Annotated in this window: 52 protein-coding genes (2 of these 52 cut by a window edge); 20 read left to right on the top strand and 32 right to left on the bottom strand. The window is 63.8% G+C overall.

Features of this window, described 5'->3' with window-relative positions:
- Nucleotides 1-222 carry the 3' portion of a SufE family protein gene (locus OZ911_RS05550; RefSeq protein WP_060517535.1) on the top strand. Its footprint begins 189 nt before the window's first position, so only the last 222 of its 411 coding nucleotides appear in the window; its start codon lies off the left edge, out of view; it ends in the stop codon at nucleotides 220-222.
- Between the two features lie 160 nt (nucleotides 223-382).
- Here OZ911_RS05550 and tcdA read toward each other — a convergent pair whose 3' ends face one another.
- A complete protein-coding gene (gene tcdA, locus OZ911_RS05545) occupies nucleotides 383-1192 on the bottom strand; it encodes a tRNA cyclic N6-threonylcarbamoyladenosine(37) synthase TcdA (RefSeq protein WP_161775553.1) in 810 nt (269 codons plus the stop codon).
- A gap of 119 nt (nucleotides 1193-1311) precedes the next feature.
- Here tcdA and OZ911_RS05540 point away from each other — a divergent pair, with 119 nt between their 5' ends.
- From OZ911_RS05540 to OZ911_RS05525, 4 genes are all read left to right on the top strand, one after another.
- Complete coding sequence (locus tag OZ911_RS05540; RefSeq protein ID WP_016485196.1) at nucleotides 1312-3903, top strand: glycosyltransferase; 2592 nt, start codon at nucleotides 1312-1314, stop codon at nucleotides 3901-3903.
- 201 nt (nucleotides 3904-4104) lie between these two features.
- Nucleotides 4105-5256, top strand: coding sequence for a succinyl-diaminopimelate desuccinylase (gene dapE / locus OZ911_RS05535; RefSeq protein WP_016485195.1), 1152 nt, complete (start codon nucleotides 4105-4107; stop codon nucleotides 5254-5256).
- Entirely contained in the window at nucleotides 5256-6068 is an 813-nt protein-coding gene (locus OZ911_RS05530; RefSeq protein ID WP_070087049.1) for a putative RNA methyltransferase, read from the top strand. Before dapE ends, OZ911_RS05530 begins: the two co-directional genes overlap by 1 nt.
- A 17-nt stretch (nucleotides 6069-6085) precedes the next feature.
- Complete coding sequence (locus tag OZ911_RS05525; protein ID WP_016485193.1) at nucleotides 6086-6463, top strand: hypothetical protein; 378 nt, start codon at nucleotides 6086-6088, stop codon at nucleotides 6461-6463.
- A 122-nt stretch (nucleotides 6464-6585) separates the two neighbouring features.
- On the opposite strand, the gene OZ911_RS05520 is transcribed toward OZ911_RS05525, so the two are convergent.
- Entirely contained in the window at nucleotides 6586-6795 is a 210-nt protein-coding gene (locus OZ911_RS05520; RefSeq protein WP_003252255.1) for a cold-shock protein, read from the bottom strand.
- 232 nt (nucleotides 6796-7027) lie between these two features.
- On the opposite strand from OZ911_RS05520, the gene plsB reads away from it, so the two are divergent.
- The 3 genes from plsB (at nucleotide 7028) to OZ911_RS05505 (ending at nucleotide 10712) form a co-directional block, all read left to right on the top strand.
- Nucleotides 7028-9514 (top strand): glycerol-3-phosphate 1-O-acyltransferase PlsB, encoded by a 2487-nt coding sequence (gene plsB, locus OZ911_RS05515; protein WP_070086573.1) that lies wholly within the window; start codon nucleotides 7028-7030, stop codon nucleotides 9512-9514.
- Between the two features lie 76 nt (nucleotides 9515-9590).
- Nucleotides 9591-9989, top strand: a complete 399-nt coding sequence (locus OZ911_RS05510) for a YbaY family lipoprotein (protein WP_016485191.1) — start codon at nucleotides 9591-9593, stop codon at nucleotides 9987-9989.
- Nucleotides 9990-10022: 33 nt separating this feature from the next.
- Entirely contained in the window at nucleotides 10023-10712 is a 690-nt protein-coding gene (locus tag OZ911_RS05505; protein WP_016485190.1) for a DUF4197 domain-containing protein, read from the top strand.
- Between the two features lie 134 nt (nucleotides 10713-10846).
- Here the strand turns inward: OZ911_RS05505 and OZ911_RS05500 are convergent, their stop codons facing one another.
- Both OZ911_RS05500 and OZ911_RS05495 read right to left on the bottom strand, forming a co-directional pair.
- The gene (locus OZ911_RS05500; RefSeq protein WP_016485189.1) at nucleotides 10847-13912 is read right to left on the bottom strand and encodes an efflux RND transporter permease subunit; all 3066 of its coding nucleotides are present in this window, start codon (nucleotides 13910-13912) and stop codon (nucleotides 10847-10849) included.
- A 6-nt stretch (nucleotides 13913-13918) separates the two neighbouring features.
- On the bottom strand, nucleotides 13919-15019 hold the full coding sequence (locus OZ911_RS05495) for an efflux RND transporter periplasmic adaptor subunit (protein ID WP_070086572.1): 1101 nt from the start codon (nucleotides 15017-15019) through the stop codon (nucleotides 13919-13921).
- A gap of 166 nt (nucleotides 15020-15185) precedes the next feature.
- Between OZ911_RS05495 and OZ911_RS05490 the strand changes: the two genes are divergently transcribed.
- Nucleotides 15186-15827, top strand: coding sequence for a TetR/AcrR family transcriptional regulator (locus OZ911_RS05490; RefSeq protein WP_024717681.1), 642 nt, complete (start codon nucleotides 15186-15188; stop codon nucleotides 15825-15827).
- A gap of 194 nt (nucleotides 15828-16021) precedes the next feature.
- Here the strand turns inward: OZ911_RS05490 and OZ911_RS05485 are convergent, their stop codons facing one another.
- On the bottom strand, nucleotides 16022-16798 hold the full coding sequence (locus OZ911_RS05485; protein ID WP_016485186.1) for a class I SAM-dependent methyltransferase: 777 nt from the start codon (nucleotides 16796-16798) through the stop codon (nucleotides 16022-16024).
- A gap of 103 nt (nucleotides 16799-16901) precedes the next feature.
- On the opposite strand from OZ911_RS05485, the gene OZ911_RS05480 reads away from it, so the two are divergent.
- Complete coding sequence (locus OZ911_RS05480; RefSeq protein WP_023049119.1) at nucleotides 16902-17522, top strand: hypothetical protein; 621 nt, start codon at nucleotides 16902-16904, stop codon at nucleotides 17520-17522.
- A 2-nt stretch (nucleotides 17523-17524) separates the two neighbouring features.
- Here the strand turns inward: OZ911_RS05480 and OZ911_RS05475 are convergent, their stop codons facing one another.
- From OZ911_RS05475 to ppc, 7 genes are all read right to left on the bottom strand, one after another.
- Nucleotides 17525-18214 carry an extensin-like domain-containing protein gene (locus OZ911_RS05475; RefSeq protein WP_060517542.1) on the bottom strand — a complete coding sequence of 230 codons (690 nt, stop codon included), beginning with the start codon at nucleotides 18212-18214 and terminating at the stop codon, nucleotides 17525-17527.
- Nucleotides 18214-19044 carry an isocitrate lyase/PEP mutase family protein gene (locus OZ911_RS05470; protein ID WP_016485183.1) on the bottom strand — a complete coding sequence of 277 codons (831 nt, stop codon included), beginning with the start codon at nucleotides 19042-19044 and terminating at the stop codon, nucleotides 18214-18216. The genes OZ911_RS05475 and OZ911_RS05470 overlap by 1 nt, the downstream gene beginning before the upstream one ends.
- Nucleotides 19045-19072: 28 nt before the next feature.
- A complete protein-coding gene (locus OZ911_RS05465; RefSeq protein WP_023049120.1) occupies nucleotides 19073-19942 on the bottom strand; it encodes a DUF72 domain-containing protein in 870 nt (289 codons plus the stop codon).
- 3 nt (nucleotides 19943-19945) lie between these two features.
- Entirely contained in the window at nucleotides 19946-20236 is a 291-nt protein-coding gene (locus OZ911_RS05460) for a hypothetical protein (RefSeq protein WP_016485181.1), read from the bottom strand.
- Between the two features lie 131 nt (nucleotides 20237-20367).
- Nucleotides 20368-21042 carry a tRNA (adenosine(37)-N6)-threonylcarbamoyltransferase complex dimerization subunit type 1 TsaB gene (gene tsaB / locus OZ911_RS05455; protein WP_070086571.1) on the bottom strand — a complete coding sequence of 225 codons (675 nt, stop codon included), beginning with the start codon at nucleotides 21040-21042 and terminating at the stop codon, nucleotides 20368-20370.
- Between the two features lie 212 nt (nucleotides 21043-21254).
- Complete coding sequence (gene adk / locus OZ911_RS05450) at nucleotides 21255-21905, bottom strand: adenylate kinase (RefSeq protein WP_016485179.1); 651 nt, start codon at nucleotides 21903-21905, stop codon at nucleotides 21255-21257.
- Between the two features lie 257 nt (nucleotides 21906-22162).
- Nucleotides 22163-24790, bottom strand: a complete 2628-nt coding sequence (gene ppc, locus OZ911_RS05445) for a phosphoenolpyruvate carboxylase (protein WP_016485178.1) — start codon at nucleotides 24788-24790, stop codon at nucleotides 22163-22165.
- Nucleotides 24791-24955: 165 nt separating this feature from the next.
- Between ppc and OZ911_RS05440 the strand changes: the two genes are divergently transcribed.
- The 3 genes from OZ911_RS05440 to lptF all read left to right on the top strand — a co-directional run bounded on the left by OZ911_RS05440 (nucleotide 24956) and on the right by lptF (nucleotide 26832).
- The gene (locus OZ911_RS05440) at nucleotides 24956-25300 is read left to right on the top strand and encodes a type 1 pili tip component (protein ID WP_016485177.1); all 345 of its coding nucleotides are present in this window, start codon (nucleotides 24956-24958) and stop codon (nucleotides 25298-25300) included.
- Between the two features lie 276 nt (nucleotides 25301-25576).
- Nucleotides 25577-25990, top strand: coding sequence for a DUF4398 domain-containing protein (locus OZ911_RS05435; protein WP_014592166.1), 414 nt, complete (start codon nucleotides 25577-25579; stop codon nucleotides 25988-25990).
- Between the two features lie 50 nt (nucleotides 25991-26040).
- Entirely contained in the window at nucleotides 26041-26832 is a 792-nt protein-coding gene (gene lptF, locus OZ911_RS05430) for a lipotoxin F family OmpA-related lipoprotein LptF (protein WP_016485176.1), read from the top strand.
- Between the two features lie 140 nt (nucleotides 26833-26972).
- Here lptF and OZ911_RS05425 read toward each other — a convergent pair whose 3' ends face one another.
- From OZ911_RS05425 to OZ911_RS05355, 15 genes are all read right to left on the bottom strand, one after another.
- Nucleotides 26973-27299 (bottom strand): PA3694 family proteiin, encoded by a 327-nt coding sequence (locus OZ911_RS05425; RefSeq protein WP_016485175.1) that lies wholly within the window; start codon nucleotides 27297-27299, stop codon nucleotides 26973-26975.
- Nucleotides 27296-28219 carry an alpha/beta hydrolase gene (locus OZ911_RS05420; protein ID WP_016485174.1) on the bottom strand — a complete coding sequence of 308 codons (924 nt, stop codon included), beginning with the start codon at nucleotides 28217-28219 and terminating at the stop codon, nucleotides 27296-27298. The genes OZ911_RS05425 and OZ911_RS05420 overlap by 4 nt, the downstream gene beginning before the upstream one ends.
- Complete coding sequence (locus tag OZ911_RS05415) at nucleotides 28191-29468, bottom strand: flavohemoglobin expression-modulating QEGLA motif protein (protein WP_016485173.1); 1278 nt, start codon at nucleotides 29466-29468, stop codon at nucleotides 28191-28193. The genes OZ911_RS05420 and OZ911_RS05415 overlap by 29 nt, the downstream gene beginning before the upstream one ends.
- A gap of 154 nt (nucleotides 29469-29622) precedes the next feature.
- A complete protein-coding gene (locus OZ911_RS05410) occupies nucleotides 29623-30171 on the bottom strand; it encodes a hypothetical protein (RefSeq protein ID WP_016485172.1) in 549 nt (182 codons plus the stop codon).
- Nucleotides 30172-30200: 29 nt separating this feature from the next.
- Nucleotides 30201-30905 (bottom strand): TetR/AcrR family transcriptional regulator, encoded by a 705-nt coding sequence (locus OZ911_RS05405; protein ID WP_016485171.1) that lies wholly within the window; start codon nucleotides 30903-30905, stop codon nucleotides 30201-30203.
- 209 nt (nucleotides 30906-31114) lie between these two features.
- Nucleotides 31115-32617: a lysine--tRNA ligase gene (gene lysS / locus OZ911_RS05400; protein ID WP_012270790.1), complete on the bottom strand. Its 1503-nt coding sequence runs from the start codon at nucleotides 32615-32617 to the stop codon at nucleotides 31115-31117.
- A 93-nt stretch (nucleotides 32618-32710) separates the two neighbouring features.
- Nucleotides 32711-33806, bottom strand: a protein-coding gene (gene prfB, locus OZ911_RS05395; protein ID WP_096425666.1) for a peptide chain release factor 2 whose coding sequence is annotated in 2 segments (ribosomal slippage) — nucleotides 32711-33733 and nucleotides 33735-33806 — 1095 coding nt in all. Because the reading frame shifts where the segments join, the coding sequence is not laid out codon by codon here.
- A gap of 123 nt (nucleotides 33807-33929) precedes the next feature.
- The gene (gene wspR / locus OZ911_RS05390) at nucleotides 33930-34934 is read right to left on the bottom strand and encodes a Wsp signal transduction system regulator diguanylate cyclase WspR (RefSeq protein ID WP_016485169.1); all 1005 of its coding nucleotides are present in this window, start codon (nucleotides 34932-34934) and stop codon (nucleotides 33930-33932) included.
- 51 nt (nucleotides 34935-34985) lie between these two features.
- Complete coding sequence (gene wspF / locus OZ911_RS05385; protein ID WP_016485168.1) at nucleotides 34986-35999, bottom strand: Wsp signal transduction system protein-glutamate methylesterase WspF; 1014 nt, start codon at nucleotides 35997-35999, stop codon at nucleotides 34986-34988.
- Nucleotides 35996-38296: a hybrid sensor histidine kinase/response regulator gene (locus tag OZ911_RS05380; RefSeq protein WP_070086570.1), complete on the bottom strand. Its 2301-nt coding sequence runs from the start codon at nucleotides 38294-38296 to the stop codon at nucleotides 35996-35998. Before OZ911_RS05380 ends, wspF begins: the two co-directional genes overlap by 4 nt.
- Complete coding sequence (locus OZ911_RS05375; protein ID WP_016485166.1) at nucleotides 38293-38958, bottom strand: chemotaxis protein CheW; 666 nt, start codon at nucleotides 38956-38958, stop codon at nucleotides 38293-38295. Before OZ911_RS05375 ends, OZ911_RS05380 begins: the two co-directional genes overlap by 4 nt.
- On the bottom strand, nucleotides 38955-40229 hold the full coding sequence (locus OZ911_RS05370) for a CheR family methyltransferase (protein ID WP_070086569.1): 1275 nt from the start codon (nucleotides 40227-40229) through the stop codon (nucleotides 38955-38957). Before OZ911_RS05370 ends, OZ911_RS05375 begins: the two co-directional genes overlap by 4 nt.
- Nucleotides 40226-40732: a chemotaxis protein CheW gene (locus tag OZ911_RS05365; protein WP_016485164.1), complete on the bottom strand. Its 507-nt coding sequence runs from the start codon at nucleotides 40730-40732 to the stop codon at nucleotides 40226-40228. The genes OZ911_RS05370 and OZ911_RS05365 overlap by 4 nt, the downstream gene beginning before the upstream one ends.
- A 5-nt stretch (nucleotides 40733-40737) precedes the next feature.
- Nucleotides 40738-42360 carry a methyl-accepting chemotaxis protein gene (locus OZ911_RS05360; protein ID WP_016485163.1) on the bottom strand — a complete coding sequence of 541 codons (1623 nt, stop codon included), beginning with the start codon at nucleotides 42358-42360 and terminating at the stop codon, nucleotides 40738-40740.
- Between the two features lie 241 nt (nucleotides 42361-42601).
- A complete protein-coding gene (locus OZ911_RS05355) occupies nucleotides 42602-43285 on the bottom strand; it encodes a tellurite resistance TerB family protein (RefSeq protein ID WP_060517554.1) in 684 nt (227 codons plus the stop codon).
- Between the two features lie 216 nt (nucleotides 43286-43501).
- Between OZ911_RS05355 and ydcS the strand changes: the two genes are divergently transcribed.
- The 5 genes from ydcS (at nucleotide 43502) to OZ911_RS05330 (ending at nucleotide 48966) form a co-directional block, all read left to right on the top strand.
- Nucleotides 43502-44653 (top strand): putative ABC transporter substrate-binding protein YdcS, encoded by a 1152-nt coding sequence (gene ydcS, locus OZ911_RS05350; protein ID WP_023049204.1) that lies wholly within the window; start codon nucleotides 43502-43504, stop codon nucleotides 44651-44653.
- A gap of 130 nt (nucleotides 44654-44783) precedes the next feature.
- Nucleotides 44784-45815: an ABC transporter ATP-binding protein gene (locus OZ911_RS05345; protein WP_268968582.1), complete on the top strand. Its 1032-nt coding sequence runs from the start codon at nucleotides 44784-44786 to the stop codon at nucleotides 45813-45815.
- A 1-nt stretch (nucleotide 45816) separates the two neighbouring features.
- On the top strand, nucleotides 45817-46728 hold the full coding sequence (locus OZ911_RS05340; protein ID WP_016485159.1) for an ABC transporter permease: 912 nt from the start codon (nucleotides 45817-45819) through the stop codon (nucleotides 46726-46728).
- A complete protein-coding gene (locus tag OZ911_RS05335) occupies nucleotides 46718-47524 on the top strand; it encodes an ABC transporter permease (protein ID WP_016485158.1) in 807 nt (268 codons plus the stop codon). The genes OZ911_RS05340 and OZ911_RS05335 overlap by 11 nt, the downstream gene beginning before the upstream one ends.
- A 17-nt stretch (nucleotides 47525-47541) precedes the next feature.
- Nucleotides 47542-48966, top strand: a complete 1425-nt coding sequence (locus tag OZ911_RS05330; protein ID WP_024717678.1) for a gamma-aminobutyraldehyde dehydrogenase — start codon at nucleotides 47542-47544, stop codon at nucleotides 48964-48966.
- 116 nt (nucleotides 48967-49082) lie between these two features.
- Here OZ911_RS05330 and OZ911_RS05325 read toward each other — a convergent pair whose 3' ends face one another.
- The 3 genes from OZ911_RS05325 to OZ911_RS05315 all read right to left on the bottom strand — a co-directional run bounded on the left by OZ911_RS05325 (nucleotide 49083) and on the right by OZ911_RS05315 (nucleotide 52935).
- On the bottom strand, nucleotides 49083-50189 hold the full coding sequence (locus OZ911_RS05325) for an NADH:flavin oxidoreductase/NADH oxidase (RefSeq protein ID WP_016485156.1): 1107 nt from the start codon (nucleotides 50187-50189) through the stop codon (nucleotides 49083-49085).
- Between the two features lie 485 nt (nucleotides 50190-50674).
- Nucleotides 50675-52384, bottom strand: coding sequence for a single-stranded-DNA-specific exonuclease RecJ (gene recJ, locus OZ911_RS05320; protein ID WP_070087081.1), 1710 nt, complete (start codon nucleotides 52382-52384; stop codon nucleotides 50675-50677).
- A gap of 8 nt (nucleotides 52385-52392) precedes the next feature.
- Nucleotides 52393-52935, bottom strand: coding sequence for a YaeQ family protein (locus OZ911_RS05315; RefSeq protein ID WP_016485154.1), 543 nt, complete (start codon nucleotides 52933-52935; stop codon nucleotides 52393-52395).
- Between the two features lie 131 nt (nucleotides 52936-53066).
- On the opposite strand from OZ911_RS05315, the gene OZ911_RS05310 reads away from it, so the two are divergent.
- Both OZ911_RS05310 and OZ911_RS05305 read left to right on the top strand, forming a co-directional pair.
- On the top strand, nucleotides 53067-54266 hold the full coding sequence (locus tag OZ911_RS05310) for a CaiB/BaiF CoA transferase family protein (RefSeq protein WP_023047322.1): 1200 nt from the start codon (nucleotides 53067-53069) through the stop codon (nucleotides 54264-54266).
- 21 nt (nucleotides 54267-54287) lie between these two features.
- Nucleotides 54288-55163, top strand: a complete 876-nt coding sequence (locus tag OZ911_RS05305; protein WP_016485152.1) for a TIGR02285 family protein — start codon at nucleotides 54288-54290, stop codon at nucleotides 55161-55163.
- A gap of 172 nt (nucleotides 55164-55335) precedes the next feature.
- On the opposite strand, the gene OZ911_RS05300 is transcribed toward OZ911_RS05305, so the two are convergent.
- Entirely contained in the window at nucleotides 55336-55617 is a 282-nt protein-coding gene (locus OZ911_RS05300; protein ID WP_016485151.1) for a DUF3509 domain-containing protein, read from the bottom strand.
- A 78-nt stretch (nucleotides 55618-55695) separates the two neighbouring features.
- On the bottom strand, nucleotides 55696-56095 hold the 3' portion of the coding sequence (locus OZ911_RS05295; protein ID WP_023047323.1) for an ANTAR domain-containing protein. Its footprint extends 20 nt past the window's final position; only the last 400 of its 420 coding nucleotides appear in the window; its start codon lies off the right edge, out of view; its stop codon occupies nucleotides 55696-55698.

Below are 56095 nucleotides of genomic sequence, written 5' to 3'. Positions count from 1 at the left end.
GGGCAGTGGCGGTTCAAGGCCAGCAGCGATGCACGCTTGTTGCGCGGGCTGCTGGCGTTGTTGCTGGTGCGGGTGCAGGGGTTGACCAGTGAACAGCTGGCCGGCCTTGATCTGCGTGGGTGGTTCACCCAACTGGGCCTGGAGCGCCAATTGTCGCCGTCGCGCAGCAATGGGTTGCATGCGGTGTTGCAGCGGATGGCGGAGTTGGCGTCCAACCACTAAATCCAAGGCATACGCTGCTCCCTGTAGGAGTGGCCTTGTGCCGCGAAAGGGCCGCCCAGCGGCCCCAGCAATCTTCGTGGAGAGGCTGAAATGGGGCCGCTACGCGCCCCTTTCGCGGCACAAGGCCGCTCCTACAAGGAGCGAGTTGGCCTGTGCATGATTACTCAGGCTTGATCCGCTCCGAAGGCCGCCGCGCACCCGCCACCAATTTCTCGATCGCCTTGCTCGCCGCCACCATGCCAAAGGTCGCGGTCACCATCATCACTGCACCAAAGCCACCCGAGCAGTCCAGCCTTACCCCCTCCCCCACAAAGCTTTTTTGCAGGCAAACGCTGCCATCACCCTTGGGATAACGCAGCTGTTCGCTGGAGAACACGCACGGCACACCATAGTTGCGGCTGACATTGCGCGAGAAGTTGTAATCGCGGCGCAAGGTGGAGCGCACCCGCGAGGCCAGTGGGTCGTTGAAGGTCTTGTTCAGGTCGGCGATCTGGATCTGGGTCGGGTCGATCTGCCCACCAGCGCCACCCGTGGTAACGATGGCAATCTTTCGCCGCCGGCACCAGGCAATCAACGCCGCCTTGGCCATGACGCTGTCGATGCAGTCGATCACACAGTCCAGGTGCTCGTGGATATGCTCGGCCATGGTTTCACGGGTAACGAAGTCCGCTACCGCATGCACCGTGCATGCCGGGTTGATCGCACGCAAGCGTTCAGCCATGACGTCGACCTTGGGCCGCCCCACCTGGCCTTCCAGGGCATGGGCCTGGCGGTTGGTGTTGCTGACGCAGACGTCGTCCAGGTCAAACAGGCTGATTTCGCCCACGCCGCTGCGGGCCAGCGCTTCAGCCACCCAGGACCCTACCCCGCCAATACCGACCACAGCCACATGGGCCTGCCCCAGGCGCTGCAGCCCCTGGTCGCCATACAGCCGGGCAACGCCGGCGAAGCGTGGATCTTCTGTGCTCATGTTCATACCCCAAAAAACCGGCGCGCATTATATGCCAGCGGGCCCATGGCCTGCATCGTTAGGAAAGAGACTACTAACCCTGCTTTAATGTCCTATCACTTCGACACAAATGGACGACAATGTCTTCACGTAAATTCGGCCTGAACCTGGTTGTGGTGCTGGCCATCGCCGCGTTGTTCACCGGGTTCTGGGCACTGATCAACCGCCCGGTCTCCGCCCCTGCCTGGCCAGAACAGATCTCTGGCTTTTCGTATTCGCCGTTCCGCCTGGGTGAAAGCCCGCAGAAGGGCCAGTACCCCACTGACGACGAGATGCGCCAGGACCTGGAGCAGTTGAGCAAACTGACCGACAGCATCCGAATCTATACCGTGGAGGGCACCCAGGCCGACATCCCGCGCCTGGCCGAGGAGTTTGGCTTGCGGGTGACGCTGGGGATCTGGATCAGCCCGGACCTGGAACGCAACGAGCGCGAAATCGCCACGGCCATCCAGTTGGCCAACACCTCGCGCAGCGTGGTGCGGGTAGTGGTCGGCAACGAGGCGCTGTTCCGTGAAGAAGTCACCCCGGAAAACCTGATCAAATACCTGGACCGGGTACGCGCAGCCGTCAAGGTACCGGTGACCACCAGTGAACAATGGCACATCTGGAAGGAAAACCCGGAGATCGCCAAGCACGTCGACCTGATTGCCGCGCACATCCTGCCCTACTGGGAATTCGTCCCGATGAAGGATTCGGTCGAGTTCGTGCTCGACCGCGCCCGGGAGCTGAAGCACCAGTTCCCGCGCAAACCCCTGCTGTTGTCCGAGGTCGGCTGGCCGAGCAACGGCCGCATGCGCGGTGGTGCCGATGCCAGCCAGGCCGACCAGGCCATCTACCTGCGCACCTTGGTCAATACCCTCAACCGCCGTGGCTACAACTACTTTGTCATCGAAGCCTATGACCAGCCGTGGAAGGCTAGCGACGAAGGCTCGGTAGGCGCCTATTGGGGCGTGTACAACGCCGAGCGTCAGCAAAAATTCAACTTCGATGGGCCCGTGGTGGCGATCCCGCAGTGGCGAGCCCTGGCGGTGGCCTCGGTGGTGCTGGCGATGATTGCGCTGATGGTGCTGTTCATCGACGGCTCGGCCCTGCGCCAGCGCGGCCGCACATTCCTGACCTTCATCACCTTTTTGTGCGGGTCGGTACTGGTGTGGATTGCCTACGACTACAGCCAGCAGTACAGCACCTGGTTCAGCCTGACCGTGGGCGTACTGCTTGCTCTTGGCGCGCTGGGCGTGTTCATCGTGCTGCTTACCGAGGCCCATGAACTGGCCGAGGCCGTATGGATACACAAGCGCCGACGCGAGTTCCTGCCGGTACAGGCCGACAGCGCCTACCGGCCCAAGGTATCGGTGCATGTGCCGTGCTACAACGAGCCACCTGAGATGGTGAAGCAGACCCTCGACGCCCTGGCCGCGCTGGACTACCCCGACTACGAAGTGCTGGTGATCGACAACAACACCAAGGACCCGGCCGTGTGGGAGCCGCTGAAGGCTCACTGCGAGAAGCTCGGCGAGCGCTTCAAGTTTTTCCACGTCGCGCCACTGGCCGGCTTCAAGGGCGGCGCGCTCAACTACCTGATCCCGCACACGGCCAAGGACGCTGAGGTGATTGCGGTGATCGACTCGGACTACTGCGTCGACCGCAACTGGCTCAAGCACATGGTGCCGCACTTCGCCGACCCGAGAATTGCCGTGGTGCAGTCGCCGCAGGACTACCGCGACCAGCACGAAAGCGCCTTCAAGAAGCTGTGCTACAGCGAGTACAAGGGCTTCTTCCACATCGGCATGGTCACCCGCAACGACCGTGACGCAATCATCCAGCACGGCACCATGACCATGACCCGGCGCACGGTACTGGAAGAGCTGGGCTGGGCCGAATGGTGCATCTGCGAGGACGCCGAGCTGGGCCTGCGCGTGTTCGAGAAAGGCCTGTCGGCCGCCTACGCCCACAACAGCTACGGCAAGGGCCTGATGCCTGACACCTTCATCGATTTCAAGAAGCAGCGCTTCCGCTGGGCCTACGGCGCCATTCAGATCATCAAACACCACGCCAGTGCCCTGTTGCGCGGCAAGGGCAGCGAGCTGACCCGTGGCCAGCGCTACCACTTCCTGGCCGGCTGGCTGCCGTGGGTCGCCGACGGCATGAATATCTTCTTTACTATCGGTGCGCTGCTGTGGTCAGCGGCAATGATCATCGTGCCGCACCGCGTCGACCCGCCGCTGATGATCTTCGCCATCCCGCCGCTGGCGCTGTTCTTCTTCAAGGTCGGCAAGATCATTTTCCTTTACCGCCGTGCGGTGGGGGTCAACCTCAAGGACGCCTTCGCCGCAGCGCTGGCCGGCCTGGCGCTGTCGCATACCATTGCCAAGGCGGTGCTTTACGGCTTTTTCACCAGCAGCATGCCGTTTTTCCGCACGCCCAAGAATGCCGACAGCCATGGGCTGTTGGTGGCACTTTCCGAAGCGCGGGAAGAGCTGTTCATCATGTTGCTGCTGTGGGGCGCGGCGTTGGGTATCTACCTGGTGCAAGGGCTGCCGAGTTCGGACATGCGCTTCTGGGTGGCGATGTTGCTGGTGCAGTCGTTGCCTTATGTGGCAGCGCTGGTGATGGCGTTGCTGTCTTCGCTGCCCAAGCCAGTGGAGAAGGCTGCCGAAGCGCAGCAGGCGTGAGATTGCCGGGGCTGCTTTGCAGCCCATTCGCGGCACAAGGCCGCTCCCACAAGGATGACCGCAGCCCATCAGGCATGTGCATGACCTGTGGGAGCGGCCTTGTGCCGCGAATGGGCCGCAACGCGGCCCCACTGCCACATCGGTTTGATATAAGATAACGCCCCTCAGATTTCCCCGCCTTGCCTTGCCCCGGAGTCCCCCATGACGGCCCCTGCCGAGCTCTCGCCTACCCTTCAACTGGCCTGCGACCTGATCCGTCGCCCCTCGGTCACCCCTGTCGACGCCGACTGCCAGGCGCAGATGATGAAGCGCCTGGGCGCCGTGGGCTTCGCACTCGAGCCGATGCGCATTGAAGACGTAGACAACTTCTGGGCCACCCACGGCAGCCAGGACGGCCCGGTGCTGTGCTTTGCCGGCCACACCGACGTGGTGCCCACCGGCCCGGTGCAGCAATGGCAGCACGAACCGTTCGAAGCGCTGATCGACGCTGACGGCATGCTCTGCGGCCGTGGCGCCGCCGACATGAAAGGCAGCCTGGCCTCCATGGTGATCGCCAGCGAGCGCTTCGTGCACGACTACCCGAACCACCGCGGCAAGGTCGCCTTCCTGATCACCAGCGACGAGGAAGGCCCGGCCCACCACGGCACCAAGGCAGTGGTCGAGCGCCTCAAAGCACGCAACGAACGCCTGGACTGGTGCATCGTCGGCGAACCCTCCAGCACCACCCTGCTGGGTGACGTGGTCAAGAACGGCCGCCGTGGTTCGCTGGGTGCCAAGCTGACCGTGCGCGGCAAGCAGGGCCACGTGGCCTACCCGCACCTGGCACGCAACCCGATCCACCTGGCCGCCCCGGCCCTGGCGGAACTGGCAGCCGAGCACTGGGACGAAGGCAACGCGTTCTTCCCGCCGACCAGTTTCCAGATCTCCAACCTCAATTCCGGCACCGGCGCCACCAACGTGGTACCGGGCGAGCTGACCGCGCTGTTCAACTTCCGCTTCTCCACCGAGTCGACCGTCGAAGGCCTGCAGGCGCGAGTGTCGGCGATTCTCGACAAGCATGAACTGGACTGGTCGATCGACTGGGCGCTTTCAGGCCTGCCGTTCCTCACCGAACCGGGCGAACTGCTCGACGCGGTGGCACACAGCATCAAGGGCGTCACCGGCCGCGACACCCAGCCGTCTACCAGCGGGGGTACCTCCGATGGCCGCTTCATCGCCACCATGGGTACCCAGGTGGTCGAGCTTGGCCCGGTCAACGCCACCATTCACCAGGTGGACGAGCGGATTCTGGCCAGCGACCTCGACCTGCTGACCGAAATCTACTACCAGACCCTGGTTCGGTTGCTCGCCTGATGCTCGCCTGCCCTCTTTGCCAGGCGCCGCTGAGCCGGCTCGACAACAGTGTGATGTGCCCGGCCGGTCACCGCTTCGACCGAGCGCGCCAAGGTTACCTGAACCTGCTGCCGGTGCAGCACAAGAACAGCCGCGACCCGGGTGACAACCAGGCCATGGTCGAGGCCCGCCGCGACTTTCTCGACGCGGGCCACTACGCCCCTGTCGCCCACCGGCTGGCCGAGCTTGCCGCCGAGCGCCGGCCCGGCGCCTGGCTGGACATCGGCTGCGGCGAGGGCTACTACACCGCGCTGCTCGCCCAGGCGCTGCCAGCTGCCGAGGGCTATGCCCTGGACATCTCCCGCGAGGCGGTCAAGCGTGCCTGCCGCCGCGCGCCACAGGTCACCTGGATGGTCGCCAGCATGGCCCGCGTGCCGCTGGCGGACGCCAGTTGCCAGTTCATCGCCAGCGTGTTCAGCCCGCTGGACTGGGCCGAAGCCAGGCGCCTGCTCAGCCCCGGCGGCGGCCTGATGCGGGTCGGCCCGACCAGCGGCCACCTGATGGAGTTGCGTGAGGTGCTCTACGATGAAGTACGCCCTTACGCCGACGACAAGCACCTGGCCCTCGTCCCCGAAGGCATGGCCCACGCCCATAGCGAAACCCTCGAATTCCGCTTGAACCTGGCCGTGCCCAAGGCGCGCGCCGACCTGCTCGCCATGACCCCGCACGGCTGGCGCGCCAGCGCCGAAAAACGCGCCCGGGTGATCGACCAGCCCGAGCCGTTCGAGGTTACGGTTTCCATGCGTTATGACTATTTCGTGCGCCAAGACTGAGCACACCCGGAGCCCTTATGCGCCAACCAGATATCGAGATTTACCTGAAGGACGCCGACGTCGACCACAAGCAGATTGCCCAGTGGCTCGCCCAGGCGATTGGCCCATGCAGCGACTGGCAGCAGAAAGGCCAGACATTCAAATGCAAGGCCGGTAACATTCCGGTCACCTGGTTACCCAAGGCTGTAGGGAAATGGAACAGCCTGTACCTGGAAAGCGACCAGACGCCATGGGCCGATGATGTCGCTTGCGCCCGCGCTGCATTTGCCGCACTGGGTGTGGAAGTGCGCTGCGCGCCGGGTGGCTGGGTAGAGGAAGACGGCGAAGAAGATGCCGACCGCTGGGTGCGCATAAGCGCCGACGGTGAAGAGGAAATCACCTGGCGCACAACCTGAAAATACAGCGTTGCTCGTTTCTGTAGAAGCGGGCTTGCCCGCGAACACGGGCCATGCCCGTGGCAGCCACCGTGGTGGCTGCTTCGCGGGCAAGCCCGCTCCTACGGCTTGAAACTAGAGGCTCAGAGCCCTACTACGTCTTCGGCTTGCAGGCCTTTCTGGCCCTGCACGCAGGCGTATTCCACCCGCTGCCCTTCGACCAGGGTACGATGCCCCTCACCGCGGATCGCCCGATAGTGGACGAACACATCCGCACCACCTTCGCGCTGAATGAAGCCATAACCCTTGGCATCGTTGAACCACTTTACATTCCCAGTCTCACGAGACGACATCTGAACTACTCCGGATTTTTATTGTGAAGATCGCCTTGCAGGCACGAGCTCACGGCCCCGTGCCAACGCCGCTTGCTGAAATATCCTGCAAGTGGCAGGCCGAGTATATGACACAGAACAAAAAAAATTGATGACGGTCCCGCAGTTGGCCGATTTTTGCTGAACTTACGCCGATACGGCAGACTAAATAGCTGGATACTCACCTGAAAATCACACCCAGGGCACACACCCCATGACCCGTTCCCCCCTGCGCCGCCTGATCTTCGGCGCCCTGCGTCGCCTGTTGTACCTGTGGGTGCGCTCCGAGACCATCAACCAGTCTTCCATGACCCTCAACCTTGACCGCAGCCGGCCGGTGTTCTATGCGCTGCCCTCGCCCGCGCTCACCGACCTGGCCGTGCTCGACCACGAGTGCACCAAGGCGGGGCTGCCGCGCCCGGTGCTGCCGGTGGCGGTCGGCCAACTGCAGGAGCCGGCCGGGTTCTTCTACCTGACCCCCGACCCTGACTGGCTCGGCCGCCAGGACAAAAGCGGCGCCCCGCCCACACTTGAGCGCCTGGTAGCTGCCGTCAGCCAGCATGCCGAAGAAGATGCGCAGATCATTCCGGTCAGCGTGTTCTGGGGGCAGACCCCGGCCAGCGAATCCAGCCCATGGAAGCTGTTGTTCGCCGACAGCTGGGCGGTGACCGGGCGCCTGCGCCGGCTGCTGACCGTGCTGATCCTGGGGCGCAAGACCCGGGTGCAGTTCTCCGCCCCCATCCACCTGCGCGAACTGGTGCAGCACAACAAGGGCCACGAGCGCACCGTGCGCATGGCCCAGCGCCTGATGCGCGTGCATTTTCGCAACCTCAAGACCGCCGTCATCGGCCCGGACATCTCGCACCGGCGCAACCTGGTCAAAGGCCTGATCCATGCCCCGCAGGTGCGCCAGGCCATCGCCGACGAGGCCCAACGCGAGAACCTGCCGTTGGCCAAGGCCGAAGCCCAGGCACTGCGTTATGGCAACGAGATCGCCTCGGACTACACCTACACGGTCATCCGCTTTCTCGAAGTGGTGCTCAGCTGGTTCTGGAACAAGATCTACGACGGCATCAAGGTCAACCATATCGAACAGGTTCAGGGCATAGCTCCCGGCCACGAAGTGATCTACGTGCCGTGCCACCGCAGCCACATCGATTACCTGCTGTTGTCGTACCTGCTGTTCCGCAACGGCCTTACCCCGCCGCACGTGGCGGCAGGCATCAACCTCAACATGCCGGTGGTGGGTAACCTGCTGCGCCGTGGCGGTGCCTTCTTCATGCGCCGCACGTTCAAGGGCAACCCGCTGTACACCGCCGTGTTCAACGAGTACCTGCATACTCTGTACACCAAAGGTTTTCCGGTCGAGTACTTCGTCGAAGGTGGCCGCTCGCGTACCGGGCGCATGCTGCAGCCGCGTACCGGGATGCTGGCCATTACCTTGCGCAGCTTCCTGCGCTCGTCGCGCACGCCGGTGGTGTTCGTGCCGGTGTACATCGGCTACGAGCGCGTGCTCGAAGGCCGCACCTACCTGGGCGAGTTGCGCGGTGCCAGCAAAAAGAAGGAGTCGGTGTTCGACATCTTCAAGGTGTTTGGCGCGCTCAAGCAGCGCTTTGGCCAGGTCTACGTCAACTTCGGCGAACCGATCCGCCTGGCCGGGTTCCTCGATGAGCAACAGCCCGGCTGGCGTGAACAGGATCACGGCCCCCAGTACCGCCCGGCCTGGCTCAACGACGCCACCACCCGCCTGGGCGAAACCGTGGCCCGTCACCTCAACGAGGCGGCCGCCATCAACCCGGTCAACCTGGTGGCCCTGGCGCTGCTGTCCACCAGCCGCCTGGCCCTGGACGAACGCGCCCTGACCCGTGTACTCGACCTGTACCTGGCCTTGCTGCGCCAGGTGCCGTACTCGCCGCACACCACCCTGCCGGACGGCGACGGCCAGGCACTGATCGAGCACGTGCGCAGCATGAACCTGGTGGCCGAGCAGAAGGACGCCCTGGGCCGCATCCTCTACCTGGATGAAGGCAATGCGGTACTGATGACCTATTACCGCAACAACGTGCTGCACATTTTCGCCCTGCCGGCGCTGCTGGCCAGCTTCTTCCTCAGCAGCTCGCGCATGAGCCGCGAACTGCTGGGCCAGTATGTGCACGCGTTGTACCCGTACCTGCAGGCCGAACTGTTCCTGCGCTGGACGCCAGAGCAACTGGACGAGGTGATCGACCAATGGCTGGCCGCGCTGGTTGAACAAGGCCTGCTACGCCAGGACAACGACATATACGTACGTCCGGCGCCCAGTTCGCGGCAGTTCGTGCTACTGACCCTGCTCGCCCGCACCATCACCCAGACCTTGCAGCGCTTCTACATGGCCACCTCGCTGCTGCTCAACAGCGGACAGAACAGCCTCAGCGCCGAAGGGCTGGAAGACCTGTGCGTGATGATGGCCCAGCGCCTGTCGATCCTGCATGGCCTGAATGCCCCAGAGTTTTTCGACAAGACGCTGTTCCGCCACTTCATCCAGACCCTGCTCCAGCAAGGCGTGCTGCATGCCGACGGGCAAGGCAAGCTGGGTTATCACGACAAGCTCGGCGAGCTGGCCGAGGGCGTGGCCAAGCGTGTGCTGTCGGCCGAACTGCGGCTGTCGATCCGCCAGGTGGCCCTGCACCGTGACGACGGCCTGGAAACTTCGACCCTCTGACGGTTCATCACGGGGGAAAATCCGCTAAAGTCCCTGGGGTTGGCCACAAGCCAGCCCCAAGGACACCGGAGATTCCATGAAAAAGCTCTTTATGCTGTGTTGCGCATCCCTGCTTGCAGCCTGTTCCAGCCAAACCCCATCCAACCAGGCCAGCCTGGACGGTGAAGTCTTCTACCTGCAGCGTATCGCCCTGCCGCCTGCCGCTACCCTGAGCGTGGAGCTGCAGGACGTTTCGCTGATGGACGCCCCCGCCGTGACCCTGGCCCGCCAGGCCGGCCCGGTCAAAGGCAACGTACCGCTGCCATTCCACCTCATTTACGACCCCGCCCAGGTCAAACCCGGCCACCGCTATGCGGTGAGCGCGCGCATCGAGCTGGAGGGCAAGCTGCTGTTCATCAATACCGAACACCATGGTGTCATGCTCGACGGCAGTGACCCGAAATCTGTACGCATCAAGGTCGACCAGGTTCGCTGACACCCGTATTCATCTGTTTACAAGGAAAGCTTCATGATCCGCACTTCCCTGCGTTTTTCCACCCTGTGCGCCGGCCTGCTGCTATCGGCCAGCGCACTGGCCCTGTCGCTGGGCGACCTGAGCCAGAAAGACGCCACTGGCGGCCTGAAAGATACCCTGACCCAGGGCGCGCAGCTCGCCGTCAAGCAGTTGAGCGCCCCGGGTGGCTTCAGCAACAACCCGGACGTGCGCATCGAATTGCCGGGCAAGCTGGGCAAGGCGGCCAAGGCCATGAAAATGTTCGGCAAAGGTGAACAGGTCGATGCCCTGGAAGCCAGCATGAACAAGGCCGCTGAAGCCGCCGTGCCGCAGGCACAGGCGATTTTGGTCGATGCCGTGAAGAACATGAGCGTGACCGATGCCAAAGGCATCCTCGCCGGCGGTGACGACTCGGCCACCCAGTACCTGAACAAGAGCAGCCGCGAGCAGATCCGCGCCAAGTTCCTGCCGATCGTCAAACAGGCTACCGACAAGGTTGGCCTGGCCCAGCAGTACAACAACTTCGCCGGGCAGGCGGTGGCACTGGGCGTGGTCGACGCCAAGAGCGCCAGCATCGAGAACTACGTGACCGAGAAGGCGCTGGACGGCCTGTTCGAGATGATTGGCAAGCAGGAGCAGAGCATTCGCCAGAACCCGGCGCAGGCCGCTACCAGCCTGGCCAAGAAGGTCTTCGGCGCCCTTTGATCCGCAACGCGGCCGCAGTACCCTCGTAGGCGCAGCCTTGTGCTGCGAAGAGGCCGGTGCAGCAAATGAAAATTCATCTTGCTGTCCCGGCCTCTTCGCAGCACAAGGCTGCTCCTACAGGGCGGTGAGGTCAGTCAGGTTTTCTTCACCCTGAACCACGCCGCATACAACGCCGGCAGGAACAACAGCGTCAACGCCGTAGCCACGATCAACCCCCCCATGATCGCCACCGCCATCGGCCCGTAGAACACGCTGCGTGACAACGGGATCATCGCCAGCACCGCCGCCAGCGCAGTCAGCACGATTGGCCGGAAGCGCCGCACCGTGGCTTCGATGATCGCCTGCCAGCGCTCCATCCCCGCTGCAATATCTTGCTCGATCTGGTCCACCAGAATCACCGAGTTGCGCATGATCATGCCCGCCAGGGCAATGGTGCCCAGCATGGCGACAAAGCCAAACGGCTGGCGGAACACCAGCAGGAACAGGGTCACGCCAATCAGCCCCAGCGGTGCGGTGAGGAACACCATGACCGTGCGCGAGAAGCTGCGCAGCTGGATCATCAGCAGGCTCAGCACCACCACCACGAACAGCGGCATGCCAGCGTTCACCGACTTCTGCCCACGCTCGGAGTCTTCAACCGTACCGCCTACTTCCAGCAGGTAGCCATCCGGCAGCTTGGCGCGTATCTCGTGCAGGGTCGGCTCGATCTGTTTCACCAGCGTGGCCGGTTGCTCCTTGTCGTAGATATCGGCGCGCACGGTCACCGTCGGCAGGCGGTTGCGGTGCCAGATGATGCCTTCCTCGAAGCCGTACTCCAGGGTCGCTACCTGCGACAGCGCCACGCTCTGGCCGTTGTCGGTCGGCAGTGCCAGGCTGCCGAGGTTACCCAGATCACCGCGCTCCTGCTGGGTGCCGCGCAGCAGGATCTCGATCAGCTCGTTGTCCTCGCGGTACTGGCTGACTGTGGTACCGGTCAACGAGCTTTGCAGGAAGCTGGCCAGGTGCGCGGTGCTCACGCCCAGGGCGCGGGCGCGGTCCTGGTCGATTTGGAGGAACACGGCCTTGCTGGGCTCTTCCCAATCCAGGTGCACGTTCACCACATGCGGGTTCTCGCGCACCTTGTCGGCCACTTGGCGGGCCAGCGCACGGGCCTGCTCGATGTGCTCGCCGGTGACCCGGAACTGCACCGGGTAACCCACGGGTGGGCCGTTTTCCAGGCGCGTGACCCGGGCACGCAGGTCAGGGAACTGCTGGTCTACAGTGCTGATCAGCCAGCTGCGCAGGCGCTCGCGGTCCTCCATCGACTTGGCCAGGACCACGAACTGGGCAAAGCTGGCTGCCGGCAGTTGCTGGTCCAGCGGCAGGTAGAAGCGTGGCGAACCGGTGCCCACATAGGCCACATAGTTATCGATGCCGTCCTGCTGCTTGAGCAGTGCCTCCAATTGCTTGACCCGCTCGGCAGTATTGGCCAGCGAGGCACCTTCGGCCAGCTTCAGGTCAACCATCAGCTCTGGGCGCCCGGAGGCCGGGAAGAACTGCTGGGGCACGAAGCGGAAAAGCAGGATGCTGCCGACGAAGGCCGCGATGGTCAGCAGGATCACCGTCTTGCGTCGCCGTACGCACCACTCCACCACCCGCCGCACGCGCTGGTAGAACGGCGTGGCGTAAGGGTCGGGCGCGTGGCCGTCCTTGCCATGGCGCGCAGCATGCAGCTTGGCCAGGTCTGGCAGCAGGCGCTCGCCCAGATAGGGCACGAACACCACGGCCACCACCCATGAGGTCAACAGGGCGATGGTCACCACCTGGAAGATCGAGCGGGTGTATTCGCCGGTACTGGAGGCCGCAGTGGCGATAGGTAAAAAGCCTGCCGCAGTGATCAGGGTACCGGTCAGCATCGGGAACGCAGTGCTAGTCCAGGCATAGCTGGCCGCCTTGAGCCGGTCATAACCCTGCTCCATCTTGATCGCCATCATCTCCACGGCAATGATCGCGTCGTCCACCAGCAGGCCCAGCGCCAGCACCAGGGCGCCAAGGGAAATCTTGTGCAAGCCGATGCCGAAGTAATGCATGGCAGCGAAGGTCATGGCCAGCACCAGCGGAATGGCCAACGCCACCACCAGGCCGGTGCGCAAGCCCAGCGAGAAGAAGCTCACCAGCAGCACGATGACCAGCGCCTCGACCAGCACCTGGACAAACTCGCCCACACCGGCCTTAACCGCCGCAGGCTGGTCCGAGACCTTGCGCAGCTCCATGCCGGCTGGCAGGGTGCGCGCCACCCGCTCGAACTCGTCTTCCAGGGCTTTGCCCAGGACCAGGATGTCGCCGCCGTCCTTCATCGACACGGCGAGGCCAATGGCATCTTCGCCCATGAAGCGCATGCGCGGGGCGGGTGGGTCGTTGAAGCCACGGTGCACTTCGGCCACATCGCCGATGCGGAACGTGCGGTCACCCACGCGAATGGGGAACTGGCGAATCTGCTCGACACTGTCGAAGCGCCCGCTCACCCGCAGTTGCAGGCGCTCGCTGGGCGTCTCGAAGAAGCCGGCGGTGCTTACCGCATTCTGCTCTTGCAGGGCCTGCTGCACGGCCTCGAGGGGTACGCCAAGGGTGGCCAGCTTGAGGTTGGACAGCTCGATCCAGATTTTTTCGTCCTGCAGGCCCACCAGCTCGACCTTGCCCACATCCTTGACCCGCTGCAGCCGGATCTGGATACGGTCGGCGTAGTCCTTCAGCACCGCGTAATCGAAGCCCTTGCCGGTCAGCGCATAGATATTGCCGAAGGTGGTGCCGAACTCATCGTTGAAGAACGGGCCCTGGATCTCCGGTGGCAGGGTGTGGCGAATGTCCGCGACCTTCTTGCGGATCTGGTACCACAATTCAGGTATGTCCCTGGAATGCAGCGAATCGCGAGCCATGAAGGTGACCTGCGACTCACCGGGGCGAGAGAACGAGACAATCCTCTCGTACTCGCCGGTTTCCATCAGCTTCTTTTCGATACGCTCGGTGACCTGCCGCGACACTTCCTCGGCGCTGGCGCCCGGCCACAGGGTACGGATGACCATGGCTTTGAAGGTGAATGGCGGATCCTCGCTCTGGCCGAGCTTGGTGTAGGACATGGCGCCAATGGCCGCCAGCAGGATCATCAGGAACAGGACGATCTGGCGGTTGCGCAGCGCCCAGGCAGAAAGGTTGAAACCCATCGGGACTTACTCCTTGGCCGTCAGGTTCACTACACGGTTGCTGCGGTCCACAGGGCGGATTTCCTGGCCCTCACGCAGTACATGGCCACCGGCGGCGACCACCCAGTCCTCTGGGGCAAGGCCTTCGAGTACGGGCACACTGTCGCTGCCATACGCCCCCAGGCGCACCACGGCCCGCTCCAGGCGGCTGTCCTTGTTGACCCGCCACACATAGGCTTGGCCGTTTTCCGCAGTCACCGCTGACAGTGGCACCGCCAACGGGATCACGCCCTCATGCGCGATGAACACCCGGGCGCTCTGGCCCAGCTCCGCCGGCGTGGCGGCCGAGGTGAAGGCAATGCGCGCAGCGAAGGTGCGCGAGCGTGGGTCGGCGGCCGGTGACAGCTCGCGGATACGCCCCTCGAAGCGCGCTTGCGGATGTGACCACAGCTCCACACTGACCGATTGCCCCACGGCAAAGCGGGCGAACTGCTGCTCCGGCAGGCTGATGAGCACTTCTCGCTCGCCATCCGTGGCCAGGGTGAACACGGTTTGCCCGGCGGCAACCACCTGGCCTACTTCAACCTGACGCTTGGCCACCACCCCGGCCTGGGGCGCACGCAGTACGGCATAGTCGGCCTGGTTACCCGCCACATCGAACTCGGCCTTGGCCTGCTTCAGCCGGGCAAGGCCGGCGCGGTAGAGGTTTTCAGCATTGTCGAACTGCGAGTGGCTGACCATCTGCCGCTCCAGCAGCTTCTGGTAGCGATCACGCTCGGCGCGCACCAACGCCAGGTTCGCCTCGGCACCCGCCAGCTGGGCACGGTTGGCTTCAAGCTGCAGACGCACGTCCTGCGGGTCCAGTTCGGCCAGCGGCTGGTCGGCCTTGACCCGCTGCCCCTCCTCCACCAGGCGCTTGCTGACCTTGCCGCCAATGCGGAAGGCCAGCTCCGGCTCGAAGCGCGCACGCACTTCACCAGGGTAACTGTCGGCAGCGGCTTCGGCCGGCTGCGGCTGCACCACCAGCGCCGGGCGCGGCGCGGCAGGCGGGGTGGCTTCCTGACCGCATGCCGTCAGTAACAACGCGGCAACGGCGGGCAAGGCGATGGACAAGGCATGGCGCAACATGATGAATCCTTTCGCGGAGGGCACTTCGAATATGTGTACTGACGGGTATATTAAGTCACGGAACTGCTGCCGAGAAGCCAGCATCGATAAGAAATTCACTTAAACGATGGCGACGATCACTGCTGTCTACCTCTCCAGCCGGTAAGATGGGAGCTTGATCAACCAGATGCAGACCACAATGTCCAACGACGCACCCATCGGCCCGGGCCGGCCCAAGGACCTGGCCAAGCGCGAGGCGATTCTCGAAGCGGCAAAGTCGCTGTTCCTCAGCCTTGGTTATGCCAACACCAGCATGGATGCGGTCGCTGCGGCGGCAGGTGTTTCAAAACTCACCGTGTACAGCCACTTCACCGACAAGCAGACCCTGTTCTGCTCGGCGGTCATGGCCACTTGTCAGCTACAGCTGCCCGACCTGTTGTTCGAGTACCCCGAAGGGGCGCCGGTGGAGGAGGTACTGCTGACCATTGCCCGTGGTTTCCAGGCATTGATCAGTAGCGATGAGGCGGTGAAGCTCAGCCGCCTGATCATGGCCCAAGGCAGCCTGGACCCAAGCTTTGGCGAATACTTTTACGAAGCCGGGCCCAAGCGCGTGCTGGCAGCGATGGAAGCGCTGCTGCGGGGTGCAGATGAGCGGGGGTTGTTGCGCATCGACAACCCGCTGCATGCGGCCGAGCACTTCTTTTGCCTGGTCAAGGGGGCGCCGGATTACCGCTTGCTGCTGGGGTGCGCGGCGCCGCTGGAGGGGGACGAAGCCGAGGCGCATGTGCGCGAAGTGGTGGGGGTGTTCTTGCGGGCGTTCAAACCCTGAGCGCTGCCAGGCAGAGAACAGTGGTCATTGTGAGAGCGGGCTTGGCCCGCGAATGGGGCCACGCGGTGCATGGCACCGGCTTCGCCGGTGTTCGCGGGACAAGCCCGCTCCCACAGTAATCGCGCAACGTTTCAATATTCAAGCAAGCCAGTTGCTCTCACAATGACCGCGCTAGCCGGCCAGTTGGGGGAAAATCAGGCCTTCAAGGCTTTCTTCGGGTAAATGTCATACCGGCTCGACTTGCCTTCCAGGCTATGGCTGGGCTTGGGCCCGTCGATGATCGGTGCCTTGCGCGGGCGCTTCACCACCACCCGGTGGCTGGCCAGCGCCAGGGCAGCTTCGAGTAGCGCTGGGGCATCCAGGTCGTCGCCCACCAAAGGCCGGAACACGCGCATTTCCTTTTTCACCAGTGCGCTCTTGTCGCGGTGCGGGAACATCGGGTCGAGGTAAATCACCTGCGGCGCCTCGCCTTCCCAGGTGTGCATGCGCTCGATGGCATTGCCGGTCAGCAGGCGCATGCGCCCGACAATCGGGCCCACTTCGTCGTCCGAACGCGCCCGCGCCAGGCCATCTTCCAGCAGCGCAGCAATCAGCGGCTGGCGTTCGATCAGGGTCATCTGGCAGCCCAGGCTGGCCAGCACGAACGCATCTTTGCCAAGGCCTGCCGTGGCATCCAGCACTTGTGGCCGCACGCCTTGGGCAATGCCCACGGCCTTGGCGATCATCTGCCCGTTGCCACCCCCAAACTGGCGCCGGTGGGCGGCCTGGCCCTCGACAAAGTCCACCCGCACCGGCCCCGGTGCCTGCGGCCCCAGCTGCTGGATCTGCAAACCCTCGGCGCCCACCTGCACGGCGAAGCCGGCGCTCTCGTCCTGTAGCGGCAGGCTCAGGCGTTCAGCCCACACCTTGGCCTGCTCCGCATACTCAGCCGACATCGCCTCGACCCTGATACCCGTGCCTTGCTCTTCCATCGTCCACACCTAAAAAATCAAACCAAGCCTTAATGAATCAGCAGCCACGGCCGATACAGGCAATATCCCGCTATTCTGCCAGAGCACAACGCGCGCGACTGCCATGTCAGATACTCTTCCTATCGGCTTGACCTATTTGTCGCCTGTCGGCAACTACAGTCAGCACAACACTCAGGCACTCGGGGGCGTCAGCCACCTGTGGCAGGATTTCTTTGCCCGGGCCATGGCCGAGCAGCAGGAAGAGCCCGCAGACAGCGTCAGCCAATCGTTCGTGCAGTACGACCAGGACAGCGGCGAACCCATCGGCGGCGCTCGAGCACTGGCGCTGATCGACGCCCAGCGCGCCTGCCCGGTGCACGACACCGAGGTAGCACCGCCCGAGCCGCTGTTTCTGCCCAAGGCCGAGCTTGAAGCCAACCTGCTGCCGCCTGCGCCTGAGCCGTTCAGTGCCATGGAGCTGATCGAACAACAGCGCCAGCTCGACACCAGCAACAGCTGGATGCGCCCGGTGGTGATGAACCAGGGCCAACCGATTCCAGAGCCCGGCACAGGCCCTGCCCCGCGGTCGTTGTTCCTGCCCATTGCCGAGTTCGAGACCAACCTGCTGGACCCGGCCCCGGAGCCGTTCGACGACGCCACTTTGGCCAGGCAGCAGAATGACCTGGAATTCGACATCCACTGGGCACGCCCGGTGGTGCTGAACAACGTGCGCGCGCACGCCTGAGGTTAGCGGCACACCTGCCAGCGGCCCATGTCCAGATGAAAGTGATTGTGGTGTGCTGCATTGTAGGCCGGCCCCAGTACTGTGCTGAAGCTCTCGCAAGCCGCCTGCTGCACCTGCCGTAAAAATTCGGCCTTCTGCCCACCCGCCTGCCAGTCACGCGCCAGGACGATGCGCTGGCCGTCCTGCATGCGAAAACCGCTGATGTCCAGCGCATTGGCGGTCGCGTGCTGACTCAGGCGGCCCTGCTTGCGGTGATAGACATTGCGGCAGGCGAAGCTGCCCAAGTGATCGACCTGCGCAACGGCTTGGCCCAGTACCCGCTGCGCCACGGGCTGCAAACCATGGTTTTCGAACAGTGCATAGGCTACCGCCAGCGGGCAACTGGCCAGAAAACTGCTGCTTAGCCGTGCCTGGCCGCCCTCGATACGCCAAACGTTGCGCAACGGGCAGTTGGCCGAAGCCGGGCTGTCGGCTTGCGCCCGGTAGCGCAGCTGGCTGGTTTCCAGTGCCTGTCGGCACAAGGCCGGGTCATCGCGCAGGCGTGAAAGCTTGTACGGCGTCAGCAGGTTGGGCGGCTGGCGTACGTCCAGCGGCGCCCAAGGGTTCCACACGGCAGGCAGGCGCCAGCCGAAGTGCCAGGCCAGACCGGCCAGCACCAATAGGCTGGCCAGCAGCGCCAGCATTGCCCGCATCAGCGGCGGAACAGGTCGTTGAGCTGGGCAAACGGCAGTGCCTGCTCACCGTAGCCGAACGTACCCTCGTTGCGAATTTCCAGCGCGGCACGGTGGAACGCCCCCAGCGCAGCACGGGCCAGCGACGAGCCGACGCTGATGCGGCGCACGCCCAAGTCCTGCAACTGGTTCACGCTCAGCGGCACCCCCGCCATGCCCATCAGCACATTCACCGGCCGCGGTGCGACCGCCTGCACCACCGCACGCACTTCCTCTACGGTGCGCAGCCCCGGCGCATACAGCACATCGGCGCCGGCCTCGGCATAGGCTTGCAGGCGCAGGATGGTGTCGTCCAGGTCCATGCGGCCGTGCAGCAGGTTTTCTGCCCGGGCGCACAAGGTGAACGGGAACGGCAGGCTACGCGCAGCCTGCACGGCGGCGCGCACGCGCTCCACGGCCAGCCCGAGGTCATAGATGGGCGCATCACTGCGGCCACTGGCATCTTCGATGGAGCCACCTACCAGGCCGATTTCGGCAGCACGCAAGATGGTCTGGGCACAATCTTCAGGCATGTCGCCGAAGCCGTTCTCAAGGTCCGCGGCCACCGGCAAGGCAGTGGCATCGACGATCTCGCCGGCATTGTCCAGGGTATCGTCCAGGCTCAAGGCGCCTTCGGCGTCTGGCCGGCCCAGGCTGAAGGCCAGGCCGGCACTGGTGGTGGCCAGCGCCTCGAAACCCAGGCTGGCAAGCAGCTTGGCGGAGCCGGCATCCCACGGGTTGGGGATGACGAACGCGCCTTCGCGCTCGTGTAAAGCCTTGAAGGCTTCGGCTCGCAGGGTTTGCACATCCATGGTTCAACCTCCGGCAGTCAGGGAAAGGTCAGAGTAAGCCCAGTTGTTCGACCTCGGGCGCGCGCGGCAATTCCGGCAAAGGTGCAAGACCTGGCAAGCGTGCCATCAGGCGTTGATGGAAATGCTGGGCCAACGCCGCAGCCAGGCGATTGTCCGAGGTGTGCAGGAAAATGTAGGGGCTGCGCCCTTCTTCGATCCAGCCGGCGACTTTCTCTACCCAGGGGCTGAGGAAGGTGTGATTGGCCTCCAGCTGCGGATGGCCGATGAAGCGAACCTGTGGGTGCTGGCTGAAGGCCGCCGGGCGCGGTGGTACCTTGGGCTTCTTGGATTGCGCGTGCAGCACGGCAGGGTCGCGCGAGGTGCAGCTGAACAACGCACGCGGGTCCAGGCAAATACGCTCCACGCCGCGTTCGTGCAGCAGGCGGTTGAGCAGGCGTTCTTCTTCACCCTTGGCGAAAAAGGCCTGGTTGCGCACCTCCACGGCCACCGGCAGCCCGATTTGGTCGAGGAAGTGGCAAAGCTCGCCCAAGCGCGCCGGGCCGAACTGGGCCGGCAATTGCAGCCAGTACGGTGATACGCGCTGGCCCAGCGGGGCCATCAGCCGCGTGAAGTCGAAGGCAGGCTCAAGCTGATCACGCAGGTCACCCTCATGGCTGATGTCGCGAGGAAACTTGGCGGTGAAGCGGAAATGCTGGGGCATCACCTGCGCCCAGCGGGCAATGGTGCCGGGGGCGGGGCGTGCGTAGAACGTGGTGTTGCCCTCGACGGCATTGAACACCTGGCTGTAGAAGCCAAGCATTTCATTGCTGCTGGCGTCGGCGGGATACAGGTACTCACGCCAGGCGTTTTCGCTCCAGGACGGGCAACCGAGGAAATAAGGCAGTGGTGGTGGACTCATCCACTAAATGTACAGGTCGAGCCCCAGTACTTCCATGTCCCAGTCAGTGAAACCGGCGGTGCTCAGGTAGCTGGCCAATGCGGTGGCGGTGCGGCGGTCACGGGCGCGGGGGAAGATCATGTCTTGCTGGCGGGCTGGCAGGCCACCGCTGCGTCGGCGGGCGGTGGCTTCCACGGGCGCGGGCTGGCTGTCTTCTATCAGCTCGGCATCATCGATGGCCTCGTCACGCGCCGGTGCCTTGCGCGGGGTGCGCTTGACCGGGTAGGACTGCGATGAGAAACCGTCGATACGCATGGCATGAGCACTCAGGACCAATGATGGCAATTTAGCAGCATCAGAGATCCGTCGCTAATGCTTGAGTGATAACTGGACCACAGATCGCGCAAAAGGTTTTAGAGTGAACGGCGATAACCGACGAACAGCACTCAGTGCTTCTTGGGCGTGGCTACATTATCGCGCAGATAAACCGGTTGCGCCTGTTCGGCAACAATTGCCTCGCCTCGGGCCCAGGCGAAGGTGGCCAGGCTGAGAATGTCGAGGGCACTGGGCAAGGCGCCAGGGTTACTGGCCGCCACCTTTACCGCCAGGCGCTCGGCGTAGCCCCAGCCGGTACCGGCACCGAACCACTCGCCGTTGCTGCCGGCCGGCAGCGCTACCTGCTCGGGCGGCAACACCGCTTCGCGGCCGACCAGGCGCATTTCGCCTGCCGTGGCTTGGTAGCAGCCCCAGTACACTTCGTCCATGCGCGCATCGATGGCAGCCGCCACCTGCTGCACGCCCTGCTCGCGCAAGGCCCCCTGGGCCAGCGCGGCCAGGTTGGACACCGGCAGCACCGGGCGCTCCAGCGCGAAGGCCAGGCCCTGGACCACACCAATGGCAATGCGCACGCCAGTGAATGCACCCGGGCCTCGGCCGAAGGCGATGGCATCCAGTGCATTCAGCGCAACGCCGGATTCGGCCAGCAACTGCTTGATCATCGGCAGCAACTTCTGCGCGTGCTGACGTGGGATCACCTCGTAATGGCTGGTTACCTTGCCGTCATGCAGCAGCGCGACGGAACAGGCTTCGGTGGCGGTATCCAGGGCCAGCAGGGTGGTCATCGAACGGGTATCCAGGTGCGAATGAAAAGAGCGGCAGTATAGAGCAGCGGCGGCGTTGTGTCCCGAGGGGGGCGCTGTGCGGCCTTTGCAGGTGGCCTGTACAACATGGCCTTGACGCAATCCCTGTAGGAGCGGGCCAGGCCCCGTGGGTTGCAGCCCTGGAACGACAACGGCCCGCTAGCGGGCCGTTGTGTGGGGGCGTCAGGCGCTGATCAGCTCAGGGCTGCCAGGACCTTGGCGGTGATGGCGTCGACCGAACCGACACCTTCGATGTGGCTGTACTTCGGCTTGCCGGCATTGGCGGCCGACAGCTTTTGGTAGAACTCTACCAGCGGCTTGGTCTGGGTGTGGTAGACCGACAGGCGATGACGAACGGTTTCTTCCTTGTCGTCGTCGCGCTGGATCAGGTCTTCGCCCGTCACGTCGTCCTTGCCTTCCACTTTCGGCGGATTGTACTGAATGTGGTAGGTGCGGCCCGAGGCCAGGTGCACGCGGCGGCCCGCCATGCGGCCGACGATTTCTTCGTCGTCTACGGCGATTTCGACCACGGCGTCGATGTCGACACCAGCCGCGACCATGGCTTCTGCTTGCGGGATGGTGCGTGGGAAGCCGTCGAACAGGCAGCCATTGGCGCAATCAGGCTGGGCGATGCGCTCCTTGACCAGGCTGATGATCAGCTCGTCGGAGACCAGCTGGCCGGCATCCATGACTTTTTTCAGCTCCAGGCCCAGTGGGGTACCTGCCTTGACGGCGGCACGCAGCATGTCACCGGTGGAGATTTGTGGAATACCGAACTTTTCGGTGATGAACTTTGCCTGAGTACCTTTACCGGCCCCGGGAGCTCCCAGCAGAATTACGCGCATCTCGTGCTCCTCAAATTTTTTTATGAAATTCAATGGATTCGGCAACCAGGGCCAAGTCCGGAAAATCGGGTATGACCATAAAACGGTCAGAAGGCTGCTCAAGATACACAGCGCCCGGCAGCCATACAAGCGTCCCAAAGTTGCAGGAAAGCGCCACTTGTGGCCGACCGGGCAGGTGGTTGCGCCAGGCGCAACCAGCCACGCCTCATCCGTGCATGGCCTGCATGCCATTAACCCCGACAGGCCTGGATAACCTCTTAGCCGGTATTGCGCAGCCCGGCAGCAATACCCGCTACGGTCACCAGCAAGGCCTGCTCCAACGGGCTGTCCAGAGCGGCTTCGCGGCCGCGCGAGCGGGCCAGCAACTCGGCCTGCAGGCGGTGCAGCGGGTCCAGATAGGTGTTGCGCAGGCTGATGAATTCCAGCGTCTCGGGGCTGTGCGCCAGTAGCACCTGCTGCCCGGTCAGGCCCAGCACCACCTGGCAAGACTGCGACAATAGGTCGCGCAGGTGCGCACCTAAAGGAAGCAGGTGCGGTTGCACCAGACGTTCGTCGTAGGCCTCGGCAATTTGCGCATCGGCCTTGGCCAGCACCATTTCCAGCATGTCGATGCGGGTGCGGAAGAACGGCCATTGCTCGCGCATCTGCGCCAGCAACTCACCCTGGCCACGGGCCAAGGCGTTGCTCAGCGCGGTTTCCCAGCCCAGCCAGGCCGGCAGCATCAACCGGGTCTGGGTCCAGCCAAATATCCACGGGATGGCCCGCAGGCTCTCGATCCCCCCGGCGCGGCGCTTGGCCGGGCGGCTGCCCAGCGGCAGGCGCCCCAGTTCCTGTTCTGGCGTCGACTGGCGGAAATACTCGACAAAATCGGGGTTGTCGCGCACTACGCTGCGGTAAGCCTTGACGCCATCGGCAGCCAGCTGGTCCATCACCTCGCGCCAGGCCGGCTGCGGGGGCGGTGGTGGCAACAGCGTGGCTTCGAGCACAGCGGCCAGGTACAGGTTCAGGTTTTGCTCGGCGATGCCCGGCAAACCGAACTTGAAGCGGATCATTTCGCCCTGCTCGGTGGTGCGGAACCGCCCCGCCACCGAACCCGGTGGCTGCGACAGGATCGCTGCGTGGGCCGGGCCACCGCCGCGCCCTACTGTTCCGCCCCGGCCGTGGAACAGCAGCAGTTCGACCTGGTGTTCGGCGCAGATGCGCACCAGGTTTTCCTGGGCCCGGTACTGCGCCCAGGCCGCCGCCGTGGTGCCGGCATCCTTGGCCGAGTCGGAGTAGCCGATCATCACTTCCTGCGGGCCGCGCAGCCCGGCCCGGTAACCCGGCAGGCCGAGCAGGCGCTGCATTACCGGGCCGGCATTGTCCAGGTCGGCCAAGGTTTCGAAGAGCGGTACCACACGCATGGGGCGGGTCAGGCCGGCTTCCTTGAGCAGGAGCTGCACCGCCAGCACATCCGAAGCAGCACCGGCCATGGAAATGACATAGGAGCCCAGCGAGGCCGCTGGCGCGGCGGCAACTTCACGGCAGGTTGCCAGCACCTCGGCGGTATCTGCCTGTGGCTTGAAGTGCGCGGGCAACAGCGGCCGGCGGTTTTTAAGCTCGGCCTGAAGGAATTCGATGCGGCGATCTTCATCCCAGTCGGCATAGCGCCCCAGGCCCAGGTAGTCGGTGATTTCGGTCAGCGCATCACGGTGGCGGGCAGCGTCCTGGCGCACGTCCAGGCGGCCGAGGAAAAGCCCGAAGGTGACGGCGCGGCGCAGGCAGTCGAGCAACGGGCCTTCGGCGATAACGCCCATGCCACACGCGTGCAGCGACTGGTAGCAGAGTTCCAGCGGCGCAATCAGGTCGCGGTTATCCACCAGTACTTCAGCGCTGGCCGGTTGGCTGCCGGTTAACGCCGAATGTGCCCAGGCACGCGTCGCCCGCAGGCGGTCGCGCAATTGCTTGAGCACGGCGCGGTAGGGTTCGGGACTGTCCCCTACCCGTTCGCGCAAGGCGTCGCTGGCCTGCTGCATGGACAACTCGGCGGCCAGTGCATCGATGTCGCGCAGGAACAGGTCAGCAGCCATCCAGCGCGCCAGCAACAGCACTTCCCGGGTGACAGCGGCGGTCACATTGGGGTTGCCATCACGGTCACCGCCCATCCACGAGGCAAAGCGGATCGGCGCGGCTTCCAGCGGCAGGCGCAGGCCGGTGGCTTCCAGCAGGGCTTTGTCGACTTTGCGCAGGTGGCTGGGGATAGCGTGCCACAGCGAATGTTCGATTACCGCGAAGCCCCACTTGGCTTCGTCTACCGGGGTAGGCCGGGTGCGGCGGATTTCTTCGGTGTGCCAGGCCTCGGCGATCAGCCGGCGCAGGCGTTCACGTACCTGCTGGCGTTCGTCCGGGGTCAGGTCGCGGTGGTCCTGGGCAGCGAGCTGGCCGGCGATGGCGTCGTACTTCTGGATCAAGGTGCGGCGCGCCACCTCGGTGGGGTGCGCGGTGAGCACCAGTTGGATGTCGAGCTTGGCCAGTTGCCGGGCCAGGGCATCGTTGCTGTGGCCGGCCTGCTTAAGGCGCGCCAGCAGCTCGGGTAACACCCGCGCCTCGAAAGGTTCGGCTTGATCGGCGTCGCGGCGGCGGATCAACTGGTACTGTTCGGCCATATTGGCCAGGTTGAGGAACTGGTTGAAAGCCCTGGCCACCGGCAGCAGATCGTCTTCGGCCAGGTCGGCCAGGGTAGAGGTCAGTTGCTCGCCAGGGCCACGGCGGTCGGCCTTGGCGCTGTGGCGAATGTCCTCGATTTTCTGCAAGAACGCATCGCCATGCTGCTGGCGAATGGTTTCGCCGAGCAGCTCACCCAACACATGGACATCTTCACGCAAACGCACATCGATATCGGTCATTGGCCCTCTCTTTGGCGCGGCACTGGCGCACTCCTGTATACAGCTCTACCGAAGAGTGCCCCCAGCCGAGCGGCAATGGCAAGCCGAGATCAGCCAAAGCAAACTAAAGTGAAAGCACAGCACTCCCATGCAATGCAGCCTGTAAAGGCGTCAACAGAGGTCATCATGAAAATCCGTGAACTCGCCCAGCACTGGGAACAAAATGCCGCCGGTACGCTCAGCCCCACGGGCCATGTGTTGCATCTGGACCTGGAGTCCGAGGCGCGCCTGGCCGCGCTGATCGACATGTACCCCAAGCGCACCGCCGAAGAACTGCTTGGCGAACTGGTGGCGGCCGCCCTTGAAGAGCTTGAAGCAAGCTTCCCCTACGTGCAGGGTCGCCAGGTCATTGCCACCGATGAAGAAGGCGACCCGCTGTACGAAGATATCGGCTCTACGCCACGTTTTCTGTCCCTCTCGCGACAGCACCTGCATAGCCTGAGCACCCACGGCGACGACAGCGAAAAATAACCACCTGCCCCAACGTTCCGGGCCTCGCCAAGGCCCGGAATACCGCTCCAGTCCGCGAAAGTTCACACCATCCCTCACTGACCAATCAGTCAGAAATAATTCCTCGTTTAGCGCACTTTTTTCTGAACCATTCTGAAAACGTTCGAGTCGGAGCCAATAGCCATCACGCTAAAACCCTGCACACTGCCATCGTGCACCGTTCAGCTGAAGCGCACGGTTTTGTCAGGGATTGAGCGATGGACTGCTACGGACATCGTCGTTATCAGGAGTGATCCAATGGAGCTGACCACCATGAAGACCCGCACTAGCAAACTGTCATCTACTCATGTGCGCGGGTTCAAGCTGGCCGCGCTGGCCCTGGGCAGTAGCCTGGTCCTGGCCGGCTGTGCGGGCAACCCGCCCACCGAGCAGTATGCCGTTACCCAGTCCGCCGTGAACTCTGCCGTCAGCGCGGGGGGCACCGAGTTCGCCGCCGTGGAAATGAAAGCGGCCCAGGACAAGTTCAAGCAAGCCGAAATCGCCATGCACGACAAGAAGTACGACGAGGCCAAGCGCCTGGCCCAACAGGCCGAGTGGGACGCACGCCTCGCCGAACGCAAGGCCCAGGCGGCCAAGGCCCAGAAGGCCGTGCAGGATGCCCGCCAGGGCGTTCAGGACGTACGTGAGGAAGGCCTGCGCAGCGCTCAGTGAGCCCTGCCCCGCCAACCTTAGCCTTCGCACTCGATCAAAGGATGAACACTATGCGCAAACACGTCATGATTCCCGCCCTGCTGGCCCTCAGCGTCGGTCTTGCTGCCTGCTCGCACGACCCGAATGCCAATCTGGAAGCGGCCCGTACCAACTTCTCCTCGCTGCAGAGCGACCCGCAAGCAAGCAAAGTCGCCGCACTGGAGACCAAAGATGCCCAGGATTGGCTGAACAAAGCCGACAAGGCTTACATGGACCGTGAAGACGAGAAGAAGGTCGACCAACTGGCCTATCTGACCAACCAGCGTGTCGAAGTGGCCAAGCAGACCATTGCCCTGCGTACTGCCGAAGGTGAGTTGAAGAACGCCTCGGCCCAGCGCGCCCAGGCCAAGCTGGACGCCCGCGACGCGCAGATCGCCAAGCTTCAGGACAGCCTGAATGCCAAGCAGACCGACCGCGGTACGCTGGTGACCTTCGGCGACGTGCTGTTCGACTTCAACAAGGCCGAACTCAAGAGCAACGCCTACCCGAACATCACCAAACTGGCCCAGTTCCTTCAGGAAAACCCGGAGCGCAAGGTGATCGTAGAGGGCTACACCGACAGCGTCGGCTCGGCCAACTACAACCAGAGCCTGTCCGAGCGCCGTGCCAACAGCGTGCGCATGGCACTGGTACGTGCAGGCGTAGACCCGGCGCGCATCGTCGCCCAGGGCTATGGCAAGGAGTACCCGGTCGCGGACAACGGCAGCAATTCGGGCCGCGCGCAAAACCGTCGGGTGGAGGTGACCATCTCCAACGACAACCAGCCAGTGGCACCGCGCTCGATGAGCCAGGTTCAGCGTTAAGGCTGGCTAGCTGAACAGAAAGCCCCGCGATCGACGCGGGGCTTTTCTTTGTCCGCCGATGGCGTTCTGGCGCCTGCGAGATCGAGCGCCGCGCGGGCGGCGCTCGATCTCGCAGGCGCCCAAAATGCTGCGCCGAACACTCACTTCACCTGCTTCGGGGTTTCCTCGCCCATACAGCGCACCGCACGCTTGCGGTTGTCCACCAGCACCCCGGTCAGGCCTTTCTGCTCGGTGTCGAACAATACCAGCACGCCATCGACGCACTGGGCCACTTGCGGTGCCGGGTCCAGCGAAACCTTGTAGTCCTCGCCCGGAATCGTCTTGAGCATGGTGAAGTCCTGCAACAACAGGGCATCCTCCGGTTTGGCAAAATGCAGGTAACCGTAGTACCACAAGGCCCCCACCGTCACGATGATGCTGCCGACGCCGGTCAGGATCAGCGGGATGGCGTTGCGTTCTTCACTCATTGCTTGTTGTTCTCGTCAGGGTAATTGGGCACTTCGGCCAGGCGCCGCAGGCCGTTGAAATGGCTGGGGTCATCAAGAAAACGCAGCATCACCTGGCGCCACGTGGGGTCGGCGAAGGTCTGTACGTGGCCACCACGGGTCAATTGCAGCACCCGCGGCGGTGGCGCGTGCTGGTACAGGCGGATGCCGTTGTCCATCGGCACCAGGTTATCGTCAATGCTGTGGAAGAACAGCTTGGGCGGGCTGCTGAGCTGCTCGATCGAACGGATTGCGCTGTCGCCGTCCGGCACCAGCCACGACAGCGGCACCTGTAACGGCCAGGTCATCCACGAGGTGCTGAGGGCAAAACGCCCGACTGAACGGTAACTGGCTGGCACCCCATCAAACACCAGCGCACTGAACCGCTGACGCTGCTCGGGATGGGCCGCCAGGTAGTGAATGGCCATGGCCCCACCTAGGCTTTGCCCCAGCAGCACCAGTGGCTTGCCCTTTACCTCGGGGGCCTGGTCCAGCCAGGCCATGGCAGCGGCAATATCTTCGTACACGTCTGGCAGGCTCGGCGTGCCCTGCGACAAGCCGTACCCGCGGTAATCGATCATCAGCACCTGGTAACCCTGCTCCGGCAGCCAGTAGCTGCCCCCCAGGTGCCCGGGCAGGTTGCCGCCGTTACCGTGCAAATGCAGCACCGTACCCTTGACCTCGATGCCGGCCTTGGCCGGCAACCACCAGCCATGCAGCCGCAGGCCGTCCGACGTCACAAGGGTGACATCGCGGTAGGCGAGTTTGGCGCGCTCGGGGGTAAACGCCTGACCGCGCTCGGGGTAGAACAGCAAGCTGCTGCAGCCACTCAGCCCCAACAGCAGCAAGCCAAGCGCCAGCAGGCGGCAGCGGTCAGAGAATGTTCGCGTAGTCGGCTTCAATACGGTCCAGGCTCAGGTGGTTGAGGAAGTTGGAGAAGCACATCCAGGCCGACAGCGCGTTAAGGTCGCGGAACTGCTCGGGCAGATACTTGGGCGGCTCGACCAGGCCCTCCTCCACCAGTTGGCGCAGGGTGCGCATGTCTTCCAGGGTGGTCTTGCCACAGAACAGCAACGGGATCTGTTCGAGCTTGCCTTTTTTCACGGCCAACTGAATGTAGTTGTAAACCATGATGAAGCCCTTGAGGTAGGACAAATCCTTGGTGAATGGCAGGCCATTGGGCACCGAACCGCGGAACACCCGGCTGGCATTGCTGTAGCTCTGCGCGATCTCGAAGCCTTGCTCACGGAAGAAATCGAACACCTGGAGGAAATCGGCGCCCTCCTCGACCATGTGGATGGCGCGGGTGCGGTTGGTGAGCTTGCGCAGACGGCTAGGGTAGGAAGCAAAGGCAATCACCTCCATGAGGATGGCCAGGCCTTCCTGGGTAACCGTCGACGAGGGCGGCCCCTTGGCCAGGAAGGTGCAGATCGGCTGGTTCAGGCCATTGAGCGTGGTGCCGACATGCACCAGCCCTTCGTGTACCTCCAGGGCGCGCACGTCGCGCGCGTTGAACATGGCATCGGCGCGCACCTTGATGTAGTCGGCACCGGCCGCCGCATCGGCGACGATACCGTCGGACTCGAACACGCGGATGGTTCCCTCGGCCTCGCCGAACACCTTGTTCAGCCGGTGCTGGAGGATCTCCACGGCCTCTTTGGCGGTGAGGTTTTTCGGTTCGTCCTTCAGGTCGCCACGGCCATCGATGTTGTTCAGGTAGTCCGACAGCATCAGGCCGAGGTCGGCCAGGGTCGGGTCACCGGCATGGAAGGCATCGGAGGCAGCACCATACAGCTCCTGGGAGATAAGGCCAAAGTCCTCGGTACCGCGCGCTTCGAGCATACGCACCACCATGCGGTATTCGCGGCACATGCGCTTCATGATCTGCCCGACCGGGTTGAACTGGCCAAGCTGGCGGATGATGTCGCGCTCGATGCCCTGGAACTCGGCCTTGACCGCGCCGGAGTCGAACGACAGCGGGCGCGACTGGTAATAGGCACGGTCGACGGCCGGCGGCTCCTTGCCCTTGCCCTTGAGGAAGCCCTGACGAATGTTGTCGTCCCACTTCACCGCGTCCAGCACCCGGATCGGGGTCTGTGCCGCCACGATGCGGTCAGACAGGGCACGGATGGTTTGCTGGTATTCGTCCACTGGGGACTCCTTATTGCAACAATGAGCCAAGCCTTGTGTTGCCTGTACTGGCCTCTTCGCGGCTAAAGCCGCTCCCACGGGGACCGCACAGGTCTCAAGCCTGATGCAGTACCTGTGGGAGCGGCTTTAGCCGCGAAGAGGCCGGCACAGGTCACTACTTGCCAGTACGCTGGAACCGCGCCACTTCGACGAACAAATCGGAGTTGGCCGGGTCGTCCAGGTAGGCCAGCACACGCGCCGACGGGCTGTCGATCAGCACGCCGTCACCGTTGTCTTCCGGCACCTCGGTACTGCGCCCGGTCAGTTCCTTTTTGTCCACCGCCTGCTGCACCTGCTCGACATCCAGGTTGTAGACTACCAGCTCCTTGCCCTCGACGATGTCGAAACCGCCGATCAGGAAGTTGCCCCCCAGGCGCTTGGGCACGCCTGCCGACAGGTACCAGCGGTTACCGTGGCGCGAAACGGTGAACACGTATTCCTCAGGCGCCTTGCCCTTGGCCGTGGCCACCGCCTTGTAGGCACCGCCGCCGCTGCGGCTGATGGTCAGCTTCAACGGCTCGCCCCAGGCGTCCTTGCTGCTCCACTTGCCGAGCAGGGCCTTGGGCGCCGCCTGGTTGCTGGGCAAAGGCTCATGGAAGGTCACCAGACAACCGCCCAGCAGCAGGAATGACAGAGTCAACAACACCACACGCCAGGCTTTCATCAGGTTCTCCTTGAAAAATCGGTCTCGGCTCAGGCCGATGCCAGCACCAGCTGCAGGTATCGGGTAAGCATAGCGAGCATCTGCCCATCGGCTTGCGCGTTCGCATCCTTGAGCAGGCCCTGATATTCCATCTGCTCGATAATCGCCGTCAACATCTGGGCGTCCTGTTCCGGTTGCCGCGATCCCACCACCTGCAACAATTGCCGGGTGCCGTGCAGCAGGATCTGCTCGTGGGCACGTACCAGCTCAGCCAGGCGTGGACACAGCAGCGCTTCCTGGCGAAAGGCCTGTTCGGCCATCAGGAAATCGCGGCGGTTCAGCAGTTGCCGCTGCACATAGTCGGCAGTCATGCGCGCCACTTCGTCAGCCAGCCGCGCCCGTGCCTGCGGGCTGCCGTCGCCCTGGGCCAGCAACTGGCGCAACACCACCTCGGTGTTGGCCCACAGTTTGGCCATGTAGGCGGCACTGCGCTCGACATATTGGGCGAAGGTGTCGGTGAGCAGGTCCTCGATGTCCTTGAAGTAGTAGGTGGTGGCCGACAGCGGCACAGCGGCCTCGGCGGCCACCGCACGGTGGCGCACACCGCGAACCCCATCGCGCACAACGATGCGCATGGCGGCGTCGAGGATCAGCTGGCGGCGCTGTTCGCTGCCTTGGCGGGCAGTCTTGCGACCTTGGTATTGCACGTTTTCGGCGACGGCGGTAGCGATGCCGGCGGCGCCTTGATCAGGCATGGCGGGTGTCACGGGGATACCTCACGGTTCAAGTCATCTGCGGCCTGCGCTGGCCTCATCGCCGGCACGCCAGCCCCCACAGGCCCGCACAATCGTCAGGACCTATGCAGTACCTGTGGGCGCTGGCTTGCCGGCGATAGAGCCAGTACAGCCAACATAAAGCTTCAGGCAAGAAAAAGCCGCCTCGAAAGGCGGCTTGTTCAATTCACTCAGGCCTGTGGACGCATGTGCGGGAACAGGATCACGTCGCGGATCGACGGCGAGTTGGTCAACAGCATCACCAGCCGGTCGATACCGATGCCTTCACCGGCGGTCGGCGGCATGCCGTATTCCAGCGCACGCACGAAGTCGGCATCGTAGTGCATGGCTTCGTCGTCACCGGCGTCCTTCTCGGCCACCTGGGCCAGGAAGCGCTCGGCCTGGTCCTCGGCATCGTTGAGCTCGGAGTAGGCGTTGGCGATTTCGCGGCCACCGATGAACAGCTCGAAGCGGTCGGTGACAGCCGGGTTGTCGTCGTTACGACGGGCCAGCGGCGACACTTCGAACGGGTACTCGGTGATGAAGTGCGGCTGCTCCAGTTTGTGCTCGACCAGCTCTTCGAAAATCATCACCTGCAGCTTGCCCAGGCCTTCGTGGCCCAGCACCTTGGCACCGGCCTTCTTGGCGATGTCGCGGGCGCGGTCAACGTCCTGCAGGTCGGCAGCGGTCAGTTCCGGGTTGTACTTGAGGATCGAGTCGAACACCGACAGGCGCACGAACGGCTCGCCGAAGTGGAACACCTTGTCGCCGTACGGCACGTCGGTAGAGCCCAGTACAAGCTGTGCCAGCTCGCGGAACAGTTCCTCGGTGAGGTCCATGTTGTCGCGGTAATCGGCGTAGGCCTGGTAGAACTCGAGCATGGTGAATTCAGGGTTGTGACGCGTCGAAACACCTTCGTTACGGAAGTTGCGGTTGATCTCGAACACCTTTTCAAAGCCACCGACCACCAGGCGCTTGAGGTACAGCTCCGGCGCGATACGCAGGAACATGGCCATGTCCAGGGCGTTGTGGTGGGTTTCGAACGGCTTGGCCGCCGCGCCGCCCGGGATGGTCTGCAGCATTGGCGTTTCAACTTCGAGGAAGTCACGCTCGATGAGGAACTTGCGAATGTGCGAGATCACCTGCGAACGCACACGGAACGTGTGGCGGGTTTCTTCGTTGACCATCAGATCGACGTAACGCTGGCGGTAGCGCTGCTCGGTGTCGGTCAGGCCATGGTGCTTGTCGGGCAGCGGGCGCAGCGACTTGGTCAGCAGACGCACGTTGGTCATTTCGACGTACAGGTCGCCCTTGCCGGAACGGGCCAGTGTGCCTTCGGCGCTGATGATGTCGCCCAGGTCCCAGGTCTTGACTGCGGCCAGGGTTTCTTCTGGCAGGGTCTTGCGGTTGACGTAGACCTGGATACGACCGGTCATGTCCTGGATCACCATGAACGAGCCACGGTTGAGCATGATACGGCCGGCAACCTTGACCGGGATCGCGGCTGCTTCCAGCTCTTCCTTGGTCTTGTCCGCGTACTGTTTCTGCAGGTCGTTGCAGTAGCTGTCGCGACGGAAGTCGTTGGGGAAGGCGTTGCCTTTGGCGCGCTCGGCGGCAAGTTTTTCCTTGCGCAGGGCGATCAGGGCATTTTCTTCCTGTTGCAGGTCTTGCGATTCGGTCTTGAGGTCGCTCATGTCGTCATTCTTTCCATCAGGTATTCGTTGCCCTATTCGGGCAGGGCACGCGATACCGGCGGGTAGCCAGGTATCGCGGCAGTGGAGTGCGGCTTACAGCCCTTGCTTGAGGCTTGCTTCCAGGTACTGGTCCAGGTCACCGTCCAGCACTTTCTGGCAGTCGCTGCGCTCTACGCCTGTGCGCAGGTCTTTGATGCGCGAGTCATCCAGTACGTAGGAACGGATCTGGTGGCCCCAGCCGATGTCCGACTTGCTGTCTTCCAGCGCCTGCGAAGCAGCATTGCGCTTCTGCATTTCCAGCTCGTACAACTTGGCCCGCAGCATTTTCATGGCGGTGTCTTTGTTGGCGTGCTGGGAGCGTTCGTTCTGACAGGCCACCACGGTGTTGGTCGGCACGTGGGTAATACGTACGGCCGAGTCGGTGGTGTTCACGTGCTGACCACCGGCACCGGAGGAACGGTAGGTGTCGATGCGCAGGTCGGACGGGTTGATCTCGATCTCGACCTTGTCGTCGATTTCGGGCGACACGAATACCGCCGAGAACGAGGTGTGGCGACGGGCACCGGAGTCGAACGGGCTCTTGCGCACCAGGCGGTGCACACCGATTTCGGTACGCAGCCAGCCGAAGGCATACTCGCCCTTGATGTGCACGGTGGCGCCCTTGATGCCGGCGACTTCACCTTCGGAAAGCTCGATGATGGTGGCGTCAAAACCACGCTTGTCGGCCCAGCGCAGGTACATGCGCAGCAGGATGTTGGCCCAGTCCTGCGCCTCGGTACCGCCGGAGCCGGCCTGGATATCCAGGTAGGCGTTGTTCATGTCCATTTCGCCGCTGAACATGCGACGGAACTCAAGCTGCGCCAGGGACTCTTCCAGGCCCTGCAGCTCGGTCTCGACGTCGCTGACAGCGCTTTCGTCCTCTTCCTCGACAGCCATGTCGAGCAGGTCCTTGCAGTCGGACAGGCCATTGGACAACTTGTCCAGGGTCTCGACGACCTGTGCCAGCATGGCACGCTCGCGGCCCAGGGCCTGGGCGTACTCGGGCTTGTTCCAGACGTTGGGGTCTTCCAGCTCGCGGTTGACTTCGATCAGGCGGTCATGCTTGTGATCGTAGTCAAAGATACCCCCGAATGGACTGGGAACGCTCGGTGAGGTCCTTGATGGTGTTCAGGATCGGTTGGATTTCCATGGGCTGGCTACTCGTGCGAATTCGGTGAAAAGCCTGCGAGTATAACCGAGTCCGCTGCACGACGGCAGACCCGCCGGGCGACCGGAGCGCCGTATTTACCCCATGGCAGCGGCGTACCTGCCGTCAGGCAATGCCAACCTGGTTACGCCCGCTGTTCTTGGCCTGGTACAAGCCTTTGTCCGCCGCCGAGATCAACAGCCGGCAGTGGCTGCCGACGGCCGGGGTCTGGGTGGCCAGGCCAATGCTCACGGTCAGGCGGGCATCGGCAGCCGGAGCGGTGTGCGGGATGCCCAGGGCCAGCACGGTCTGGCGCAGCTTCTCGGCCACCAGGCGTGCCCCGCCGGGCGACGTATTGGGCAGCACCAGCGCAAACTCCTCGCCACCATAGCGGGCCGGCAGGTCGGTCGGCCGCGAGCACGAGCCACGGATCGCCTCGGCTACCTGACGCAAAGCCTCGTCGCCGGCAAGGTGACCGAAGCTGTCGTTGTAGGCCTTGAAATAATCCACATCGATCATCAGCAACGACAGCTGCTGCTGTTCCCGCATGGCGCGGCGCCATTCCAGCTCCAGGTACTCGTCGAAGTGGCGGCGATTGGACAGCCCGGTCAGGCCATCGGAGTTCATCAGCCGCTGCAGCATCAGGTTGGAATCGAGCAGTTGCTGCTGGCTGACGCGCAAGGCGCGGTAGGCCTCGTCGCGTTGCAACAGCGTGAGGTAGGAGCGTGAGTGGTAGCGAATACGCGCGACCAGTTCGATGGTATCCGGCAGCTTGACCAGATAGTCGTTGGCCCCGGCGGCAAACGCCGCGCTCTTCACCAGCGGATCTTCCTTGGTCGACAGGACGATGATCGGGATGTCCTGAGTGGCCGGGTTGTTGCGGTATTCGCGCACCAGGGTCAGACCGTCAAGACCAGGCATGATCAGGTCCTGGAGGATTACCGTGGGCTTGATGCGCATGGCCTGTAGCACCGCCTGGTGCGGATCGGCACAGAAGTGGAAGTCGATGTTGTCTTCATTGGCCAGCCCCCGCCGCACCGCCTCGCCGATCATGGCCTGGTCGTCGACCAGCAGCACCATCGCCGAGTTCTCGTTGGTGGTGGGAAAACCCTCGATCGGTAATTCATTCATACCTGTTCACCCGATCACTGCCGGCCTGGCGGCGTGATTCATTACATTTCGTCATTTTGCGAAAAAGTCCATCAAGCGCCCGGCGATGCGTTCAAGCGGGCGAATTTCCACCGCGGCATCAATGGCCGCAGCAGCCTTGGGCATGCCGTACACTGCGCTGCTGGCCTGGTCCTGGGCAATGGTCAGAAAGCCCTGCTGACGCATCAGCTTCAGGCCCTGGGCGCCGTCGCGGCCCATACCGGTGAGCAGCACGCCCACCGCATCGCCATTCCAGTAACGTGCCACGCTTTCGAAGAACACATCGATCGATGGCCGATAGATTTCATTGACAGGCTCGGCAGTGTAGGCCAGTTGGCCATTCTGTAGCAGGCGAATGTGGTGGTTGGTGCCTGCCAGCAACACCTGGCCCGGCTGCGGCGGCTCGCCTTCGCGGGCCAGGCGCACCGGCAGGCCTGCTGCGCTGCTGAGCCATTCGGCCATCCCTGCGGCAAACACCTGGTCCACATGCTGGACCAGCACGATGGCCGCCGGAAACGCTGCCGGCAAACCCTTGAGCAGCACTTCGAGGGCCGCCGGGCCACCCGCAGACGAGCCGATCGCCACCAGCCCGCGACGCTGGGAAGCCTCGCGCACGGGCGCGGCAACCGGCTTTGCGGCAGGGCTGCGCTGCTGGCCGACCAACCAGCCGATATTGAGGATCTTGCGCAGCAGCGGTGCCGCCGCTTCGCGGGCATCGCCAGCGCCCAGCGCCGGGGTATCGACCACGTCGAGGGCACCATGTCCCATGGCCTCGAACACCCTGTGCACATTCTGTTTGCGGTCCACCGTGACGATGACGATGGCGCACGGGGTTTCGGCCATGATCCGCCGGGTGGCCTCCACGCCGTCCATTACCGGCATGATCAGGTCCATCAGGATCAGGTCCGGCAATTGCTCGGCGCAGCGCTGCACCGCCTCGGCGCCGTTGCTGGCCACCCACACCACCTGGTGAGCAGGCTCCAGGGCGACCGCCCGGCGCAGCGCCTCGACGGCCATGGGCATGTCATTGACGATGGCGATCTTCATCCCTGAGCACCTCCGATCAGCTCCACCACAGCATCCAGCAACGCATCGTCGTGGAAACTGGCCTTTGCCAAATAGTAGTCGGCGCCTGCATCCAGGCCACGCCGTCGGTCTTCCTCACGGTCTTTATAGGACACCACCATTACCGGCAGCGACTGCAGGCGCTGGTCGCGGCGAACCAGGGTGACCAGCTCGATGCCGTCCATGCGCGGCATGTCGATGTCGGTGATCAGCAGGTCGAAGTCCTCGCCGCGCAGGGCGTTCCAGCCGTCCATGCCATCTACCGCCACCGCCACATCGTAGCCGCGGTTGCCCAGCAGCTTGCGCTGCAGCTCGCGCACGGTCAGCGAGTCGTCGACCACCAGGATGCGTTTACGGACCACGCCGCGGGCACCGCTGCTGCCGCGCTCGACGCGTTCCAGGCTGCCGGTGCTGAGCAGTTTTTCCACCGAGCGCAGCAAGTCTTCGACATCGACGATCAGTACCACCGAGCCATCATCGAGCAAAGCGCCAGAGGAAATGTCCTGCACCTTGCCCAGCCGTGGGTCGAGTGGCATCACCACCAGCACCCGCTCGCCCACCAGCCGCTCCACGGCCACGCCATACAGTTGCTCGCGCTCGCGGATCACCACCACGCGCAGGCTGGCTTCGTCGCTTTGCCCGGCCGGGCGGTTGAGCAACTGGCTGGCTGCCACCAGGCCGATATGCCGGCCTTCATGCCAGAAATGCTGGCGCCCTTCGATCTGTACGATCTGCTCGGCGGTCACCTCCAGCGTGCGTTCGATATGGGCCAGCGGGAAGGCGTAGGCTTCACCGCCCACCTCGACAACCAGGCTACGTACCACCGACAAGGTCAGCGGTACCTGCAGGTGGAAGCGGCAGCCCTGCCCCGCCACCTGGGTCAGTTCTATCGAGCCGCGCAGCTCGCGGATCATGTGCTGCACCGCATCCAGCCCCACACCGCGCCCGGACACCTCGGTGACCGTGTCGCGCAGGCTGAAACCAGGCAGGAACAGGAACGTCAGCAGTTCCGCCTCGCTCATGCGCGCCACAGTGTCGGCGGGCGACAGGGCACGCTCGACGATGCTGCTGCGCAGGCGCTCCAGGTCGATACCGGCGCCATCGTCGATCAGCTCCAGGCTGAGCATGCCGGCCTGGTGCGAAGCCCGCAGGCGGATCACGCCTTCGTCGGGCTTGCCCGCCAGCAGGCGCCGCTGGGGCAATTCGATGCCGTGGTCGACGGCATTGCGCAACAGGTGCGTCAGCGGTGCTTCGAGCTTTTCCAGTACATCGCGATCGACCTGGGTTTTCTCCCCTTCCACCACCAACCTCACCGGCTTGCCCAGCGAACGGCCCAGGTCGCGGACCATGCGGCTCTGCCCGGTCAGCACGTCGGCAAACGGCCGCATGCGGCAAGCCAGGGCCGTGTCATACAGCAACTGCGCACGCTGGCTGGCCTGCCAGCCGAACTCGTCCAGGTCGGCCGCCTGCTGCTGCAGGATCTGCTGGGTTTCCGCCAGCAGACGCTGGGTTTGCGCCAGGGCTTCGAGCACCTCGCTGCTCTGGCCACTGTCCTCGAGTTGCAGGCGCAAGCCGTCGAGCGCCTGCATGCCTTGGCCGTGCATGCGTTTGAGGCGTTGCAGGGTGGCCAGGTAAGGCTTGAGCCGCTGGGTTTCCACCAGCGACTTGCTGGACAGGTCGAGCAGACTATTGAGGCGGTCGGCGGTGACACGCAGTACCCGCTCGGCACCTTCGCCTGCGCGCTTGCCAGCCTTGCGCTGCAGAATCGGCTCGGGCTCTGCCTCTGGCTCCGGCGGTTCGGCTGGCAATACCGGGGGGGCAGACGGCAAGCTTGCCAACGGCGGCTCTGGGACCACGGGTGCAGCCAGCGGCGGTGCAGGCATCGCAGCGCCCGGGTCGAGCAGGCTGGCCATCTGCGCAAGAAACACCGGCAAGGTCGCCTGCGCCGCGGCATCGCCTGGCGTGGCGATACGCATCAGCAGGTCGGTCCCCTGCAACAGTGTGTCAATGTGCTCGGCGGTCAGCCGCAGCCGACCTTCCTGCGCCGCCACCAGGCAATCTTCCATGACGTGGGCAACGCTGACACCAGCATCCACCCCGACGATGCGCGCGGCCCCCTTGAGCGAGTGAGCGGCACGCATGCACGCCTCAAGCTGGTCGGCCTGGGTGGGGTTGCGTTCCAGTGCCATCAAGCCAGCACTCAGCACCTGGGTCTGCGCCTCGGCCTCCAGGCTGAACAGTTCGAGCAACGATGCGTCGCGCATTTGCTCTGGGGTCATGACAGGCTCCGCTGCACGGCAGACAGTAGGTGTTGATCGTCCAGCACCCGCACGCTGCGGCCGCGCCACTGCAGGACAGCAGCGGTGAAGCGTGAGGCGTCCTGGCCGCTGCCCAGCAGCAATGGGTCGAGCCGGTGAATACCGTCGATTTCCTCGACGGCCATCACTACAGGCCCACCTGCGGCAGCCAGAATCAGCATGCGGGGCATGGCCCGACCGCTCCGTTGCTCGGCGGTGCCGGCCTGCACACCCAGCAAATCAGCCAGCGACAGGCATGGGACCAACGCACCGCGGACATTGGCAACCCCCTGCAGCAGCCGCGAGCGCTGGTGCGGCAGCGAATGCACAGCCTGTAGCGGGGCGATTTCGGCCAGGCTGGCAGTGGCCAGCGCCAGCCATTCTTCGCCCAGTCGAAATAGCAGCATGGAGCGGCCGGTGTTTTCTTCGACCTGTTGTACCGCTGCTGCCTGGTGATCCGGCATCAGCGCATAGCGGTCGAGCAAACGCGTAGCCGCAGCGGCATACACCTCGCAATTGCGGCAATGAACATGCCGCTCCAGCAGCGGGCACTGCTTGTCGCCGTGCACGCCAATACGGTTCCAGCAGTCGTCGATGTGCGCGTCATCCTCGGCGAGCAGTTGCAACGCGGATTCAGTGTTCATCGTTCAGGCTCCCGACCAGCCCGCACTGCGCGATCCTGCAGGCGCCGGGCGCCGGCCAGATCGCCCTGGGCCGCCAGCAAGGCGGCCAGGTGCACCAGCGCTTCGGGGTGCTGTGGTTCCAGGTACAGGGCCTTGCGATAGTGGGTCAGCGCCTGCTGCGCATCGCCCTCGGTATCACTGAGCAGCCCCAGCCAGTAGTACACCTGGGCGGACGGCGGATACTGCTTCAGGTAGCGCTGGCATTCTTCACGCGCCTGTTCGCTGGCGCCGGCATTGGCCAGCCGGGCAATGCTGGCCAGCAACTCGCTGGCGGCCTCGGGCTTGTGCTCACGGGCTGGCGCAGGACGGGTCACCGCCGGCAGCACCCGCAGCGGGCGCCGCATCGGCACGCCGGGCGGCGGATAACCTGATGCGGGTAAAGTCGCCAGCGTCCGCCTCGCGGGCTGGGCGGGTGTCGCCGGCAACGGGGTGCTGTTACCTTGCTGGCGCACATAGGCAAACGACTGGGCGATCCCTAGCGGACGCATGCCCAGGCGCGCCAACAAGCTGCCTTCGGCCGGGCCGATGAACAGCACACCCTGTGGATGCAACAGGCGCTTGAGCACTTCGAACACACGCTGTTGGGTAGGCACGTCGAAATAGATCAACAGATTGCGGCAGAACACGAAGTCATACAGCCCATCGCGGCTGGCCAACGCCGGGTCAAGCACATTGCCCACCTGCAGGCTGACCTGCTGACGTACCCGTTCATGCAGGCGGTGGCCTTCGTCCAGCGCATCGAAATAGCGTTCGCGAAAGCCCAGTTCGCTGCCACGGAAAGCATTGCGGCCATACACAGCCTGCCCGGCCTTGGCTACCGAGTTGGGGCTGATGTCCATGCCATCAATGATGAATGCGCCCGGCGCCATGCCGGCGTCGAGCAAGGCCATGGCCAGCGAATAGGGTTCCTCGCCGGTTGAGCAAGGCAGGCTGAGCAATCGCAGTGGCCGCGCGCCCGCCAGTTGGGCCTGGCGTTTGTGGGCCAGGCTGCCCAGTGCCGTGAAGGATTCGGGATATCGGAAAAACCAGGTTTCCGGGACGATCACCGCTTCGATCAGCGCTTGTTGCTCATCCGTCGACTGCTGCAGACGCAGCCAGTAATCTTCCAGGTCCGCCGCGCCCACGGCAACGCAACGCTGGCGCAGTGCGCGTTCGACCATGGGCGCGCCCACCGACTCCACGTCCAGGCCGATACGCTCACGCAGGAAGCGGAAAAAACGCTGCTCGTTCATGTAAGCATCCCTGTCGGGTCTTGCGTGTACAGCAATTGGTGCACGGCGTCGGTCAGCAGGTCATTGACTTCGATGCGCTGCAGCAGGCCCAGAGCATCCTGGCGCACCGGGCCCAGATATGGCGCTTCGCCCGTGTCCACGCCATAGGGCTGGAACTCGTCGGGTTGGCAACGCAGGGTTTCAGTGGCCTGTTCCAGGATCAGGCCAAGCTGCAGGCTGCCACGGTAGTGCACCAGCACCAGGCGCGTACTGGTGCGTTGCGCCGCAGGTTGGCCAAAACTCAGCGCGGCAAGGTCGATCACCGGGACCAGTTGGCCGCGATGGGCGAGGATGCCCGCGACCCAGGCAGGTGCCTGGGCAATCGGCTTGAGCGGCTGGCGCGGCAGCACCTCGATCACCTCGTGTACGCTCAGGGCAAAGCGCTGCTCCCTGAGGCGAAACTGCAGGTACAACTCACCCTTGACGTTGTGCACGGGTGCGGCGCGCGGTTGCAAGTCGTTCATCGCGGTCAGACTTTGAAACGCGACACGCCGCCACGCAGGCCGGCGGCCACCTGGCTCAGTTCATCGATGGCAAAACTGGCCTGGCGCAGCGACTCGACGGTCTGGGTACTGGCATCGCTGAGCTGGGCCAGCGCCTGGTTGATCTGCTCGGCACCGGTGGCCTGGGCCTGCATGCCTTCGTTGACCATCAGCACGCGCGGCGCCAAGGCCTGCACCTGGTGAATGATCTGGCTGAGCTGCTCGCCCACCTGCTGCACTTCGAACATGCCACGGCGTACTTCTTCGGAGAACTTGTCCATGCCCATGACCCCGGCCGATACCGCCGACTGGATTTCACGCACCATCTGCTCGATGTCGTAGGTGGCCACGGCGGTCTGGTCGGCAAGGCGGCGCACTTCGGTGGCCACCACAGCAAAGCCACGGCCGTACTCGCCGGCCTTTTCCGCTTCGATGGCGGCGTTCAGCGACAGCAGGTTGGTCTGGTCGGCAACCTTGACGATGGTTACCACCATCTGAGTGATGTTGCTGGCCTTCTCGTTGAGGATACCGAGCTTGGCGTTGACCAGGTCGGCGGCGCCCATCACCTGATGCATGGTCTCTTCCATGCGCGCCAGCCCCTGCTGGCCGGAGCCGGCCAGGCTGGAAGCCTGATCAGCGGCGGAGGTGACTTCGGTCATGGTCCGCACCAGATCACGTGAAGTGGCCGCAATTTCCCGCGAGGTGGCGCCGATTTCGGTGGTGGTAGCTGCCGTTTCGGTGGCAGTGGCCTGCTGTTGCTTGGACGTGGCAGCAATTTCGGTAACCGACGTGGTCACCTGCACCGACGAGCGCTGTGCCTGTGCCACCAGGTTGGCCAGTGCCTCGGCCATTTCGTTGAACCCGCTTTCGATGGCGCCGAACTCGTCCTTGCGGTCCAGGCTCAGGCGCATGCTCAGGTCACCCGAGCGCAACCTGTCGAGCGCATGGACAATGCGCTGCATGGGAGCGGTGATGGCACGCATCAGCAACAGGCCACAAATGGCGGCCGCGACGATGGCCAGCAGCAGCGAAACCACCATGCTGCCTTTGGCCGTGCTCACGGCGCTGACAATCTCGCTGGTGGCGGAGGCGGCAGACGCCCGATTGAATTCGATCACTTCATTAAGGTGCTTGCGCCCTTCCACCCAGGCCGGCGTCAGCACCTCCATGATCAGCCGTTCAGCTTCGGCGTAGTTGTGCTGGCGATATGCATCCAGCACCTGATTGACGATCCTGAGGTAGTTCTCTTCCAGTTGCACGAAGCTCTCGAAGCGGGTCTGGTCGTCCTTGTCCTGGATGGTAGCCTGGTAGCTGGCCATGTGCTGCTTGAGACGGTCTTCGAAGCTTTTGAACAGTTCCATGTCGGCTGAAGTGATCTCACGGTGGTTGGACAGCCCCACCAGTTGCTGGCTGGTGACGTAGCTGTCGACCCAGGCGCTGCGGATCATCGAGCTGTAATAGACCCCGGGAATGCTGTCGGTCCCCACCGCCTGTTCGGCAGTTTCGATGGCCACCAACCGCGAGTAGGCGGCCACGATCATCAGCAGCATGATGGCGATGATCACGGCGAAACTTGCCAGGATCCGTTGGCGCAAGGTCCAGTTTTTCACATTCAGCCCTCAGGAATTCACAACGAGCGGGAAAAATCGCCGAAGTATAGCCCAGAGGCCTTACAGATTTGCGGGTGAAGTGAGGGCTAAACAGGCATACCTGCTGATGGACATGTCACTGGGGCTGCTGTGCAGCCCTTCGCGGGCACGCCCGCTCCCACAGGTATCAGCGAAATGTCGAAGGTTGTGATAACCCTGTGGGAGCTGGCTTGCCGGCGATGGGCTGCGACGCAGCCCCCAGTTATTGGCCCGCAGCAAGCCGTACCTGGCTTTCCAGCTCCTGACGCAAGCCTGGGTCCAGGCGCAGTTGGCGGGCCAGTTCGTCGAGGTAGGCACGTTCCATGTAGTTTTCCTGGTCGACCATCATCACGCTGGCCAGGTACATCTCGGCGGCCATTTCCGGCGTTTGCGCGGCGCGGGCCACTTCGGCCGGGTCCAGCGGCTTGTTCAGCTCGGCGTGCAGCCAGTGCTGCAGCTCGCGGTCGCTGTCCAGGCGGGTGAACTCGCCCTCGATCAGCGCCCGTTCGCGCTCGTCGATATGGCCATCGGACTTGGCCGCCGCCACCAGCGCCCGCAGCACCGCCTGGCTGTGCTGCTCGACCTGTGCAGGCGGCAGGCGGTCGACGGTTTGCGGCTCGGCTGCGGCCCCGCGCTGATTGGCCTGCCAGTTGCCGTAGGCTTTGTAGGCGAGCACTCCCAGCGCGGCCAGGCCACCATAGGTCAGGGCTTTGCCGCCGTATTTTCGGGCTTTCTTGCTGCCCAGCAACAAGCCCAGAGCGCCGCCACCCAACAGGCCGCCACCGGCACCGGACAACAGCCCGCCAAGCCCACCGCCAGCGCTGCTGGACGTGTTGGCGCCCCCCTGTTTTTCGAGCATCTGCTGGCCGGATTTGAGGAGTTGATCAAGCAAGCCCCGAGTGTTCATTCATGTGTCTCCACGCAAGAAGATTCAACCGCCAGAGTAAGGCTTGCCCGAACGCACGCCATCGCGGATTTGCTTCCGGATGTTGCATTGGCTGGCAAAAAGCCAACTAGACTCGATATCGCCAATACCTCGCGCGATCGCACTACGCTTATAACAATTGCTTCACGGCTTGCTTGATGACTGCCCCGAACAAGATCTCCAAAAAGAGGGAACACCATGTCAGTGCACAAGACCGCATTGCTCGGCGCCATGACCGGTGCCGTGCTGGCCAGCGCCAGCCTGCAGGCTGCCGAACCGCCCAAGGCCCTGGGGCCTGGCGAGGGGCGCCTGGATATCGTCGCCTGGCCCGGCTATATCGAGCGCGGTGAAAGCGACAAGGCCTATGACTGGGTGACCGGCTTCGAGAAGGAAACCGGCTGCAAGGTCAGTGTGAAGACCGCCGCCACCTCGGACGAGATGGTCAGCCTGATGACCAAGGGCGGTTATGACCTGGTCACCGCCTCGGGCGATGCCTCGCTGCGGCTGATCGTGGGCAAGCGCGTGCAGCCGATCAACACCGCCCTGATCCCCAACTGGAAGAACATCGACCCGCGCCTGCAGAACGGTGGCTGGTACGTGGTCGACAATCAAGTGTACGGCACGCCATACCAGTGGGGGCCGAACGTGCTGCTTTACAACACCAATACCTTCAAGCAGGCCCCCACCAGCTGGGGTGTGGTGTTCGAGCCGCAGAACCTGCCCGACGGCAAGCCCAACAAGGGCCGCGTGCAGGCCTACGACGGGCCGATCTATATCGCCGACGCGGCGCTGTACCTGAAGTCCACCAAGCCCGAACTGGGCATCAAGGACCCCTACGAGCTGAACGAGGAGCAATACAAGGCCGTGCTGGAACTGCTGCGCCAGCAGCAACCGCTGATCCATCGTTACTGGCATGACGCCACGGTGCAGATGAGTGATGTGAAGAACGAAGGCGTTGTCGCCTCCAGCTCCTGGGGTTACATGGTCAATGGCCTGAAGGGCGAAAACCAGCCGGTGGCCTCGACCATTCCCAAGGAAGGCGCGACCGGCTGGGCCGACACCACCATGCTGCACAGCGAAGCCAAGCACCCCAACTGCGCCTACAAGTGGATGGATTGGTCATTGCAGCCGAAGGTGCAAGGTGATGTGGCGGCCTGGTTCGGCTCGTTGCCGGCGGTGCCGGCGGCATGCACCGGCAGCGAACTGTTGGGGGCCGAAGGTTGCAAGACCAACGGTTTCGACAATTTCGACAAGATTGCCTTCTGGAAGACCCCGCAGGCCCAGGGGGGCAAGTTCGTGCCGTATAGCCGCTGGACCCAGGATTACATTGCGATCATGGGTGGGCGCTGAGGTTGCCTGAATGCCTGTACTGGCCCCTTCGCGGGCAAGCCCGCTCCCACAGGCTGATCACCGCCTGTAGGAGCGGGCTTGCCCGCGAAGGGGCCGGAACAGGAGAAACATCGATGTCCGGAGCCCACGCATGCCCCTAGCCGTCCAGTTCACCCAGGTTTGCCGCACCTTCGGCGAGGTCAAGGCCGTCGACCAGGTCAGCATCGACATCATCGATGGCGAGTTCTTCTCCATGCTCGGCCCTTCAGGTTCGGGCAAGACCACCTGCCTGCGCCTGATCGCCGGCTTCGAGCAACCCACCAGCGGCTCGATCCGCATCCACGGTGTCGAGGCCGCTGGGGTGCCGCCCTACCTGCGCGACGTCAACACTGTGTTCCAGGACTACGCCCTGTTCCCGCACATGAATGTCCTGGACAACATCGCCTACGGCCTGAAGGTAAAAGGCGTGGCCAAGGCCGAACGCCACAACCGCGCCGAAGAAGCATTGGCCATGGTGGCCCTGGCCGGCTATGGCGCGCGCAAGCCAGCGCAGCTGTCTGGCGGCCAGCGCCAGCGCGTGGCCCTGGCCCGCGCCCTGGTCAACCGCCCACGGGTATTGCTGCTGGATGAGCCGCTGGGCGCACTGGACCTTAAGTTGCGCGAACAGATGCAGGGCGAGCTGAAAAAGCTGCAACGCCAGCTGGGCATCACCTTCATCTTCGTCACCCACGACCAGACCGAGGCCCTGTCGATGTCCGACCGGGTCGCGGTGTTCAACCGCGGCCGTATCGAACAGGTCGACACACAGCGCAATCTGTACATGAAGCCCGCCACCCCCTTCGTCGCAGAATTCGTCGGCACGTCCAACGTAGTGCGTGGCGAGCTGGCCATGCAGCTCAACGGCAGCCCGGCGCCCTTCTCCATCCGCCCCGAGCACATCCGCCTGGGCGACCTTGTGGTGACCAGCCACGAAGTGCAGGTAAGCGGCCTGTTGCGCGATATCCAGTACCAGGGCAGCGCCACCCGCTACGAGCTGCAACTGGACAGTGGCCAGCTGTTGGCGGTAAGCCAGGCCAACGACCGCTGGCAAGCACAAGCCCACCCCTGGCAGCCCGGGCAACGGGTGCGGGCACACTGGCCACGCGATGCCATGACAGTGCTGCAGGAAACCGAGGCCCACTGAAATGAGCACACTGCGCAGCCTGGCCAACCTGCTGTACCGGCGCCCAAACCTTTACCTGGCACTGCTGCTCATACCCCCGCTGACCTGGTTCGGCGCAATCTACCTGGGCTCGTTGCTGAACTTGCTGTGGCAAGGCTTCTATACCTTCGACGACTTCACCATGGCGGTGACCCCGGACCTGACCCTGGGCAACTTCGCCGCGCTGTTCAACCCGTCGAACTTCGACATCATTCTGCGCACCCTGGGCATGGCGGTGGCAGTGTCGCTGGCCAGCGCGGTACTGGCCTTCCCCATCGCCTATTACATGGCGCGCTATACCAGCGGCAAGACCAAGGCATTTTTCTACATCGCGGTGATGATGCCGATGTGGGCCAGCTACATCGTCAAGACCTACGCCTGGACCCTGCTGCTGGCCAAGGGCGGCGTGGCCCAGTGGTTTGTCCAGCAGTTGCACCTGGATGGCCTGCTGCAAGCGCTGCTGGCCGTGCCCGGTGTGGGCGGCAGCACGCTGTCGACCTCCCACCTGGGGCGCTTCATGGTATTCGTGTACATCTGGCTGCCGTTCATGATCCTGCCGATCCAGGCCGCGCTGGAGCGCCTGCCGCCTTCGCTGCTGCAAGCCTCGGCAGACCTTGGCGCACGGCCTGGGCAAACCTTTTTGCAAGTGATCCTGCCGCTGTCGATCCCGGGCATCGCCGCCGGCTCGATCTTCACCTTCTCGCTAACCCTGGGTGACTTCATCGTGCCGCAGCTGGTCGGCCCGCCCGGCTACTTCATCGGCAGCATGGTCTATGCCCAGCAAGGGGCGATCGGCAACATGCCGATGGCCGCCGCGTTCACCTTGGTGCCCATCGTGCTGATTGCGGTGTACCTGTCCATCGTCAAGCGCCTGGGGGCCTTCGATGCACTCTGAAAAAGCGTCTACAGGGCTGCGCCTGGCGGCTTGGGGCGGGCTGCTGTTCCTGCATTTCCCGATCCTGATCATCTTCCTGTACGCCTTCAACACCGAAGACGCGGCATTCAGCTTCCCGCCCAAGGGCTTCACCCTGAAATGGATTGGTGTGGCCTTCGCCCGACCCGATGTGCTGGAGGCGATCAAGCTGTCGCTGCAGGTGGCCTGCCTGGCCACGCTGATTGCCCTGGTGCTCGGCACACTGGCGTCAGTCGCACTGTATCGGCGCAACTTCTTCGGCAAAGAGAGCATTTCGCTGATGCTGATCCTGCCCATTGCCTTGCCCGGCATCATCACCGGCATCGCCCTGCTCTCGGCGTTCAAGACCTTGGGGATAGAGCCCGGGGTGTTCACCATCGTGGTCGGCCACGCCACGTTCTGCGTGGTGATTGTCTACAACAACGTGATCGCCCGCCTGCGGCGCACCTCGCAAAACCTGATCGAAGCGTCGATGGACCTGGGCGCCGATGGCTGGCAGACCTTCCGCTACATCATCCTGCCCAACCTCGGCTCGGCGCTGCTGGCCGGCGGCATGCTGGCTTTTGCCCTGTCGTTCGATGAAATCATCGTCACCACCTTCACCGCCGGCCACGAACGCACCCTGCCGATCTGGCTGCTCAACCAGCTGAGCCGACCGCGCGACGTGCCGGTGACCAACGTGGTCGCCATGCTGGTGATGCTGGTGACCATGCTGCCAATCCTTGGCGCCTATTACCTGACCCGCGGCGGCGAAAGCGTCGCGGGCAGTGGCAAATGACACTGGAGGAGCCCCCGATGCAAACGCAGATGCTGATCAATGGCCAGCTGGTCGCAGGTCAAGGCCCGGCCTGGACCGTGCTCAACCCGGCGCTGGGTACGGCCCTGGCGCAAATCAACGAAGCCACCGAGGCCCAGGTGGACAGCGCCGTGCGCGCCGCCGACCAAGCCTTCGACAGCTGGTCGCAAACCAGCCCCAAGGACCGCTCGCAAACCTTGCTGGCGCTGGCGGACGCCATCGAAGCCCATGGCGATGAACTGGCCCGGCTGGAATCGCAGAACTGCGGCAAGCCCCTCAGCGCGGCGCTGAACGACGAAATCCCGGCGATTGCCGATGTGTTCCGCTACTTTGCCGGTGCGGCGCGCTGCCTGGGCGGCTCGGCGGCCGGCGAATATCTGCCGGGCCACACCTCGATGATCCGTCGCGACCCGTTGGGTGTGGTGGCCTCCATCGCACCCTGGAACTACCCGTTGATGATGCTGGCCTGGAAGATCGCGCCGGCCTTGGCAGCCGGCAACACGGTGGTGATCAAACCCTCCGAACTGACCCCGCTGACCGCCTTGCGACTGGGTGAACTGGCCCAGGACCTGCTGCCGCCGGGCGTGCTGAACATTCTCTTTGGCCGCGGCCAGACCGTCGGCAACCCGCTGGTCAGCCATCCCAAGGTGCGCATGGTGTCGCTGACAGGCTCCATCCCCACGGGCGCGCACATCATCAGCGCCACCGCCGACAGCGTGAAACGCATGCACATGGAGCTGGGTGGCAAGGCGCCTGTGCTGGTGTTTGATGATGCTGACATCGACGCCGCCATCGACGGCATCCGCACGTTCGGCTTCTACAACGCCGGCCAGGACTGCACCGCAGCCTGTCGCCTTTATGTGCAGGACGGTATCTACGACCGCTTCGTCGAGGGCCTGGGTGCAGCAGTAGCGAGCCTGAAACCTGGCCTGCAGGAGGCCGAGGACACCGAACTGGGGCCGCTGATCAGTGCCCAGCACCGCGACAAGGTCGCCGGGCTGGTGCAGCGGGCCATCGCCCAACCGCACATTCGCCTGGTGACGGGTGGCAAGGCGATTGAGGGCAATGGTTTCTACTTCGAGCCGACCGTGCTGGCCGACGCCCTGCAGGACGACGAGATCGTGCGCAACGAAGTATTCGGCCCAGTGGTCTCGGTCACGCGCTTTAAAGACGAAGCGCAGGCGCTGGAATGGGCCAACGACTCCAACTACGGCCTTGCCTCATCGGTGTGGACCCGCGACACCGGCCGCGCCCACCGCCTGGCGGCGCGCTTGCAGTACGGCTGCACCTGGGTGAATACCCACTTCATGCTGGTCAGCGAAATGCCCCATGGCGGGCAGAAGCATTCAGGGTATGGGAAGGATATGTCGATGTATGGGCTGGAGGACTACACCTGCGTGCGGCATGTGATGATCAAGCATTGAGGAAAGCGTTGGAGTCTGTCGTTAGAGTTGTGGCGCCTACGAGATCGAGCGCCGCGCGGGCGGCGCTCGATTTCTGCCCTGCACAAAATTTCGCAAATCACCCGCAGGCCGGTACGCTAGTCGCGCAAATCGGACTCGTGAATCGGGTTGGCGCGGCTGGTCGCGCGCTGGTACTGCGCAGGCCAGGTGGCCTTGTTGCCGCCCAGGTCGTCGTCGGCGTGCAGTGGCCAGTACGGGTCGCGCAGCAGTTCGCGGGCGAGGAAGATGAGGTCGGCCTGGCCAGTGCGCAGAATGTGTTCGGCCTGGGCCGGTTCGGTGATCATGCCCACGGTGCCGGTGGCAATTTCCGATTCCTTGCGCACACGTTCGGCGAAGCGGGTCTGGTAGCCGGGGCCGGTGGGGATCTCGGCGTTTACCGAGGTACCGCCAGAGGACACATCGATCAGGTCCACACCCAACCCTCGCAGGCGACGAGCCAGTTCGACAGTTTCATCCGGGTTCCAGCCATCCTCGACCCAATCGGTTGCCGAAACCCGCACCAATAGCGGCAATTCGGCAGGCCACACCGTGCGCACGGCCTCGACCACCTGCAGGGTCAGGCGGATACGGTTTTCAAAGCAACTGCCGTACTCGTCGCGGCGCTGGTTGCTCAACGGTGACAGGAACTGATGCAGCAGGTAACCATGGGCGGCGTGTATTTCGACCACCTTGAAACCGGCCTTCAAGGCGCGCTCAGTCGAGGCGACAAAGGCCGCGATTACGCCCTGGATCTCGTCCTGGGTCAGCTCGTGTGGCGCTGTGTGTTGCGGGTCGAAGGCGATCTTCGATGGGCCTACTGGCTGCCAGCCTCCCTCTTCGACTTTCACACTGCCCTGTTTGCCCAGCCATGGGCGGTAGGTACTGGCCTTGCGCCCGGCGTGCGCCAATTGTATGCCCGGCACGGCCCCCTGGGCGGTAATGAAACGGGTGATGCGTTGCAGCGGTGCAATCTGGGCATCGTCCCACAGGCCGAGGTCTTCGGCGGTGATGCGGCCATCGGCAGTAACCGCCACGGCTTCCGTGATCACCAAACCCGCGCCACCCACCGCACGGCTGCCTAAATGGACAAGGTGCCAGTCGTTGGCCAGGCCATCGATGGCGGAATACTGGCACATCGGCGATACGGCGATGCGGTTGGGCAGGGTCAGCTGACGCAGGGTGTAAGGCTCGAGCAGCAGGCTCATGAGGGCACCTCCCAAGAACTCCAATGGTGATCCGGCCCGGGCACTCAATTGCACGTCCCTGGCCCAGGTCCGGTCATAACTTCAGACTAGACCAGAATGGGTGGGGGGGAGGTTCCATGGGATTTTGGGTGGAGTGCGGGTGGGGTGCGGGTGGGGTGCGGGTGTCAGGCTCGAAAGTGATGTCGCCGGTGAGATCGAGCGCCGCCCGCGCGGCGCATCGCGACGCAAGGCCGCTCCCACATTTGTTGCAACGTGGCCATGTCTGTGAGGCCATGGTTGGCAGCCTTGGCGCATGACGGAAGGCTGGTGGAGCGATAACAGCGTCAGCGCACAGGCATCGTCAGACCAACAAGGCGCGCAACCATGGCCTTGCAGGTTTGGCACGTTGCAACAAATGTGGGAGCGGCCTTGCGTCGCGATGCGCCGCGCGGGCGGCGCTCGATTTCCGCCACACCAAACAACTCAAGGCAAGCCCAGCGACCCCGTCAGCGCGGCTCCATGTGGGCAATCATCAACTGCACACTTTCGTTGCCACGAAACTCGTTCACATCCAGCTTGTACGCCAGTTCGACCCAGCGCACGGTCGGGTTCGGCCACACTTCGCGGTCGACGCCAAAAGCAATGCCATCCAGTCGCACCGAGCCACATTCGCTCTTGAGCACCACCTTCAGGTGCCGCTCGCCCACCACGCGCTGCTCCACCAACTGGAACACGCCATGAAACAGCGGCTCAGGAAAATGCTGGCCCCAAGGCCCGGCATGGCGCAGGGCCTTGGCCAGGTCGAGGTGAAATTCCTCCACGGCCAGGCTGCCATCTGACAACAGCCGGCCTGTCAGGTCTTCCTCACGCAGCTGACGACGCACTTCTTCGTCAAACGCCTCGGCAAAGGCCGGGAAATTACCCTCAGGCAACGATAAGCCCGCAGCCATGGCGTGGCCGCCGAACTTGCTGATCAGTTGTGGGTGGCGCGCCGCCACGGCATCCAGTGCATCGCGGATGTGGAAGCCTGGTACCGACCGCGCCGACCCTTTGAGCATGCCTTCACCGGCATCGGCGAAGGCGATGGTAGGCCGGTGGTAACGCTCTTTCAGCCGCGAAGCCAGAATACCGATCACGCCCTGGTGCCAGTCGGCATCGAACAGGCACAACCCATACGGCATGGACTCCACCGGCAGGTCCCTGAGCTGGGCCAGGGCCTCGCGTTGCATGCCCTGCTCGATGGACTTGCGGTCCTGGTTCAACTCGTCAAGCTGCTGGGCCATGTCCTGGGCCAGCGCCGCGTCTTCGCACAGCAGGCACTCGATGCCCAGGCTCATGTCGTCCAGGCGACCGGCGGCGTTCAGCCGCGGGCCGAGGATGAAGCCAAGGTCAGTCGAGGTGATACGCCGGTGATCGCGGCGGGCCACTTCGAGAATTGCTTTAAGCCCTGGGCGGGCGCGACCGGCGCGGATGCGCTCAAGGCCCTGATGCACCAGGATGCGGTTGTTGGCATCCAGCGGTACCACGTCGGCAACGCTGCCCAACGCGACCAGGTCGAGCAGCTCGCCGATGTTCGGCTGTGCTTGCGTCTCATAGCGCCCCAGGCTGCGCAGGCGCGCGCGCAGGGCCATCAGCACATAGAAGATCACCCCTACCCCGGCCAGCGCCTTGCTCGGGAACGTACAGCCAGGCTGGTTGGGGTTGATGATAGCGTCGGCATCGGGCAGTTGCTGGCCTGGCAGGTGGTGGTCAGTGACCAGCACCTTGAGCCCGGCGGCCTTGGCTGCCGCCACACCCTCGACGCTGGAAATACCATTGTCCACGGTGATCAGCAGTTGCGGCTGACGCTGCAGCGCCACCTCGACGATTTCCGGGGTCAGGCCATAGCCGTATTCGAAGCGGTTGGGCACCAGGTAATCGACGTGGGCCGCACCCAGCAGCCGCAGGCCCAGCACCCCGACGGTGCTGGCCGTGGCGCCATCGGCATCGAAATCGCCAACGATAAGAATGCGCTGGCGCTGGTCCAGCGCCTCGACCAGCAGGTCGACACCGGCCTCGATGCCCTTGAGTTGCTGGTACGGCAGCAGGCGCGCCAGGCTTTTGTCGAGCTCGGCCTCGCACTGTACGCCGCGCGCGGCGTACAGACGGGTCAGCAAGGGTGGCAAGTTACCCAGAAATGGCAGTGTCGGCGGCAGGGGGCGAGGTTCGATACGCATAGGTCGCTTCAGCCACGCTCACCGAGCAGCCACTGCAGTTGCACCTCGTGCTGGCCACGGTCATCGGTCACGAACACCGTACCTTCACTGATCATCACGTCCCACTTGATGCTGCGCGGCATGTCGGTAGCCAGCGTCTCCAGCACCTCCTGAGGCACGGCAGCGATGTTCAGGTTTTTCAGGTTCTTCACGGCACCTACCACCTTGCCTTCCCACACACGCAGGCTGCCATAGGCCAGCAGGCTGGTGCGTTCGGTACGGCGCGAGCACCAGGTCAGGCGGTCGGCGTCTGGCTGGCCAACTTCGATCCAGTGCAACACGCGATCATCCAGGCTCTTTTCCCACAGCGCCGGCTCATCGACATCCGAAAGACCGCGGCCAAACGACAAGTTCTCGTTGTACCAGAGCGCGTACGCCAACAGACGAACCGCCATACGCTCTTCCGTTTCCGAAGGATGGCGGGCAATGGTCTGCTTGACGCTTTCGTAGACATTGCGATCAAGGTCGGTCAGATTCAATTCGAACTTGTAGGTGGTGGACGGCTGGGCCATGGTCGACGGGCTTCGTGCAAAAGAAAAGTGGCACAGTCTAACCCATCCGCTCTCTCCATGCGCCGCAGCAGTACCCGGCGAAACCGACGTGTGATAAAACCACGGCTCTGCCCAGCTGCCACGGATACCCCATGTCGACGCCCAGCAAACCCCTCGCCGGCCTCAAAGTTGTCGAACTTGGCACCCTGATTGCCGGGCCGTTTGCCTCGCGCATCTGTGCCGAATTCGGCGCCGAGGTGATCAAGGTCGAATCCCCCGACGGCGGCGACCCGTTGCGCAAGTGGCGCAAGCTGTACGAGGGCACTTCGCTGTGGTGGTTCGTGCAGGCGCGCAACAAGCAATCGCTCACCCTCAACCTCAAGCACCCCGAGGGCCGCGAGATTCTGAAGCGCCTGCTGGCCGACGCCGACATCCTGATCGAGAACTTCCGCCCGGGCGTGCTGGAAAAGCTCGGCCTGGGCTGGGATGTGCTGCATGCGCTGAACCCGGGCCTGGTGATGGTGCGCCTTTCGGGCTTTGGCCAGACCGGGCCGATGAAAGACCAGCCGGGCTTTGGCGCCGTGGGCGAGTCGATGGGCGGTTTGCGCTACATCACCGGCTTCGACGACCGCCCGCCGGTGCGCACGGGCATTTCCATCGGTGACTCGATTGCCGCCTTGTGGGGGGTAATCGGCGCGCTGATGGCGCTGCGCCACCGTGAAGTCAATGGCGGCCAGGGCCAGGTGGTGGACGTGGCGCTGTACGAGGCGATTTTCGCCATGATGGAAAGCATGGTCCCGGAATTCGATGTGTTCGGCTTTATCCGCGAGCGCACCGGCAACATCATGCCGGGTATCACGCCCTCCTCGATCCATACCAGCGCCGACGGCAAGCACGTGCAGATCGGCGCCAACGGCGATGCAATCTTCAAGCGCTTCATGCAGGCCATCGGCCGTGCCGACCTGGCAGAAGACCCGACCTTGGCCAGCAACGATGGCCGTGACCTGCGCCGAGACGAACTGTACGGGGTGATCGACCGCTGGGCCAACAGCCTGCCCCTGGAGCAATTGATGCAGGTACTGACCACGGCCGAAGTGCCCGCCAGCCGTATCTATTCGGCCGAGGACATGTTCAAGGACCCGCAGTACCTGGCGCGGGAGATGTTCTTGCAAGCCAAGCTGCCGGACGGCAAGCCATTCCGCATGCCGGGCATCGTGCCCAAGCTGTCGGATACGCCTGGTTCCACCGAGTGGGTCGGCCCGGCGCTGGGCGAACATACCGAAGCACTGCTTACCCGCCTGGGCTATGACGCGGCGGCCATTGCCGGCCTGCGCGAAGCCGGCGCGGTCTGACGCCTGTCGCCGCCCTCGCCCATGCGCGCTGCCCGCGGGTTACGCCACCTGATCCTGCTGTGCGGGCTACTGCCCGCATTGCTCCTGCAGCCGGTCAGTGCCAAAGAACGCATCGTCTGGCTGGTACGTGACCTGCCGCCCTTCACCATTTTTCACGGCACGGAAAAAGGCCAAGGGGTAATCGACCAGTTGTTGCCGCTGCTCATCGGGCAGATGCCTGAATACGACCACAGCATCGTACGGGTCAACCGCGCCCGCGGCATCCAGATGCTGCAAGACCGCAACAGCTTCACCTGCGACCCGACACTGCTATGGACCGCGGAACGTGCCGAATATGTGCGCTTTTCCATGCCATCGCTGGGCGTGCTCAGCGGTGGCCTGGTGCTGCGCCAGGAAAACCAGGCGCTGGTGGCACCCTACCTCGACGGGCAGCAGGTAGACCTGCATGGCCTGCTGAGCAACGACTCGCTGAAGCTCGGAATTGTTGCCGAGCGCAGCTACGGCACCCAGATTGACGCCATCCTGCGCCAGTTGCCCGACAGCGTGCTCAGCCGCCATTACGGCAATGATGCCACCGCCAACCTGCTGCAGATGCAACAGCTGGGGCGCCTGCGCATGGTGCTCGGGTACTGGCCGGAAGTGCGTTATCTGATTCAGCAGCAAGGGGGCTCACTGGCGGATTACCAGTTTCATCCTGTGCAGGGGGTGGCGCGCTACCAGTTTTTGCATGTAGGTTGCTCGGACAGCCCGCTAGGGCGCGCAGCGATCGCGCATATCGACCAGCTCTTGCCTGCACTGCGCCGGAATGTGTTGCCGCAGTGGTACGCGCGCTGGCTGGACCCGGCGCTGCATGAAGACTACCTGGAAGAAAGCAAGCACTTCTTCGAAGACCAATAGCCGGTTGATCAGCATGCCTGGGGCCTGTAAAAGCCTTACCGGAAAAAAGAAACCCCGGACGCTGGGGAAGACGCCCGGGGCCAAGCGAAAGCCATTGAGGCTTCCCGAGGCAGCCTTGCCAGCACCGGAGCAAAGCACTGGCTGGCTACCCTTACACTGTCTGATGAACTACTCAGGCAAAGGTTCCCCTCGGTTCCTGACGCTGCTGCAGCGCCGCGATCACACAGGGCTGCAAACGCCCTTCGGCGATCTGCAAGTCACGGTGCAGGCCATCTACCAGATCGATCAACAGGCGCTGCTCCTGCAACTGACGCTCGCTGACCGTGCGCCGTAGCGTAATGCCGGCGACACGGTCGTGCAGGGTCAATTGGCGATTACCGCTGGCATCGGCAACGCCGAGCTGGGCCTGGTAAGGCGTCAGGGCTTCGTTGAGCAGTTTGCAGATTCTTTCCATCCGGGTCACTCGCTGCGTGGTGGGATCTAAAGGAACTGACCAACAAGCGCAGCGCAAAGTTCGTCATGCCGCGCAGTTTCAGTGAGCATGCGTGGCAGACGTGACAGTTTGAATACGCCGCCACGGGCGGGCTTGCAGCGCTTGCAAGGCACGCTGCAGGCGTGTGGTAGAAAGCGGCCAGGGGAGTTCGGCGAGCACCCAAAGGCCCCGATTTCTTGCCGCCTGGGCAAGGTCCTGGTGTTTGGGAGTGGCTTGGCCGACGAACAACAGCGCACGTGATCGATGCTGCCGTGCGAGCAAGGCAAGGCCCGCCCGGGTTGGCATGGCATGGTCAAGAATCAGCAGATCGGGCCCACGTTCAGCGGCCAGGCAGGCGTCCAGGTCGGTTGCGTTTGCGCTGATGCGCACGTTGAACATGCCTTGGGCATTGAGGGCCTGGTGCAGGATGATCTGGTGTGATGGGCGAGCCTGGTGGATC

The sequence above is a fragment of the Pseudomonas fortuita genome, assembly GCF_026898135.2.
GTDB lineage: Bacteria > Pseudomonadota > Gammaproteobacteria > Pseudomonadales > Pseudomonadaceae > Aquipseudomonas > Aquipseudomonas fortuita.
This window is presented reverse-complemented; position numbering and strand designations above follow the sequence as displayed.

What these genes read in the sequence shown, in the direction of transcription:
- tcdA (WP_161775553.1), bottom strand. Translation starts at nt 1,192, where the DNA reads ATGAGCACAGAAGATCCACGCTTCGCCGGCGTTGCCCGGCTGTATGGC.
- OZ911_RS05540 (WP_016485196.1), top strand. Translation starts at nt 1,312, where the DNA reads ATGTCTTCACGTAAATTCGGCCTGAACCTGGTTGTGGTGCTGGCCATC.
- dapE (WP_016485195.1), top strand. Translation starts at nt 4,105, where the DNA reads ATGACGGCCCCTGCCGAGCTCTCGCCTACCCTTCAACTGGCCTGCGAC.
- OZ911_RS05530 (WP_070087049.1), top strand. Translation starts at nt 5,256, where the DNA reads ATGCTCGCCTGCCCTCTTTGCCAGGCGCCGCTGAGCCGGCTCGACAAC.
- OZ911_RS05525 (WP_016485193.1), top strand. Translation starts at nt 6,086, where the DNA reads ATGCGCCAACCAGATATCGAGATTTACCTGAAGGACGCCGACGTCGAC.
- OZ911_RS05520 (WP_003252255.1), bottom strand. Translation starts at nt 6,795, where the DNA reads ATGTCGTCTCGTGAGACTGGGAATGTAAAGTGGTTCAACGATGCCAAG.
- plsB (WP_070086573.1), top strand. Translation starts at nt 7,028, where the DNA reads ATGACCCGTTCCCCCCTGCGCCGCCTGATCTTCGGCGCCCTGCGTCGC.
- OZ911_RS05510 (WP_016485191.1), top strand. Translation starts at nt 9,591, where the DNA reads ATGAAAAAGCTCTTTATGCTGTGTTGCGCATCCCTGCTTGCAGCCTGT.
- OZ911_RS05505 (WP_016485190.1), top strand. Translation starts at nt 10,023, where the DNA reads ATGATCCGCACTTCCCTGCGTTTTTCCACCCTGTGCGCCGGCCTGCTG.
- OZ911_RS05500 (WP_016485189.1), bottom strand. Translation starts at nt 13,912, where the DNA reads ATGGGTTTCAACCTTTCTGCCTGGGCGCTGCGCAACCGCCAGATCGTC.
- OZ911_RS05495 (WP_070086572.1), bottom strand. Translation starts at nt 15,019, where the DNA reads ATGTTGCGCCATGCCTTGTCCATCGCCTTGCCCGCCGTTGCCGCGTTG.
- OZ911_RS05490 (WP_024717681.1), top strand. Translation starts at nt 15,186, where the DNA reads ATGCAGACCACAATGTCCAACGACGCACCCATCGGCCCGGGCCGGCCC.
- OZ911_RS05485 (WP_016485186.1), bottom strand. Translation starts at nt 16,798, where the DNA reads ATGGAAGAGCAAGGCACGGGTATCAGGGTCGAGGCGATGTCGGCTGAG.
- OZ911_RS05480 (WP_023049119.1), top strand. Translation starts at nt 16,902, where the DNA reads ATGTCAGATACTCTTCCTATCGGCTTGACCTATTTGTCGCCTGTCGGC.
- OZ911_RS05475 (WP_060517542.1), bottom strand. Translation starts at nt 18,214, where the DNA reads ATGCGGGCAATGCTGGCGCTGCTGGCCAGCCTATTGGTGCTGGCCGGT.
- OZ911_RS05470 (WP_016485183.1), bottom strand. Translation starts at nt 19,044, where the DNA reads ATGGATGTGCAAACCCTGCGAGCCGAAGCCTTCAAGGCTTTACACGAG.
- OZ911_RS05465 (WP_023049120.1), bottom strand. Translation starts at nt 19,942, where the DNA reads ATGAGTCCACCACCACTGCCTTATTTCCTCGGTTGCCCGTCCTGGAGC.
- OZ911_RS05460 (WP_016485181.1), bottom strand. Translation starts at nt 20,236, where the DNA reads ATGCGTATCGACGGTTTCTCATCGCAGTCCTACCCGGTCAAGCGCACC.
- tsaB (WP_070086571.1), bottom strand. Translation starts at nt 21,042, where the DNA reads ATGACCACCCTGCTGGCCCTGGATACCGCCACCGAAGCCTGTTCCGTC.
- adk (WP_016485179.1), bottom strand. Translation starts at nt 21,905, where the DNA reads ATGCGCGTAATTCTGCTGGGAGCTCCCGGGGCCGGTAAAGGTACTCAG.
- ppc (WP_016485178.1), bottom strand. Translation starts at nt 24,790, where the DNA reads ATGACCGATATCGATGTGCGTTTGCGTGAAGATGTCCATGTGTTGGGT.
- OZ911_RS05440 (WP_016485177.1), top strand. Translation starts at nt 24,956, where the DNA reads ATGAAAATCCGTGAACTCGCCCAGCACTGGGAACAAAATGCCGCCGGT.
- OZ911_RS05435 (WP_014592166.1), top strand. Translation starts at nt 25,577, where the DNA reads ATGGAGCTGACCACCATGAAGACCCGCACTAGCAAACTGTCATCTACT.
- lptF (WP_016485176.1), top strand. Translation starts at nt 26,041, where the DNA reads ATGCGCAAACACGTCATGATTCCCGCCCTGCTGGCCCTCAGCGTCGGT.
- OZ911_RS05425 (WP_016485175.1), bottom strand. Translation starts at nt 27,299, where the DNA reads ATGAGTGAAGAACGCAACGCCATCCCGCTGATCCTGACCGGCGTCGGC.
- OZ911_RS05410 (WP_016485172.1), bottom strand. Translation starts at nt 30,171, where the DNA reads ATGAAAGCCTGGCGTGTGGTGTTGTTGACTCTGTCATTCCTGCTGCTG.
- OZ911_RS05405 (WP_016485171.1), bottom strand. Translation starts at nt 30,905, where the DNA reads ATGCCTGATCAAGGCGCCGCCGGCATCGCTACCGCCGTCGCCGAAAAC.
- lysS (WP_012270790.1), bottom strand. Translation starts at nt 32,617, where the DNA reads ATGAGCGACCTCAAGACCGAATCGCAAGACCTGCAACAGGAAGAAAAT.
- wspR (WP_016485169.1), bottom strand. Translation starts at nt 34,934, where the DNA reads ATGAATGAATTACCGATCGAGGGTTTTCCCACCACCAACGAGAACTCG.
- wspF (WP_016485168.1), bottom strand. Translation starts at nt 35,999, where the DNA reads ATGAAGATCGCCATCGTCAATGACATGCCCATGGCCGTCGAGGCGCTG.
- OZ911_RS05380 (WP_070086570.1), bottom strand. Translation starts at nt 38,296, where the DNA reads ATGACCCCAGAGCAAATGCGCGACGCATCGTTGCTCGAACTGTTCAGC.
- OZ911_RS05375 (WP_016485166.1), bottom strand. Translation starts at nt 38,958, where the DNA reads ATGAACACTGAATCCGCGTTGCAACTGCTCGCCGAGGATGACGCGCAC.
- OZ911_RS05370 (WP_070086569.1), bottom strand. Translation starts at nt 40,229, where the DNA reads ATGAACGAGCAGCGTTTTTTCCGCTTCCTGCGTGAGCGTATCGGCCTG.
- OZ911_RS05365 (WP_016485164.1), bottom strand. Translation starts at nt 40,732, where the DNA reads ATGAACGACTTGCAACCGCGCGCCGCACCCGTGCACAACGTCAAGGGT.
- OZ911_RS05355 (WP_060517554.1), bottom strand. Translation starts at nt 43,285, where the DNA reads ATGAACACTCGGGGCTTGCTTGATCAACTCCTCAAATCCGGCCAGCAG.
- ydcS (WP_023049204.1), top strand. Translation starts at nt 43,502, where the DNA reads ATGTCAGTGCACAAGACCGCATTGCTCGGCGCCATGACCGGTGCCGTG.
- OZ911_RS05345 (WP_268968582.1), top strand. Translation starts at nt 44,784, where the DNA reads ATGCCCCTAGCCGTCCAGTTCACCCAGGTTTGCCGCACCTTCGGCGAG.
- OZ911_RS05340 (WP_016485159.1), top strand. Translation starts at nt 45,817, where the DNA reads ATGAGCACACTGCGCAGCCTGGCCAACCTGCTGTACCGGCGCCCAAAC.
- OZ911_RS05335 (WP_016485158.1), top strand. Translation starts at nt 46,718, where the DNA reads ATGCACTCTGAAAAAGCGTCTACAGGGCTGCGCCTGGCGGCTTGGGGC.
- OZ911_RS05330 (WP_024717678.1), top strand. Translation starts at nt 47,542, where the DNA reads ATGCAAACGCAGATGCTGATCAATGGCCAGCTGGTCGCAGGTCAAGGC.
- OZ911_RS05325 (WP_016485156.1), bottom strand. Translation starts at nt 50,189, where the DNA reads ATGAGCCTGCTGCTCGAGCCTTACACCCTGCGTCAGCTGACCCTGCCC.
- recJ (WP_070087081.1), bottom strand. Translation starts at nt 52,384, where the DNA reads ATGCGTATCGAACCTCGCCCCCTGCCGCCGACACTGCCATTTCTGGGT.
- OZ911_RS05315 (WP_016485154.1), bottom strand. Translation starts at nt 52,935, where the DNA reads ATGGCCCAGCCGTCCACCACCTACAAGTTCGAATTGAATCTGACCGAC.
- OZ911_RS05310 (WP_023047322.1), top strand. Translation starts at nt 53,067, where the DNA reads ATGTCGACGCCCAGCAAACCCCTCGCCGGCCTCAAAGTTGTCGAACTT.
- OZ911_RS05305 (WP_016485152.1), top strand. Translation starts at nt 54,288, where the DNA reads ATGCGCGCTGCCCGCGGGTTACGCCACCTGATCCTGCTGTGCGGGCTA.
- OZ911_RS05300 (WP_016485151.1), bottom strand. Translation starts at nt 55,617, where the DNA reads ATGGAAAGAATCTGCAAACTGCTCAACGAAGCCCTGACGCCTTACCAG.